Raw genomic sequence first — 55,947 nt, forward strand, 5'->3', positions numbered from 1 at the left:
ACTGTTGCGGCGGCGGGGGCGGGGGCGCGAACTGTTGCGGCGGTGCGGGTGGCGGCGGTGGCGGGGTGAACTGCTGCGGCGGTGCGGGCCGCGCGGCGGGGGTGGGTGTGTCGTCGACCGAAATACCGAAATCGGTGGCCAAACCGGCCAGACCCGAGGCGTATCCCTGGCCTACCGCCCGAAACTTCCAGGCGCCCTGGCGGCGGTACAGCTCGCCGAGCACGAACGCGGTCTCGGTCGTAGCGCCGGTGCTGTCGAAGCGCGCTACCTCGGCGCCGTTCGCCGGGTCGACCACGCGCACATACAACCCGTTGAACTGTCCGAAAGTGCCGCCGTCCGCGGAGGCCGCGATCACAATGGTGTCGACCTGCGGCTCGACCTGGGCCAGATTCACCGACAACGTGTCGAGCACGGTCGGTCCCTGCTGTTTACCCTCGTACCGGACAGCGCCGGACGCATGCGCAGGCTGGTTGTAGAAAACGAAGTCGCTGTCGGACCGCACCTTGCCCGACACGAGCAGCAGTGCGGACGCATCCGCGTCCGGAACTCCGGGACCCGACTGCCACCCCAGCTCGATGCGGACCGCGGACATCGGCACCGCTACATTGGCGCCCTTCATCATCGACACAGCTGCCAACGTATCGGAAACGCGCTGTCCGCGTCAGGACTACGCGACCGCGCCGGAATCGCGCCTGCGTCAGGACTACGCGACCGCGCCGGAATCGCGGTTATTCGGGACTGTGCGCCTGCGCCGGAACTATGTGCCCGCGTCAGAACTACGTGCCGCGGGTCGGCGGAGCGATCTGCCAGTGCCGATTCAGCCCGCCCGCGATCTCTGGTAGCACGGTCACCGGGACTCGCTTGCGGCGCAGCATTTCCCGGATTTCCTGCACCTGCTCGCGTTTGCGCATGTCGTAGGCGCCCGAGACCGGACGAATCACCGGCGGAATGGACAGCAGCACCAGTTCACCGTGTCGTTCGTCGCCACCGGACAGGTCGAGCGCGAGCGACCACCTGGCCCGCTCGTCGAGCGCGAACCGCCCGGCCACGACCCGATCCCAGTCGATGCTGGATTCTTGCCAGGGGGTGCGCCGGTAGATCCCGCCGTCGGTGAGTACGACGCCGTCCCGTGCGAACAGCGCGACCAGGATCGCGATGCCCGCTACCACACCGGCGAGTAGCCCGGTGAACACCCGGTTCAGGCCGAATCCCGAGACGATCGCGCCACAGACCAGCGTGGTCACACCGATCCCGAGCGCGCCGTAGAGCAGCGCTCGTCGAGTGGGAACCACGCCCGCGCGCACCATAGTCATCTCGCCTCCTGCCGACTGCGAAATCACCGTACCGGGTCGGCGGACCGAGCGATATCGAGTGGGTCACGCCTCCAATGCGACCGCGGCCTCGCCCGTGTACACCAGGAACGTCAGGCTCTGCTGGAAGTACAGCCGCACCGACTCCGCGTCGTGGGACAGGTAGCCGATCGACAGGTCCTGGCCGAGCTGTAGGTCGAAGTCGCCGCCTCGAGTGGTCAGCACGAACGCGCCGTCGATGGCGGGCGCCCAGATGATTTCGCCCTCTGGGATGAGGCGCTCGATGTGGGTGCGGATCGGGTGGCCGTGATCGGAGGTCTCGCTGACCGCCGTGTACAGGTCAGCGCTGAGCAGCACCGAGTACGGGCCGTCGACGCCCGCCAGCCGCAGCGCGCTGAGCGCCTGGGTGACGGCCTCGGGAACCAATCTCGGGTCGCTCGGCACGTTGATGGCCTCGTTGGACGAACTCGCCCGGATACCCGTGATATTCGCGGCCGGGTAGCCCTCGAAGATGGCGCGGTCCTCGGCGAACGCGATGCGCCGCGCAGCCTCTTTCACCGGATCCAGATCCGTGTCCTTCGCACCGCGCTCGACATCGTCGAGTTCATCGCGCGACAGCGTGAACGGGACCCGCAGTTCGACCAGCGGCGCGACCACGCGCTGACGGGCCTGCACACCCTCGTCGGGTGCGGCGATCGCGGTGGTGCGGCCGAGACCGACGGCGGAGTAGTCGGTGCCGTGCGGACCGGAAAGGTCGACGACGCGACGTCCGGCGATGTGCCGCTTGAAGGTTCGTGTCGCTTCTTCCTCGATCGCCGTCCAGGCATCGGAGGTGATCGGCGCGAGTTCGCGATGGAGGTTGTTCATTGCTGCATGCTCCTTTTCAACGTGCCGATACCGAGTGATCCATCCCCGGCGCCCCCCTTGTCAACGCCGTCGGCGCTCGATGATTCCTCGACCTCCGGCGGGTCGGGCGGTGCGTCGAGGAAGTCTTGGGACGGTGTGAAGAACAAAGTGCCGGTGACCGCGGTGGAGAAATCCAGGATGCGGTCGTATTCGGCCTCCTCCGATCCGAGGAACATCCGGGTGAGCATTGCCTCGGTGACGCTGGGTGTCGCGGCGTAAGCGATGTAGTACGTGCCGAATTCGTCGTCGCGGACGCTGCCGAACGGCATATTGGCGCGCAGGATCTGGCGTTGGGTTCCGTCGGGATCGACGATGGTGTTCACGGCGACATGGGAATTCGGAGGCTTGTCCTCGTCGGAGAACTCGATGTCGTCCAGCTTGGTTCGCCCGATGACGCGCTCCTGCTCGGGCACCGGAAGTTGCCGCCAGTCCGTCATGGCGTGCAGGTACTTCTGCACGATCACGTAGCTGCCGCCCGCGAAGTCCGGATCTTCGTCGCCGACCAGCGCCACCCGCCCGGCGTCCGATGTCGGCAACGCGCCCTCGGGGTTTTCCGTGCCGTCCACGAAGCCGAGCAGATCGCGCTGTTCGAAGTACCTGAACCCGACCGTCTCGTCGACGATGGTGACGGCGCCGCTGAGCCGATCGCCGATCAGCATCGCCAGTTCGAAACAGGCGTCCTGGACCTCGGCTTTGATATGGAACAGCAGGTCGCCCGGCGTCGCGGGGGCCTTGTGGCGCTGGCCGTCGTATCCGGGGAATTCGTGCAGCTCGGCGGGCCTCGGCCCGGCGAAGAGCCGATCCCACGCGGCGGAGCCGATGGAGGTCACACAGGTGAGTCCCGCCCCTGGTAATCGGAACCCGACCGAACGGCGCAGCCCGCCCAAATCGGCGAGCACATCGCGCACCGTCTGCTCTCCACCCTCGTCGATGGTGGCGACAAGGAAGATCGCGGCCGGTGTGAGAGGTTCGAGGATCGGCTGCGGCTCACCCATGATCGCCAGCCTAGTGGCCCGCGCCGGACCTCCGATCGAGCGGCGCGGCCTACTTGGCGACGGTCAGCAGGAACGCAACGTCGTCCACGGCCTTGACGCTGTGCCGAGCCTTGGGCACAACCAGCAGGTCACCGGCCGAACCCTTCCATTCATTGGTGCCGCTGATCAGCGTCAGCGTGCCGCTGAGCACCAGCAGCGTCGCCTCGCCCGCATTGTCGTGCTCGGCCAGACTCTGGCCCGCGCTCAGACCGACAACGGTCTGGCGCAGCGAATTGGCATGCCCGCCGTAGATCGTTTGCGAACTGCGTCCGCTCGTGGCGGTGGCGGCCAACTTGAGCTGTTGGCGCGCGACCGCTGTCAGCGATTTCTTGTCCATGGACCGCCTTTCGCAGATCACATCCACCCGTGTCAGGGCTGGTGACACGGGCTGTAAGCGTGGGGCGGACTGCTGTCCGACCACCCGCTTATTCAGGAGTATGCCCGACGTCTGCGTGTCGCGGGCTCGGTTTGATCGCCCGCCCTCTGTGCGGCGTGTTCACCGCTGTCCCTGCGGGTCGAACGGTGTTGTGCTGCTGCGGCTGATCGATGCCGGAGGTTTGCGGACTAGTCGGATCTTTCGCGGGTGTAGTGACGTATCCGGAAGCGCAGCCCGGTCGTCGACTCGCGCCAGGGCGCTGGTTCGGTGTCGTGCCATTCGGGGCCGATGGCAGGCGCGTACGCGTCACCGTCGACGGTGGTGTCCACCTCGGTGACGAGCAGGTCGGTCGCGAAATCCATAGCGGCGCGGTAGATCTCGCCACCGCCCGCGATCCATACGGTGTCGGGGGCGCTCATGGCCATGGCCTCGGGTAGCGATCCGGCGCGTTCGGCGCCCTCCGCCGACCAGTCGGGTTGTCTGGTCACCACGATGTTGCGGCGGCCTTTGAGCGGCCGGAATTTGGGGGGAAGGGAATCCCAGGTGCGCCTCCCCATCACGACCGGATGGCCCATGGTGACGGCCTTGAAATTGGCCAGATCCTCGGGCACCCGCCAGGGGATGGTGTTCTCGAAACCGATTACCCTGTCAGGGGTTTGCGCCCAGATGAGTCCGATCGTGCGGTCCAACTCGCTCACACTGCCACCGGGGCCTTGATGGCCGGGTGGTGTTGGTAGTCGGCGATTTCCACGTCCTCGTAGGTGTAGTCGAACAGGGTCGGCGCTTGGCGCAGCCGCAGTGCCGGGAAGGGGTACGGTTCGCGCGTCAGCTGCTCGGTGACCTGCTCGACATGGTTGTCGTAGATGTGACAGTCACCGCCGGTCCAGATGAAATCGCCGGGCTCGAGTCCCGTCTGCTGCGCCACCATGTGGGTGAGCAGCGCATAGCTGGCGATATTGAACGGGACGCCGAGGAACAGGTCGGCGCTGCGCTGATAGAGCTGGCAGGACAGCTTGCCGTCGGCCACATAGAACTGGAAGAACGCATGGCATGGGGCCAGGGCCATCTTGTCCAGCTCGGCCACATTCCAGGCCGAGACGATCATGCGGCGCGAATCCGGGTTGGTGCGCAGAGTCTGCAGCACCTCCGAGATCTGGTCGATGTGGGCGCCGTCCGGCGTCGGCCACGACCGCCACTGCACGCCGTAGACCGGGCCGAGTTCGCCATCGGCGTCGGCCCATTCGTCCCAGATGGAGACGCCGTGCTCCTGCAGCCAGGCCACGTTGGAATCGCCGCGCAGGAACCACAGCAGCTCATAGACGATCGACTTCAGATGGACCTTTTTCGTGGTGATCAGCGGGAAACCTGCCGAGAGGTCGTAGCGCAGCTGATGGCCGAAGATGCTGCGGGTGCCGGTCCCGGTACGGTCCGCTTTCGCCGTCCCGGAGTCCAGGACCAGGCGGAGCAGGTCCTCGTATTGGGTATCGCGAGCATTGGTGGCCACGCCTGGCGAGTTTACTGATCGCCGTGCCTGGCAAGCTCGGGCCATGCGCAAGCTCTACGTGATCGGCATCGGTGCCGGTGACCCCGACCAGGTGACGGTGCAGGCCATCAAGGCCATGCGGCAGGTCGAGGTGTTCTTCGTCATCGGCAAGGGCGCCGAGAAGCAGGAACTCGTCGATGTGCGGACCGCCATCCTGACCGAGCACGTCGAGGGCGACTACCGGATCGTGGAGATCACTGACCCGCCGCGCGACCGCACGCCCGCCGACTACCGGGGTGTCGTCGAGGACTGGCACGATCGCCGCTCCGCGCTGCTGGAGGAAGCCTTCGCACAGGTCGAGGGTGTCGGCGGCATTCTCGTGTGGGGTGACCCTTCGCTGTATGACAGCACTCTGCGGATTATCGAGCGAGTGCTCGCTCGCGGGGCACAGACCTTCGATTACGAGGTGATTCCAGGGGTCACCAGTGCGCAGGCGCTGGCTGCCCGGCATCGAATGGTGTTGCACCGCATCGGCGAACCCGTACACATCACCACCGGGAGGCGGCTGCGCGAGGATGGTCTCGGCCCTGGCTCGAACCTGGTGATGCTGGACGGGGATTGTGCTTTTACCGAGGTCCCCGGCGACGACGTGCACATCTGGTGGGGCGCTTATCTCGGTATGCCCGATGAGGTCCTCATCGAGGGCCCGCTGCGGGAGGTCGAGGACGAGATTGTCCGCCGTCGTGGCGAATTGCGTGGCGCGAAGGGCTGGATCATGGACATCTATCTACTGCGCGCCGATGGATAGCTCGCGAACCGGGTGCTATCGGTGAATCCGGTGCTATCGGCTAACTCGGTCGCGGTGGCGAGATCGGCAAGGGGCGCCTGTTCAGAAGTTCCAGGGCGCGCTCCCCAGTAGCGGCCGCACCCCGGGATGGGGCGGCGTTGTATTGCGGACGGGCCGCTTGTGTCGGGCCTCCCAGGTAGCCTGGGATTCGTGCCCGAGCTACCTGAGGTGGAGGCGTTGGCGCAGTTCCTGAGGGAGCACGCCGTCGGCGCTGTTGTGGGGCGTGTCGATGTGGCCGCGTTGAGCGCGGTCAAGACGTTCGACCCGCCGGTGACGGCGTTGTCGGGGCGGGATGTGACGGGGGCGGGGCGGTTCGGGAAGTTTCTCGGGTTGGAGTGCGGCGGGCTGTGGTTGATCACGCACCTGTCTCGTGGCGGCTGGCTGCGCTGGATCGATGAGCCGAGCGCGACGCCGCCGAAACCGGGCAAGGGGCCGTTGGCGCTGCGCGTGCACTTCTTCACCCCGGAGGGAGCGACGCCTGCGTTCGATCTGACGGAGGCGGGCACCAAGAAGCGGCTTGCGGTGTACATCGTCGAGGACCCGAAGCTGGTGCCGGGCATCTCGCGCCTCGGCCCGGACGCGCTCGAAGTGACCGAGGAACAGTTCGCCGAAATCCTGCACGGCACCTCGCAACGCATCAAGACCGCGATCGTCGACCAGACGCTGATCGCCGGGATCGGCAACGCCTACTCCGACGAGATCCTGCACACCGCGCGGATCTCCCCTTTCGCCAACACCAAAACGATGTCGGCAGAAACGATTTCGGTACTGTACGCCGCCATGCGCGCCGAACTCGCCGACGCCGTACAGCGATCGGTTGGCCAGGCCGCCGCCCGCCTCAAGGGCGAAAAGCGTTCCGGCATGCAGGTACACGCCAGGACCGGCCTACCCTGCCTGGTCTGCGGCGACATCGTCCGCGAGGTGTCCTACGCAGAGCGTTCGTTCCAGTACTGCGCGACCTGCCAAACCGGCGGCAAGGTGCTGGCCGATCGCCGCATGTCTCGGCTGTTGAAGTAGTCCAACGGATTCGGCGAGCATTCCACCGTCGGACATGGTCGCCGGACGTAGGGCCTTGCGGGCCGACAGGCGGTGCGGGGCGGCGTTGGTGAGAGGGCTTCCTGCGATGGAGGGCAGCCCGGTCCGGACATCACGTCAGGGTCGGCACTCCGATACCTTGCCACGCAATGCGTTTCGCCTTGTCCGGGTCGATTTCCAGCCGGGTCGGGTCGTCGATGATCAGGGTGGTGCGACGGTCCTCGGTGTAGGCGGGCCAAGACGGCAGGGGTACGCCATTGCGGGCGAAGGAGAGCCAGTTGTCCTGGAATTGGCGGGTGACGGCTCGGAGGCCGCGGCGACCGCCCGCGGCGGTGAGCGTACGTCCGAAGGGGGAGTCGACCGCGCCGAACACCGGGATGAGATCGGTCGCGTGGGTCGCGCCGACGCCCGCGAGATGGAATGCGCGCGGGGCGAAGTCGTAGCGGTAGGCGTAGGTGGGGGCGTAGTGGCTGTGGCCCTCCATTGCGGTGACGGAGGGTCGCCAGAAGACGTAGTCACCGCCCGCGCGGATCGCGACCTTCGGGGCGGGATAGCCGGGATAAGCGGCGACGACCCGGGATTCGGCGTCGTCGCCCGCCCGCGACAGCAGCCGGTGCAGCCGGTCGGGGTTGGTCGGCAGTTCATCGGCGAACTTCGCGAACAACGCCCCTTCCTCGCGATTGGTGCCGATGATGAGCGGCAGCCGGTGCGCGGTGCCGTCGGTGATCGCGTCGATCGGAGCCTTCGGCAGATACGTGCCGTCGACGATCGGTGCGATGGGGAACAGGCCGGGATGTTCGCGTAGTACCTTCCCGCTGCTGACATCGACCGCGCGGCGAATATCGTTGGCACCGGCCGTGATCAGCGCCTCGGCCGCGCTTTCTGGTGTGGCCCCGAGAGCCTCGACGCACCGGCGAGCGAAGGTGCGTGCGTCGTCGGAGTTCATCGCCCAGTCGGCGGGCGGGCTCTGCGCGATGCCGCGGTGGAACAGCCCCTCGGCCGCCGGCGTGGCCAACAGCGAAAGGACCGAGTGCGCGCCCGCGGATTCACCGAAGATGGTGACATTGCCGGGATCACCGCCGAATGCGGCGATATTGCGCTGCACCCACTCCAATGCGGCGACTTGATCGCGCAGCCCGAGGTTGGCGTCGAAAGGCCGCTCTGGTGTACCGAATTCACCGAAGTCGACATAGCCGAACGCGCCAAGGCGGTAGTTCAGCGACACCACGATCACATCGCCGCGCACCGCCAGCCGGGCACCGGAGTACAGGCTCAGCGCCGACGTGCCGATCATGTAGCCGCCGCCGTGGATGAACACCAGCACCGGACGCGGCGTCCACGAACGATCGACCGGTGCAACGACATTGAGTGTCAACGAGTCTTCGCTGGTCGGCTGGTACTGGCGCGGTCCGATCCGCGCACCAGACCTGTGCTGCATGGCGGCGGTGCCGAACCGCGTCGCCTCGCGGACACCGGTCCACGGCACTACCGGTTGGGGTGCACGAAAGCGCAGGTCTCCGACCGGAGCAGCCGCGTAGGGAAGGGATCGCCAGCGAACCACGCGACGGCCGCGGTGACCGCGGACAACTCCGTCGGCGGTCGTGATATCTGCCATCTACCGATGGTAACTACGTTCGGCGTGCTTCCAACAGACGTAACCAGAGCTCGCTTACCGTCGGGTAGGCAGGCACTGCGTGCCACAGTGTTGCCAGCGGTACTTTGCCCACCACCGCGATCGTTGCCGCGTGGAGGAGCTCGCCGACCTCGGGGCCGACGAAGGTCGCACCGAGCACCGTGTCGGCGTCGGCATCGATCACCAGCTTCGCCCGCCCCGAATAGTCGTCGCGCGCCAATGACGAACCGGCCACCGCGATATCGATCTCCACGGCCTGCACCGAATACCCGGCTTTGCGCGCCGCGGCCTCGGTGAGTCCGACCGAGGCGACCTCGGGTGCGGTGAACACGACCTGCGGGACCTGCTCATGATCGGCGGTCGCCGCGAATCGCGCCTGCGACAGTTCCCGTCCCTCCGCCCGTGCGGCAATGACGTCCCCGCATACCCTGGCCTGGTATTTGCCCATGTGGGTCAGCGCGACGCGCCCGTTCACATCGCCCACCGCGTACAGCCAGTCGCCGTCGACACCGCGCGCGGTCAGCCGGTCGTCCACGTCGACGGAGCCGTCCGGCAGCCCGACCGCGGCCAAACCGAGGTCCTTTGTCGCCGGTCCGCGCCCGGCGGCCACAATGATCTCGTCGGCTTCGATCCGCGCGTCGTCGGGATCTACCTTGTCGCCGCGCAGCTGAACGGTCACCGTGCCGCCGTGTATGCGCCCTTCGCCGGTGTCCTTCGCGTCCTCGCGTTCCACCTGTGCGGGCTGGGTGCCGAAGCGGACCCGTACGCCCGCGTCGGCCAATCCCGCGGCCACGCGCTCCCGGGCGAACGGTTCGGCATTGCCGAGCACCGAATCGCCGCGCACCAGCAGCGTGACTTCCTCGGCACCGAGCCCGGCCAGCCAGGTCGCGGCCTCACAGGCGACCACACCGCCGCCGACGATCACCACACGCCGGGGAACTTCGCGCAGGTTGGTGGCATCCCGCGAGGTCCACGGCAGTGCGTCGCGCAGGCCGGGGATGTCCGGGACGTTGGCCTTGGTTCCGGTGGCCAGCACTACCGCGTGCCTGGCGGTCAGTATGCGGCCGTCGACCTCGACGAGTCGCGCACCGGCAAGGCGTCCGGTACCGCGGATGACGTCGATCCGGCTGTCGGTGGCCCACTGCACCTGCGAGCTGTCGTCGTGGTCGTGGGTGAAGCTGTCGCGTCTGGCCAGCACCGCGTCGACCTCGGGCCCGCTGGCGCCGATCCCTGCCATCGCCTGCGCTCCCGACAGGACGTGCACGGGTCGCAGCAGCGCCTTGCTTGGCATGCATGCCCAATACGAACACTCGCCGCCGACCAGTTCGCGCTCCACGATCGCCGCGGTGCGCTCGCTACCTGCGATGGCGTAGGCGGCGGCGTTTTCCCCGGCCGGCCCGCCACCGATCACGATGACGTCGTACTCGGCGGTGATCGGACCCGAGGTCACTGCAGATAGCCCTCGACCTGACGGGCCGAATTGACCTCGGCGTCGTCCGGCGAGATGCCCTGATCGACCCGTGCCCGTCGCTGCCGCAGCAGGTCCCACGCCTGATCGAGCATCACTTCGAGCTCTGCGAGTTGCTGCCGCTCCGTTACCGGATCGACCTCGCCGGCCGTCGCCTTGGACCGCAGAGCGTGCTCGCGATCGACCAGATTCTTGATACGCGCCAGGATGTCCTGTTCGGTCATGCAGACCATGCTACGACCGGGCCAGGCAATCCCCGGCCACAGAAACGGCGATTTCCAGGTCAGCCCAGTTGAGGGCGGTGTACCCGAGGGCGACGCCGAAGGATCGTTGCGCGCCGATGTGGTGGCGGGCCAGCCCGTCCAAAGCGATGCCACGCGCCTTGCCTTCGGCGATGGCCTGCTGTTCCAGCTCGGCCGATGCCAGCGGCACCACGATATGCGAACCGGCGTCGTCGCCGACCACATCGAGACCGCGCCTGCGTAGCTCGTCGACCACCAGTGCCCGGCGCGGTGGCAGTGCGCGGCGCAACCGGCGCAGGTGCCGGGCCAGGTCACCGTGCCTGGCGAATTCGACGAGCACCCGCTGGCCCGCCGGACTCGGACCGGTCCCGGTCAGCTCCCGGTGCGCGAGGACCGCGTCGGCGATCTCCGGTGTCGCGACCAACCAGCCGGTTCCCAGACTTGGCGACAGAATCTTGCTCGTCGTCCCCAAATGCACGACCACGTCCGGCGCCATCGCGGCGAGTAGAGGCAAAGGTGCTGTGTCGTAACGTAATTCGCCGTCGTAGTCGTCCTCGATGATGGGCACGGCTGCCCGCCTGGCGAATTCGACCAGTTGCACCCGGCGCGCCGCGGGCATGCGTGCGCCGAGCGGAAACTGGTGTGCCGGTGTGCAATACACCGCCTTGATGTCGGGCGGCAGCAGGTCGACCCGCAGTCCCTCGGCGTCCACGGGAACGGGCAGCACCCGGACCCCTGCGGCCAGGAAGGCGCCTGCGGCGCGCTGATAGCCGGGATCCTCCATCGCGATCACATCGCCGGGTCGCAGTAGCGCGGCAGCGAGTTCGCCGACGGCCGAACTGGTTCCGGCGGTGGCGAGTACGACGGTGTCGCTGTTCGCGCCGAGACCGCGGTGCCGGAGGAGATGCTCGGCGATCGTCGATCGGAACTCCGGCTCGCCGCCGCGATCTTTGCGGACCATCGGGGAGCCGTCGGCAGCAGTCCGCCAGGCCCTGCGCCAGGCCGAGTGGTCGATGGCCTCGACGCAGGGTGCGCCAGGGCCGAGGTCGAGGAGCTGCGCGTTGTCGGTCGATCCGGACAGGGCACTCGGCCGGGTGGGAGTCGCGGTGGGCGCGGTGGTCAGGTAGGTGCCCGATCCGCGCTTGCCCGCGATCCAGCCCTCGGCGTGCAGCTGGTCATAGGCCGCGGCGACGACCGTACGGCTCACGCCGAGCCGCTGCGCAAGCGACCGTGAGGACGGGAGCCGGTCGGCGGTACGCAGCATGCCAGTGCTCGCCGCGGCCCGCAGACCATCGGCCACTTGCGCCGACAGCGGCTGCGCCGCATGGCGGTCGAGCACGAGCGGGAGTTCGTCGAGCACGGGCGCCTCCAGAATTGGCCTGTGAGATTTTCTCTGAATTGGCTATTTCAGAATGCCACTTCTGCTCTCAGGATAGTCATTATGACCAAGTCGATCACTTCTCGGCCCCCGCTCTCGCCGACCCCGCGCAGCACCCCGACCCGGGCAAAGGACCGAGCCAGGTCCGACAGGGCCGACCTGGACGCGGTCCTCGACGCGGGTCTGGTCTGCCACCTCGGTGTCGTGCTCGGCGGCTCTCCGGTGGTGGTTCCCACCGTCTACGGACGCGACGGCGACACGCTGTACCTGCACGGCTCGACCGGTGCGGGCAACCTGCGTGCGGCACTGGAAGGCGACATCTCCATCGCCGTGACCCTGGTCGACGGCCTCATCTACGCCCGCTCGGCCATGCACTTCTCGATGAACTACCGCTCCGCGGTGGTGCGGGGCCGCGCGATGGAGGTGACCGACCCCGAAGAGCGGATGCACGCGCTTCGCGTAGTGATCGAGCATTCCGCACCCGGCGCCTGGGACCGGGTGCGCCGGCCGAACAAGAAGGAACTGGCCGCGACCGAAGTGCTCGCCCTCGATCTCACCGAGGCGTCGGTGAAGGTCCGAACCGGTGGCCCGAACGACGACCCCGAGGACATCGAGGCCGGTGGTGTGTGGGCGGGCGTGCTGCCCATGCGTCAGGTGTGGGATGCGCCGGTGCCCTCGGTAGATCTCGAGCCCGGCATCGAGGTGCCGCAGGATGTGCTCGTCCGGTCGGACGCCGTCCCCCCATCCTGACAACGCCGCACCCTGATAGGAATTCGATTTCCGACTGCCAGATGCCGTGCTCCATCCGGATACGCCGAGTATTCTGCGGCGGCTCACTGTGCTCATGCTGCCGTTCGTCCTGGCCGGAGCTTTCATAGTCGCCGGTAGGCACCAGGCGATGGCGGCTGATTGCGGGGACGGCGTCGTCGTACTCGGGGCGCGCGGATCCGGTCAGCCGACCGACAAACCGCAAGGCGGACTCGGTACCGAAGTGAACAACGCGTACAACAGAATTCGGGACAGGCTGCAGCAGCGGGGAATACGCGCGAGATTCCAAGCTGTCGACTACCCGGCGGAGGGGGTGCTGACCATCCCGATAGGTCCTGCGGGTGTTGAAATATTTCTCAACAGCATCACCATCGGCGTGAACAACGCCATCACCCAGCTCTTGCAGATTCAAAATGGATTGCGCACCAATCCGGCATGCGCCGGTCCACGGATCGTATTGGCAGGCTATTCGCAGGGCGCGATGGTGATGCACCGCGCCCTCGAAGAATTGAACGCGGGGACCGGCGTGTACACCGAGTTGCTCGGGCGCATCGGCGCCGCCGACCACGACCACGACACCGCCGCCATCTGGCACTCAATCGGTGCTGACACTCCAGGGCGTGGAAGAGCCATACGGCGTGTCTTTCGACGCGTCGGGCGGGGTCGTCGTGAACCAGAAGTTCTACAAGATAGTGCGGTTGGATTCGCGCGGAGTACAGACGACTCTGGTCGACGATGAGCAGATACAGCCCTGGGACGTTGCCGTCGACGGTACGGGCGCCGTCTACTACAACGATCTGATGAGCCGCTCGGTATTCGAACTTGCCCCCGGTTCGACCGCACCACAGGCGATCTACACGTTCCCGGATCGCGGGCAACAGCCGTTCGCGATCGCCGCGGCTCCCGATGGCACGGTAGTCGTCTCCGCCGTGATTACAGGCAACACATCGGCGCAAATGGATGTGTGGAGGTTTGCGCCCGGCTCGCCGACGCCGACGATGCTGCCTTTCCCGAAGGAGTCGATCGGGGCGTTGGCCATCACCGCGGGCGGCGACATCTACGCGTCGGCGCAACAGAAGGTCTGGAAGCTGCCCGCCGGAGCAGCGGCCGCGACGCAACTACCGATTACCCCACGCACGACGCGCGGTGTAGCAGTCAGCAACAGCGGCGATGTGTACGTCTCCGACGCCTACGGTGGCGGCGATCCCGACGGCCCGCTCGGCCCCGGCAACGTACTCGTTCTCCGCGCCGGAGCAACCACGCCGACCGTAGTTCCTTTCACCGGGTCTGAAAGAACCGGGACAGATCGACGTCAACAGCGCGGGCGAACTCGTCCTGGTCGACGCGGGAAACAATCGTGTACTGAAGCTCACGGCCTGGTCGTCCTGAGTCCCGACGCCGACTCGTGATTGCGCCCGGTGAGTGGCATATGGCTGTGGCGAATCGTTCGGTGCGTTACCGGCCGAACGGACATGACGGAGGGCGGTCGTGGAGTTTGCCGCAGCCATGTCCCGCTTCTGGCGAGGTGTCGTCACCAGAGGGTGGAGGGAAGGTGGAGTTGTGCTGTTGTCTTGCGCGCGAGATTACCTAGTGTCGCGGCGGATTCGATGTGGGTGGAATCGAGGCTTACCAGGGACAGGATGTAGTCGTCGGCTATGCGACACAGGTAGCCGGATAGGCGGGTGCGCGGGAGTCGGTTGGCGGTGAGGCCGGGGTGGATGGCGCGGGCGGCGACGCCGGTGCAATGGTGTGGGCCGAGTGTGCGCAGGGAGGCGGGGAGGGTTCCGATGTTGGAGCACAGGATGTCTCGTTCGCCGGCGCCTTTGGACAGCGCGTAGGCCCAGCGGTCGGGGATCACCTGTAGTAGTTCCTCGGGGATGCCGGCGGGGCTGGACATGCGACGCTCGTAGGCGATTCTGGACTTCTCGCGAATCGTTGCCGGGGTGTCGGCGCGGTCGACGGTGATCTCCGTCATCGCGAGGTCGTTGTCGACCCGGGGCTCGTCTCGGGTATCGACGGGGAGACTGGCGTCGATCGCCGCGTGTGGGAATCCACTGGCCCACAGCATGTTTGCGACCAGCCAGATGAACAGGCTGTTGGCGGTTCCACCTTGTGCGGCGGCCGCCTGGTCCCAGTCGGATACCGGGCACTGCAGGATCACGCTGTGCGTAGGCGCATGGCTGGAACCGGTGCGGGATCGGCCCGCTGCGGCTGTCACCGGCCGTTGCGGAATGCCATTCCGAAGCGCACGGGCAGTGCCGCGCAATACGATCGACCACTGTCGTAGCGCATCTGACCAGTCTGATTCCGGAGCAACAGGATTCGTCGACAAGGCAGCGATGACCGCCGAATCGGTGGCGTCGGGTCGGAATGCGCCCGGTTCGCTCGTCGCGTGATCGGCAAGAGGTGCCGTCGAGGCTTGATGTGATTGCGGCGCTGTCGATTGCGTGGCCGAACCATCGTCGGATGCGGGCGGATTCGTTGTGGCCCGGCGGCGCAGGGCGGCATCGACAGCGAGTGCCAGGGCGCGGCCGTCGGCAATGGCGTGCGAACAGGTCAGGGAGACGAGTGATCCACCATCATCGAGTGCGGTGGCGGACAGTCGCCAGCCGGGACCTGACTCGGGATCGAGGTCGGCGCCTTGGCTGTCGGCCCAATCGAGCAATGTCGCGGTGGAGATCGGCTGTTCGGTGATGGCGAGGGGGTAGGCCCTGGTGTTGGGGCGCCAGGACAGTCGGGCTCCCGGCACGCGTGGGCGGATCACGCGTCGCCCCAACGGCCCTGCGCTCAGGGCGGTGTGGACCTGTTGGAGCAGCTGCGGGTCGATGCGGTCGGCCGTGCGCCATAGGCCCTGTAGTGCGATCGGGGTGCCGAGACCGCGATGGGTGCGCAGGAAGATCTCGTCGACGACACTCAGTCGATCGCTGCCGCCGAGTCGATCAGCAACGTCGAGTCGATCAGCAACGTCGAGTCGATTCCGAGCGCTGGGCCGACGCATCGGGTCAGGCGCGTGCGCCGTGTCGGCCTGCGCCTGCGGCGAATCGTTGCGCGCCTTCCAAAGCCCCGTCGGTGAGTGCGGTCATGCCGTGCCGGAACTCGTTGCGGATCGCCGCTTCCTCTTCGAGACCGTCCTGCTCGAGCATCGACATCCGATCCGAGCGCAGACAGGTCTGTGGCAGGGCTGCCAGCTGTGCCGCGACCTCCTCGGCGACACGACGCGAATCACCGGTCGGCACCACGCGATTGACCAGGCCCATCTGCAGGGCCTCCGGCGCGCTTACGTCGCGGCCGGTGAGCACCATGTCCATCGCGCGACCCGTCCCGATGATGCGCGGTAGTCGTACCGTGCCGCCGTCGATCAGCGGCACCCCCCAGCGGCGGCAGAACACGCCGAAGATGCTGTCCTGCTCGGCGATGCGCAGATCGCACCACAGTGCCAGCTCCAGCCCGCCCGCCACCGCGTAGCCGGAGACGGCGGCGATCACGGGCTTGGACAGCTTCATGCGGGTGGGGCCCATCGGGCCGTCTCCGGCTTCGGTCGCCCGATTGGAGTTTTCGGTGCCGAGCGCTTTGAGGTCCGCGCCAGCGCAGAAGGTGCCGCCATCACCCCATAGCACCGCGACCGACGCGCTGGGATCGGCGTCGAAGGCGCGGAACGCATCGGCAAGCGCGGCGGCTGTCGGGCCGTCGACGGCATTGCGGGCGGCGGGGCGATGCAGGATGACGGTGGTCACGGGTCCGGAGTGTTCGACACGGACGGCGCGACCGTTGGCTTGGTCAGTCACGTACACGACCCTACGACGTAAAACAGCAGGGAAACAGTCCTTGCGTGAAGAAATGAATCTGTGTTTCACTTCTTGCGTGGTGTACCGCAGAACCCCTGGAGTGCAGGCCCGCCTCGATGCGCAAGCCGCGTTGATCGTGCAGGCAGCGACGAGGGTCCTCTCCATGGAGGGCTACGCGGGGCTGTCCATGGCGGCGGTCGCGAACGAGGCCGGAGTGGCCACCGGAACGGTGTACAAGCACTTCGAGGGCAAGTCCGAACTGGTGAGCGCGGTCTTCCGGAAGGTGGTCGCCCGTGAGGTCACCGCGGTCACCGCGGCGGCCACGGAACGAGTCACGGCGGTCGATGCCGGAGTGTCCGCGGTCGAACGCGTCACCACCGCCGTGGAAACCTTCGCGGGGCGCGCGCTGAAGAATCCGAAACTCGCCTATGTGCTGCTCGTCGAACCCGTCGACACGGCGGTCGACAACGAACGACTGCACTTCCGGCGCGCCTTCGCCGAAGCCTTCGAATCGGCGATCGCCGGGGGCGTGTCGCGCGGGGAGTTGCCCGCGCAGGACGCGCGAATCAGTGCCGCCGCACTGGTCGGTGCGATCGGTGAGGTGCTGGCCGGCCCACTGGCCGATGCGCCGCACAGCGAATCCGTCGTCCCAGAACTCGTTGCCTTCGCGATGCGCGCGCTCGGCGTGCGCGACAATCAGAGCGCCTCGGGCGCTCGATAGAAACAGGAGTTGTCCGATGCCGACGCATGAAGTCTTCAACCAGGTTCCGAACATCGTGCCGTTCGACGTCTCGCGAAACCCGGCGCTGCTGGAGGGCCTGCACCGTGAGGGCGCCGGCTGGGCCGAGCAGGAGGTGCGCGAACTCGGCACGCTCGCAGGCGGTTTCGCTGCGCAGGAATGGGGACGCCTGGCCAACGAGTATCCGCCGGTGCTGCACACCCACGACCGCTACGGAAATCGCATCGACGAGGTCGAATTCCACCCGCACTGGCACGACCTGATGAATGTCGCTGTCGCCCATGGCCTGCACGGTTCGCCCTGGCTCGATGACCGGCCCGGCACGCACACCGCCCGCGCCGCCAAGTTCTACACCTGGGGTGTCGCCGACGCCGGACACATGTGTCCGATCTCGATGACCTACGCGGTGGTGCCCGCACTGCGGCACAACAAAGAGCTCGCGGCGAAGTACGAACCGCTGCTCGGCTCCCGGACCTACGACTTCGGTCTGCGTGAGCCGTCCACCAAAGCCGGACTCATCGCGGGCATGTCGATGACCGAAAAGCAGGGCGGCTCCGACGTTCGCGCCAACACCACCACCGCGACTCCGCAGCCGGACGGCAGCTACCGAATCGTCGGACACAAGTGGTTCACCTCGGCGCCCATGTCGGACATGTTCCTCACGTTGGCGCAGGCGCCGGGCGGTCTGTCCTGCTTCCTGCTGCCCCGGGTGCTGCCGGACGACACCCGCAATCCCATTCGGATCCAACGACTCAAGGACAAGCTGGGCAACAAGTCCAACGCTTCCTCGGAGATCGAATACGAGAACGCCACCGGCTGGTTGGTGGGCGACGAGGGCGCCGGGGTCAAGACCATCATCGAAATGGTCAATATGACCCGCCTGGACTGCGTGATCGGCTCGTCCACCGGCATGCGCGTCGGCGCGGTGTACGCCGTGCACCACGCGCGGCATCGAGAGGTGTTCGGCAAGAAGCTGATCGATCAGCCCGCCATGCGCAATGTGCTGGCGGACTTGGTGATCGAATCCGACGCCGCGACCACCGTGATGATGCGCCTCGCGGGCGCCACCGACCGGGCGAGCCAAGACCCCGCCGAGGCGGCGCTGCGCCGAATCGCGTTGGCGGTCACCAAATACTGGGTCTGCAAGCGCGCCCCGTCGCACGCGGCCGAGGCCCTTGAATGCTTCGGCGGCAACGGTTACGCCGAAGAATCCGGCATGCCGCGCCTCTACCGCGAGGCGCCGCTCATGTCCATCTGGGAGGGCTCCGGCAACGTCGCAGCCCTGGATGCGTTGCGCGCCATGGGCCGTCAGCCCGAGACCGTCGAGGCCTATTTCAACGAGGTCTCACTGGCCCGCGGTGCGAACCCCCGCCTCGACGACGCCATCACCCGCGTCGGCAAGGAACTGTCCGACCTCAGCGATATCGAATACCGCGCCCGTCGCATCATCGAACTCATGGCGCTGGTCCTGCAGGGCGCTCAACTCGTCCGCCACGGTCACCCCGCCGTCGCCGATGCCTTCTGCGCCACCCGCCTGGGCGACGACTGGGGTATCGCCTTCGGCACCCTGCCCACCGGCGTCGACACCGGCGCGATCATCGAGCGCGCCTTCGTCTGATAGCCACCGGACTGGCTGGTCGAGCACCAGCTCGGCCAGCCAGTGGCTCAGGCTGGCAGGCTGAATAGGTGCGTGGCACCGCGATCGGTCCGACAAGCTGGGACCGTGAAATCGGAGCATGAGCGGTTGTGTCGCCTGTTCGGCCAGTGCGGAGTTCGCGAGATTGCGATGTCCGAGGTGGGATCGGGGTCAGGAGCCGGAGCCGGACGGGGGATTGGGGTCGGGAGCCGTAGCCGGAGTGGGGTTCGGTGCGGGAGCCGGGTCGGGGTTGGGAGCCGGAGCGGGGGTGGGGTGGGGAGCCGCGGCGTCCGAAGACGGCCGCGTGATGACGATGGGCATGCGCAACGGAATGTGGATGGGTCCGGCGGGCCGGTTGCGCATCCACTGGGCGATAGCCGCAACAGTCGAAAGCACCGCCATCGCGCCGGCGAACCACGCCCAAGAGGTGAGACCGGCGGTGGTCCATGTGTATCTCTTGACGCCGGGCAGCGCGTAGTTGCCGTTGCCGGAGGCCCAGCGCACCAGCATGCCGACCTGGCTGCCCAGATCCCGTGTGGGGCCGTTTCCGACCATGTTCCGCACGTCGGGCGCTTTGCCGTTCATGTGGACCAGGGCGAAGACTACGAACAGTGACATCGCTATCGAGGAACCCATCACCAAACCGGATAGCGCCTGGGTACGTGCTCGAAGATTGACCACTGCGGCGACGACGACGACCGCGATGGCGACGCAGGCGAGGACGGCCCAGGTGCCGTTGACCTTGGCGGTAGGCGGCGGCGATCCCGACCAGAGGGCCACCAGGGAACTGGATATTTCGAATTTCCCAAAAGGGGTGGCCTTGATCTTGCCGTCGGTCGAGGACGCGTTGACCCACGGCTGGAACAGCGCGAAAAACGTGATGATGCTGCCGACCGCGGCGAACAGGTAGCCCCAACTGCCTCGGAGCGCGGCCAGGTGCGGTCGGAGCGAGGCCACGACGTTCGCCACTTCGACCTGACGCCGTGGGGCACCGCCTGTTGCTTGGCTGGGTGAGATGGCCTGTGCCTGTTGAGTTTTGCCCTCTTGCCAGGGCGTCGGCTGCACCATCGTCCGAGTTTACGAGCCGGACAATGTGGGAGTCCGGTCCGAACTCGCCGCCGGTGGGAAGCTCGGATCGGTTGCAGCGCGGCGCATGCCGCGCCCATGCGGCAAGTGCGCTGTGCGGTCGAGATTTACGGCGTTACTTGGGTGGGTCCGGAGTGGGTGTCGGGTCCGGAGTGGGTGCGGGGTCCGGAGTGGGATCTGGTGCGGGAGTGGGGTCGGGCGCGGGACCTGGGTTCGAAGCGGGGCGAGCAATGACGATGGGCATGCGCAGCGGGATGTGGATGGGTCCCGCCGGACGATTGCGCACCCACTGGGCGGTGGCGGCAACCGCCGAAACCACCGCCATCGCGGCGGCGAACCATGCCCAAGAGGTGAGACTGGCGGTGGTCATGGAAACCTGGCGGAGACCAGGCACCGGGTATCTACCGTTGCCGGAGGCCCAGCGCATCAGCAGGCCGATTTGGCCGCCCAGATCCGTAGGGCGTCCGTATCCGAGCATGGCTCTCAGTTCGGGCGCTTTACCGTTCATGTGGACCAGGGCGAAGACGATGAAAAGCGCCATGGCTACCGAGGAACCGGCCGCCAAATGACTGAGCGCCTCGGTGCGCGCTCGAAGATTGACCACCACGGCGAAGACGGTGACGGCGATGGCGACGCAGGCGAGGACGGCCCAGGTGCCGTTGACCTTTACTTGAGCTGGTGGCGCTCCCGACCAGAGGGTTACGAGGGAGCTGGATATTTGGAATTTCCCAAAGGGGGTGGCTGTGATCCTGCCGTCGAGCGCGGCAGCGTTGACCCACGGCTGGAACAGTACGAAAAATGTGATGAGGTTCCCGATTGCGGCGAATGCGTAGCCCCAGTTTCCCCGGAGCGGGGCCAGGTGCGGTCGTAGTGCGGCTACGGCGTTCGTGACTTTGATCCGACCGTGTGGTGCGCCGCGGGCCGTGGGGCTGGGTGGGCCGACCTGTTTGTGTGAACTTTTGCTCGATTGCCAGGGAGTTGGTTGCGCCATCGCCCGAGGTTACAAATAGTGATCGACCAATGCTCGGTTCGATCTCACCGCCCGTGGGAAGTCGCGCATGTTAATTACCATCGCGTTCGATGGGTTCGAGTACGCGTTCGACCAGCGCGGTGTCGCAGTGCTCGATCAGCTCGGTGAGCTGGCCGTTCGTGAGTCGGAAGATCATGCAATAGGTCTGTTCGTACGGCTCGCCGCGCGTGGTGATCCCGTGGCCGCGGACCTGTGCCACGACGCGGTCGTCTTCGGCGATGATGAAGTCGGCCGTGCTCCGGTATTCGGTGAACTGTGTCATGAGTGGGCGCAGAAGTTCTTTCAGCACAACAGTTTTCGGCTCCCAGCTGCCGGACCACGACCAGTTTCCCGGAAAAATCCAGCGGAAATCGTCGGCCATTGCCGCAGTCATCGCTTGCGTATTACCCTGTGCCATCTGGTCGAAGATGTGCTCGATCAGTTTCTTGTTTTCGGCTGCGCTCATGAATTCGACGGTATGCGGCGCATAGGCATGCGACAAGCGAGGGTCTCGCATATTTGATATGAGTAATCAGCATGGGTGATTTCACGATTGTCGGCTTGCGGGTGGTCCGCGAGGCTGCTCGGTGCGGGTCGTTTTCGACCGCTGCCGAGAACCTCGGCTACACGCAGTCGGCCGTGTCCCGGCAGATCGCCCTGATGGAGCAGGCGGCGGGCAAGACATTGTTCGAACGGCACGCGCGCGGGGTGCAACCCACCGAGGCGGGGCGAATCGTCCTGCGGCACGCGGAAACGGTGCTCGGCGGACTAGGTGCCGCTCGACACGACCTCGACCAGCTCGCGGCGCGGCCACCAGCGCTGCTTCGGGTCGGTGCGTTCTCCACTGCGATGGCGGCGCTGGTGCCGAGGGCCATTGCCGACACCGCCGCACGACTCGCGCGGGTACCGCTGCGCGAGGGGACCAGCCCGCTGCTGCTCGCCGCCGTCGCCCGGGGGCGACTGGATCTGGCGGTGGTGACCGAAACACGCACCCTGCCAGACGATCTCGAGGTCGAGCCGCTGCTGGACGATCCACTGCTCATCGCGGTCGCGCCCGACCACACCCTCGCCGACCGGGTGAGCGTCACCCCCGCACAGTTGCGCGGTGAGCGCTGGATCGTCGGCAGCACCGAGTTGAACAGCACCCTGCTCGGCGCGTTCAGCGACGCCACCTGGGAGCCGGATATCGCGTTCGTCGCGCGCGACTGGTTTGCCAAGCTCGGGCTGGTCGCGGCCGGGATGGGCATCACGGTGGTGCCCAGCATCGCCGTGCCGGTGCTACCGCCGACCATCGCGCTCATCCGCATCGACCACCCTGCGGCCGTTCGCAGCACGGCCGTCGTCTACCGCTCCGAGGCCAGGGACGCCGAGCCGACGCGGACGTTCACCGAGGCGCTGCGTGACGGTGCGGCCGAGCTGTCCGCCGAGGTCCGGCAACGACTTCGATAGCTACGACCGCAAATTCGAGGCAGCGAGTCTCAGTCTGAGTAGGGTGGCTCCGATGACGCGGACCACCGTCGAAATGCCCCTGCGCTCGCTCGTCGAGCACCTGCGGATACGGGCGGCGGGGTGTGCCCGCCGGTACGTGCTCGGTATCGCGGGGCCGCCTGGGGCAGGCAAGTCCACGCTGTCCAAGTCCATCCGGGACGAGTTGAACCTCCGAGCCGGTTCCGTGATCGCCGAGATCGCGCCTATGGACGGTTTCCATTTGCCGAACGCGGTGTTGCGTGCGACAGGCAACCTCGAGCGCAAGGGCGAACCGGATACCTTCGATGTCGACGGGTACCTCGATATGCTGCGTCGCCTGCGCGATAACCCGGTCGGCGAGCCGGTGCCATGGCCGACCTTCGACCGCGCCATCGAGGAGCCGACACCGGCCGGTGTCATCTTCGGCAGGCACCAGATCGCGATTACCGAAGGCAACTACCTCCTTTTGGACGATCGCGAATCCGGCGGGTGGTCCACCGTGCGGAAGCTGCTCGATGAAGCCTGGTACCTGGACGTCGATCGGGACGTGATCGAACAACGCTTGGTACGCCGCCATATTCGCGGTGGTCGCACCGCCGACGCCGCCCGAATCAAGGTGCACGACAGCGATCTGCTCAATGCCGACCTGATTGCGGGCACCAGGGGCCGCGCAGATCTGGTGCTCCGTCAGCGCGAGGGACGCTACTACGCCGCCGAAGCCTGAGGTCTCGCCACCCGACCGGGTCGAAACGGCTCGGCGAGTGCTGCGGCTCGACGGCCCGGTTGGGTCGATCATGGACGGATGAAGGAGTCTCGGCGAATCTCCGCCCGCGCGCACGCCCTTCGGAACACGACCACGGTCGTGTGCGCACTGCTCTTCTACTACTGTGTCCCACTCGGATTCGAGCTGGGAGACGACTGGCCGGTCAAGGTCGTCGGACTTGTCGCATTCGTGACGGGCGTGGTCGGGTTGATTTGGATGACCTGGCAGCGGGTCGGTCGATACGTCGCGGATCCGGAGGCGACGAGCGGGCGCGTCGACGGTGTGTTGTTCGCACTGTGTGTGGCGGTGATGTTCTTCGCGTTGTTCTACTACATTCTCGAACTGCGGAATCCGAGCCAGTTCGGCGGCCTGAGCACCCGTACCGACGCGCTGTATTACACGATCGTCACTCTCGGCACCGTCGGCTACGGCGACGTGCAGGCGGTCGGCCAGGCGGCCCGGGTCGCGACCATGGTGCAGGTGGCCTTCGATCTCGTGGTGATCGGCACCCTGGTCGCGGTCGTCAATACCAGCATTACCCGTCGAGTGGAAGCAGCAGACGTTCGAAACACCCAGCGTGACTGAGCTTCCGTCCGTCAGCGGTTGGCGCGATACCAGCGGATCAGCGCGTCGGTGGAGGAGTCTCCTCGAGGCTCCGGCTCTTCCGGGGAAGTGAGCAGCGGGGCCAGCGCGAGGGCCTGCTGCTTGCCCAGTTCGACGCCCCACTGGTCGAAGCTGTCGATGCCCCAGATGGTGCCCTCGACGAAGACCTGGTGTTCATAGAGGGCGATCAACTGGCCGACCACCGACGGGGTGAGCTGCGGGGCGAGGATAGTGGTGCTCGGCCGGTTGCCTGGCATCACCTTGTGCGGCACTACTTTCGGATCGGCGCCCTCGGCGCCGTAGCGATCGCTTGCGGGTCGCTCGAAAGGATCAGCGATCTCCTCGGCGGTTTTACCGAAGGCGAGCACTTTGGTCTGCGCGAACAGGTTGCTCATGAGGATGTCGTGCATGCTGCCGGTGCCGTCGCGGGTAGGGAGATCATCGGTGGGACGGGCGAATCCGATGAAGTCCGCGGGGATCAGGCGGGTGCCCTGGTGCAGCAGTTGGTAAAAGGCATGCTGGCCGTTGGTGCCAGGTTCGCCCCAGAAGATCTCGCCGGTCGAGGTGGTCACCGGGGTGCCATCGGCACGGACCGACTTGCCGTTCGACTCCATGGTCAGCTGCTGCAGGTAGGCGGGAAAACGGGCGAGATCGTTCGAATAGGGCAGCACCGCACGGGATTCCGCGCCGAAGAAGTTCGAGTACCAGACGCCGAGCAGGCCGAGCAGTACCGGACCGTTGGCCTCCAGCGCAGCGGTGGCGAAATGCTTGTCGACGGCGTGCATGCCGGCCAGGAACTCGCCGAAACGTTCCTTGCCGATCGTCGCCATCACCGAAAGGCCGATGGCGGAATCCACCGAGTAGCGTCCGCCGACCCAATCCCAGAACCCGAACATGTTCGCGGTGTCGATACCGAATTCGGCGACCCGCTGCGCGTTCGTGGACACGGCGACGAAGTGTTTGGCGACCGCGTCCTCGCCGAGTGCCGCCACCAGCCAGCGTCGCGCGGCGGTGGCATTGGTCAACGTCTCCAGTGTCGAGAACGTCTTGGACGCAACGATGAACAGCGTGGTCGCGGGATCGAGCCCGTCGAGTTTCGCGACCATATCGGCAGGGTCGACATTCGAGACGAATCGCGCGCCGATCCCGGCGTCGGCGTAGTGGCGCAGTGCGCGGTGCACCATCTCCGGCCCCAGATCCGACCCGCCGATGCCGATATTGACCACCGTGGTGATCCGTTCCCCGGTGGCGCCACGCCACGCGCCCGAACGCAGCGAATCGGTGAATTCGCCCATCCGCCGCAGCACCTCGTGCACCTCGACAACCACGTCGGCGCCGTCCACGATCAGTGATTCACCGGCGGGCAGGCGCAGTGCGATGTGTTCGACCGCCCGGTTCTCCGAGGTGTTGATGTGCTCACCGCGGAACATGGCGTCGCGCCGCTCGACGACACCGGCCTCGCGCGCCAATTCGATGAGCAGATCCAGGGTTTCCCGCGTGACACGGTGCTTGCTGTAGTCGATGTGCAGGTCTGCCACCTGGACGGTCAGCTCACGGCCGCGCGCTGGATCGTCGGCGAAGAACTCACGCAGGTGCCGCTCGGCGACCGCGCCGTGGTGATCGTGCAGTTTCCCCCATGCCGCCGATGCGGTGATGTCGCTGCTCACGTTCGCCGAGGGTACAAGCCCTCGATCCGGCGCGCAGGAAAGGACCGCAAACTTCGGCCGGTGTTGGGCTGTCGGCCACCGGAGACGAGTCGACAGTGGCCACGCGGACGAGGGATTTCTCCGGCGATCCGCCGAGCGGTCGGCATAGGCTGGCGACATGGTGTCCGAACGCGAACTTCTTCAGTCAGTACCGACGCGGTTGTGGATCGGCGGGCCGGTCGATGCCACCGGAGGCGGCACCTTCGAGGTGCACAATCCGGCCACCGGGGAGGTGCTGACGCGCGTCGCGGACGCGACGCCGGAGGATGCGGTGCGCGCGCTCGACACGGCTGTCGAGGTGCAGGCGGATTGGGCTGCGACGTCCGCGCGGGAGCGTGGCGAGATCCTGCGTGCGGTGTTCGAGGCGATCACCGTGCGGTCCGAGGAATTCGCGCTGCTGATGACCCTCGAAATGGGCAAGGCGTTGCCGGAGAGCCGCAACGAGGTGCGCTACGGCGCTGAGTTCTTTCGCTGGTTCAGTGAAGAGGCTGTGCGGGTGCACGGGCGCTACCTGCACGCGCCGTCGGGCACCGGCCGGATCATGGTGCACAAGCAGCCGGTCGGACCATGTCTGGCGATTACGCCGTGGAACTTCCCGCTGGCCATGGGGACTCGCAAGATCGGTCCCGCGCTGGCCGCCGGTTGCACGATGATCGTCAAGCCCGCTTCGGCGACCCCGCTGACGATGCTGCTGCTCGCGAAGCTGTGCGCCGAGGCCGGACTGCCGAATGGAGTGCTCTCGGTGATCACCTCCAGTCATTCCGGTGCGGTGACGCAGCCGCTGCTGGACGATCCGCGGCTGCGCAAGCTCACCTTCACCGGATCGACCGAGGTCGGTAAGAAGCTCGTCGAGAAGTCGGCCAACGGACTGTTGCGCACCTCGATGGAGCTCGGCGGCAACGCGCCTTTCGTGGTGTTCGACGATGCCGATATCGATGCGGCCGTACAGGGCGCGATGCTCGCGAAACTGCGCAACGGGGGCGAGGCATGCACCGCGGCCAACCGCTTCCACGTGCAGAACAGCGTGTTGGAGGAGTTCACCACCAAGTTCGTCGAGGCGATGGCGAGCACCGTCACGCTCGGCCCCGGCACCGACCCCGACACCACCCTCGGCCCGCTGATCAGCGAGGACCAGCTGAACATCGTGAGCGAACTCGTCGAGGACGCGGTGTCGTCGGGCGCACAGGTGCGTCTTGGCGGCAAGGCGCCGGAGGGCCCTGGCTGGTTCTACCCCGCGACCATCCTGAGCGAGGTGCCGCCGCACGCCAGGATCCTGCGCGAGGAGGTCTTCGGGCCGGTCGCCCCGATCGTCGGATTCGAGACCGAGGCCGAGGGCCTTGCCGCTGCCAATGACACCGAATTCGGTCTGGTCAGCTACGTCTACACCCGTGATCTGGACCGTGCGCTGCGCATCGCCGAGGCATTGGAGAGCGGCATGGTCGGCGTCAATCGTGGCGTGATCTCCGACCCCGCCGCGCCCTTCGGCGGCGTGAAGGCCTCCGGCTTCGGCCGCGAGGGCGGCATCGAGGGCATCGAGGAGTACTTGTCCACCAAGTACATCGCGCTCACCTGAGCACCGTCCCCGGACGCGAAACGACCGCCCCGGGGGGTGTGAACACCCGGGGCGGCCTTGGGAAATGCGGAGGTCTTGCGATCGCCGCATGAGTATTGTGGCCGCGCGCCGCGGCCGGTAGTCAGTGGCCGAGTCGGCCGCGGCCGAGGCGGAGCAGCAGCATGGCGAGGGTGTGACCCTCCTGGCCGAGTTCGCTGAAGCGCTCGAGCACCTTCATCTCACGACTGTGTACGAGGCGGGGTCCGCCGGAAGCCATGCGCGTGCGGCCGATGATCCGGGAGATCTCGGTCCGGCGCTTGATGGCGGCGAGGATTTCCGCGTCGAGCTGGTCGATCTCCTTGCGGAGCTTCTCGATCTCCGCCTCGGAGTGCGGGAGAGCCGAGTCGGACCCGGTCGTCGTGGCAGGCGTGCTCATCATTCATCTCCTCGTGTCAGAACATGGATCGGCTCGTGAGCCGAGCTCGTTACCGATCGGTTCTTTCACCGTGCAACAGACCTGTTGGGGTGTTGCATTGTCCCCCCGGACGGGCGCTCAGGCGTAAGGGCCGCCATCACGATATCCGGTCGTTAACCGTATCGGATGCATCCCCGAAGCGCAGATCATGTGGCCAGTGTGCCATGGGTCCGAAGCAATGCAAAACACTTCATTTTGTGAATCTGCTGAGAACACCGTCACAGATTTGCCCCCACCGCACGCTGTGGCGGTTCACTCGTCGTTCGCCGACACGATGCCGAAAAGACATCGACGCGAACGGGGACTTCATCTCTGTCGGTAGCCGCCGGTAGCGTTGATGGACGATGGACATCACGGTGGCTCCCCAGATGCAGGCCGGGCAGACTCGGCACCAGGAATCGGACCGGAAACCGCAGGTCGACGATGGTCGTGCCGTGGATTCGGCGCAGTCCGCCGAAGAGCGCCGTCTCGAAAGGGAGCAGCGCAAGGCCGAAGAGGCCGAGCGGCTACTCGAGGGCCTCAACCCGCAACAGCGCGCGGCGGTCGTGCACACCGGCGCGCCGCTGCTGATCGTCGCGGGCGCGGGCTCGGGCAAAACCGCTGTGCTGACACGGCGAATCGCCTACCTGCTCGCCGCGCGAGGGGCAACGCCGGGACAGATCCTCGCCATCACGTTCACCAACAAGGCTGCTGCGGAGATGCGGGAACGCGTCATCGGCCTGGTCGGCCCGCGCGCCAACAATATGTGGGTTTCCACATTCCACTCCAGTTGCGTGCGCATCCTGCGCATGCAGGCGGCCCTGCTGCCCGGCCTGAATTCGAATTTCTCCATCTACGATGCCGACGATTCGCGCCGGTTGCTCACGATGATCAGCCGCGATTTCGATATCGATGTGAAGAAATACTCGGCACGGCTGCTGGCGACCGCTATCTCGAATCTGAAGAACGAGCTCATCGGGCCCGCACAGGCAACGGCCGACGCCGAATCCGACGAGACCGAGCTGCCGGGTCTCGTCGCCCGGGTATACACCGAGTATCAGCGCCGATTGCGCGCGGCAAACGCAATGGACTTCGACGACCTGATCGGCGAAACGGTGGCGTTGCTGCAAAACCACCCGCAGGTCGCGGAGTACTACCGCCGCCGCTTCCGGCACGTGCTCGTCGACGAATACCAGGACACCAACCACGCGCAGTACATCCTGGTGCGTGAGCTGGTCGGACATCACGTCGAGGCCGCCGTGCGGGAATCCGGCGACGCCGAGCAGACTCCGGATGCGGTGGCGCCGAGTGAGCTGTGCGTGGTCGGCGACGCGGACCAGTCCATTTACGCTTTCCGCGGCGCGACCATCCGCAATATCGAGGAATTCGAACGCGACTTTCCCGATGCCGAAACCATTCTGCTGGAACAGAACTACCGGTCCACCCAGCACATTCTGTCGGCCGCGAACGCGGTGATCTCGCGCAACGAGAACCGTCGGGACAAGCGGCTGTGGACCGATTCCGGCGAGGGTGATCTGATCACCGGCTACGTCGCCGACAACGAGCACGACGAGGCCTCTTTCGTGGCCCGCGAGATCGACCGGCTGGTGGATGCCAAGGAGGCCACCTATGGCGACGTCGCGGTCTTCTATCGCACCAACAACAACTCGCGCGCACTGGAAGAAATCTTCATTCGGATGGGCCTGCCGTACAAGGTGGTCGGCGGCGTCCGCTTCTACGAGCGCAAGGAAGTGCGCGACATAGTCGCCTACCTGCGCGTGCTGGAGAACCCCGACGACGCGGTCAGCCTGCGCCGAATTCTCAATACCCCGCGTCGCGGTATCGGTGACCGTGCCGAGGCCTGTGTCGCGGTGCACGCCGAGCAGCGCGACATCGGTTTCGCCGAGGCGCTGCGCGATGCGGGTGAGGGCAAGGTCGCGCTGCTGAACACCCGCGCCCAACGGGCGATCGCCGGGTTCCTCGACCTGCTGGAGCAGATTCGAGCGGCGGGCGCGCAGGCGGAGCTGGACTTCCCCGATGTCGGGAATGTGGTCGACGCGGTGCTGGAACGCACCGGCTACCGCGCCGAGCTGGAGGCGTCCGACGACCCACAGGACGGCGCCCGGCTGGACAATCTGAACGAACTGGTCAGCGTCGCAAGGGAATTCAGCTCGGAGGCCTACAACAATGCCGCCGCGGCCCGCGAGGAGGGGCTGGTGCCGGAGGCGGCCGATGGCGAACCGGATCCCGGTTCGCTCGCGGCCTTCCTGGAGCGGGTCTCGCTGGTGGCCGACACCGATCAGATCCCCGACGAGGGTGCCGGTGTCGTCACGATGATGACGCTGCACACCGCCAAAGGCCTCGAGTTCCCTGTCGTGTTCGTGACCGGCTGGGAGGACGGACAGTTCCCGCACATGCGGGCGCTCGGCGATCCCACCGAGCTGGCCGAGGAGCGCCGTCTCGCCTACGTCGGCATCACCAGGGCAAGGCGCAGGCTGTATCTGACCCGCGCGGTGGTCCGCTCCGGCTGGGGTCAGCCCGTCTCGAACCCGGAATCTCGTTTCCTGCAAGAGATTCCGAGCCACCTGATCGACTGGAAGCGGCTGGAGCCGAGCGGCTCACCGCTGACAAGGAGCATTCGGCGTCGCGGTGACGACGACAGCGTGGAACGGGACTGGACCCGAGGCGACGGCTGGAACGAGCAGCGCCCCGGCGTGCGCGGCGACCGCGGCCCGCGCCGCCCTGCCCCCGGTGGCGCCACCCGCAACAACGCTGATCTGGTACTCGCCGTCGGCGATCGGGTCACCGACGACAAATACGGCCTCGGCCGGGTTGTCGCCGCCGAAGGCTTCGGACCGCTGGCCACCGTGACCATCGACTTCGGCACTGCCGGAAAGATCCGCCTGATCCCGCAATACAGCCGGACTCTGGTCAAGCTCTGAGATCGGTTGTCCTTCCTCGACTGTAGGAGGGTCGTATGCGGCTACCGACACAGCAGCCAGCGTGCCCGAGCGGTCGCCGCGGGCCGACAGGTAAGACCTGGGTGGCGCGGTATTGATCAGCGGGGCAGGAGATCGCTGAGTGCTTCGTCCAGGCTCGGGTAGCGGAAGCGAAATCCGGCCTCGCGCAACACCGTTGAGGTGGCGTGCCGGCCGGTCAGGCCGAGTGCCGGATCCGTGCGCAGCAGGACCGCGCCGACTGCCAGTAGTGCAGCCGGGGTCGGTGGTGCGGGCGGGCGGTGCAGGTGCCTGCGCAGCGCCGTCATCAGTTCGCGGTTGCGGACGGGGAAGTCGGTGGCCGCCACCAGGATCCCGTTCGGCAGTGTGACGTCGGGGTCGAGTCCGAGGGCGGCGCGGACGATCGCGAGCCAGTCCTCGACGTGGATCCAGCTGAACCACTGCTCGCCGCTGCCGACCCGGCCGCCGAGGCCCGCCTTGGTCAATTGGCCGAGCCTTTTCAGCGCGGGCGCCTTGGCGTCCAGCACGATCGAGGTGCGCAGGATCGTCGAGTGCACCGCATTGGCACCCTCGAACGTGCGCTCCCAAGGTTCGGCGACTCCGGTCATCTGCGGCAGCCCTACCGGCAGCGGAGTCGTTTCGGTGCACCGGATTTCGCCCGCGTCCGACCAGATCGCGGTCGTACTGGCCTGCACCCAGTAGTCGATCGGCGCGTCAAGCGTGGCGGCCGCCTCGACCAGGGCGCGCGTCGAATCCACGCGGCTGCGTCGCAGCTCATCGATATTGCGTCGGGTGGGCCGGCAGTCGACCAGCTTGCCCGCCAGATTGATCAGTGCGGTCGGCCCGGAGTTCTTCAGCGCGCCAACCCATTCGCCGACAGTCTTGCCGTCCCACTCCGCCTGCGCGAACGGCAGCGCCGGATCGCGCCGCCGAGTCAGGATGGTTACCCGCTGTCCCCGGCAGGTCAGGTCCGCGGCAATCTGCTTGCCGAGTGCCCCGGTACCGCCCGCGATCACCGCATGCAATGCCGTGGCCTCAGCCACGACTCCGGCGAGTTGAGCGAGCCGCGCGAAGCACACGCGGGCATCGGTCTCCAACAGCCCGCCGACCACGGCTCTGGTGATCGGAGCCGAGACTCCGGTGAAGGTCAGTCGCTGCGTCACCTCGGTCCCACCGTCGCGCGGCGTCAGCGTCCACGACAGCCGCATCCGCCCCACCGGTTCCGGCTGTTCCAGCGCCAGCTCGTGCCCGGGAACAAGCACCGTGATCACGAACGGCGGCGCAGTCCGTCCATGCACTGTCTCGAAGATTCGCCCCCGCGGCAGATAGTCCCCGGTAGTGCCGACGGCAACCGGCCCATGCAGCCGTACCGAAGTGACTGTCGTGTTCCACTCCGGCCACCGATCCGGATCCCCCAGCACCCGCCACACGTCTTCCGGTGGCAGCGCAATGAATTGGGTGTACGTCGTTGTACGAGCCATACCCAAAAGCTATCCCGCCCCGGTGCGCCCAGGAAGCGTGCCTTTGATCACCCGCACACTGCTCGTCGAGCACGTCCAGAAACCGGCCGCGCCCTAGACCCGCAGTCCGCAACAGAGATTTCTGGGCTCCACGACTGGCTGAAGACGCCGTGCGGTGGTCGAGCACATGGGTGACCCACCAGGTCCGCCCAAAACCTCAGCCACCCACCACCGCCTGCCCGCGATGCAGAATCAAGACTCCCTACCATCGGCAAAGTTGCGGAGAGGCGGGCAAGTCCTAGTCGCGCCGGGAGCCGAGGCTGATGCCGCGGGTGGCGAGCCAGGGCAGCGGGTCGATCTTGTCGACGCCGTTCAGCCATACCTCGAAGTGGCAGTGCGGGCCGGTGGAGAAGCCGCGGTTGCCGATGGTGGCGATCTGATCGCCCGCCAGCACGCGCTGACCCTGCGACACGGTCGCGGTGTCGATGTGCCCGTAGATGGTGACGGTGCCGTCGTCGTGCAGCAGCCGTACCCACATACCGAATCCGCTTGCCGGGCCTGCTTCGATCACGGTGGCGTCGGCGACCGCGTAGATCGGGGTTCCGATCGGGCCCGCGATGTCGATACCGAGATGCTGGACGCCCCAGCGGGCGCCGTAGCCGGAGGTGAAATTGCCCGCGGCGAACTTCGTGAACAGCGGGCGAAGCTTGGCGGCTTCTTCGGCGGCGAGATCCTCGGCGTACTTCTGGCCCTTCTGTAGGATGTCGTTGAACTGGCCCAGATTGGCCGGGGCCGAGACATTGAGTACCTGAGGCGAATCCGGTGCGGCGGTGGGGTCGGTCACGCTGACCGACTGCGCGGCGATCTCGTGGATCTGACCCGCGGCTTCGTAATCGACTGACGGTGAGGGCTGTTCGGGCGAGGCGAATGCGGCCTGACCCGCGGCGACGACCGCGCCTGCCGCGACAGCGACGACCGCGGCGCGCCCCTTGAGGGCGGTCGGCGGTGCGGGCATCCGGTGCGCGCCGCCGCGCCGCTGCGAGCGGCGCCCGGGAATCACGGTGGGGGCGGCGGGAGATTCGTCGGCGTCGGCCTCGTGTTCCCACGAGTCGTCGGCGTCGGGGCTCCAGGAGTCACCGGTGTCGGGTGTCCACGAGTTGTCGGCCTCGGGTGTCCACGAGTTGTCGGCGTCAGGCGCCCACGATTCCTCGGATGACCAAGCGCCGCCGTCGGACCACGAATCCTGCTGCGACCATTCCTGCTGCGGCCACGAATCGTGTGCGGACCAGGACTCGTCGCGATGGTTATCGGTGGTGCGGAAGTCGTATCCGGCGTGCGATCCGGCGGCGGGGGCCGCGTATCGGGCGTCTGCCACCGGAGCGGGCTGTCTGCTCTGGTCGGCGTGACCGCCGAACGACTCGTCATCGTCACGATAACGATGGCCGGAGCGAACGCGATTTGAAGATGGAAGGGTCGAGCGATGGTTCATCGGCTATGCCACATCGTGGAGCTGGAGATGTTCGCGGTGTCGAGATCCCTGCCCCGCTGGGGCGTTGACGGGTCATCTGCGGAACGGCTCTCCGTCTGCGGAGTGCTGTGCTGCGTCAAGCTTGCCGTCCTCCTAGTCGTGACCGTGTTGTGACATCGACCGCAATGACGGTAACGAAACGATTGCGGGGTCCGCAAGCGTTGCACGCGATCAATCCAAACATGTGAGATTGATCACGGTAACAGCACGGAATATCGCACCGTTCAGTGGGCACTCGAGTGAGGTCATTCGACGACGGCCTGTAGTAGACGGCCCCCCTTTTCTGGGTTCGGTGGGTCTACCTGGCGCACCGCCGGGAAGCTACTCGTGAGTAGCCTTGGCCAGCGGTTTTTCCGGCCTGAGCATCGGCCCGTGACCTGCGCCACTTACGATGAACGTGGCCGTTTGGCCGTCCATGTGACTGGTTAGAGTCCGACCCGACCCGCTTCCGACGTCGGGCCGCCAACAAAGACGTTGTCATAGCAACGCAGACGAGACGGTGAGTACATGGATCTCTTCGAATACCAGGCGAAGGAGCTCTTCGTTAAGCACGGAGTGCCTTCGTCCGAGGGCCGCGTGACGGACACGGTCGAGGAAGCCCGCGCCATCGCGGAGGAAATCGGCAAGCCGGTAATGATCAAGGCGCAGGTCAAGGTGGGCGGCCGTGGCAAGGCCGGTGGCGTCAAGTACGCCGCCACCCCGGACGACGCGCTTACCCATGCGCAGAACATCCTCGGCCTGGATATCAAGGGCCACATCGTGAAGAAGCTCCTTGTCGCCGAGGCCAAGGACATCGCGGAGGAGTACTACATCTCCTTCCTGCTGGATCGTTCCAACCGCACCTACCTGGCCATGTGCTCGGTCGAAGGCGGCATGGAGATCGAAGAGGTCGCCGCGACCAAGCCGGAGCGGCTGGCCAAGGTGCCGGTCGACGCTGTCAAGGGTGTCGACCTCGCGTTCGCCCGCTCGATCGCCGAGCAGGGCCACCTGCCCGCCGACGTACTCGACGCTGCGGCCGTGACCATCCAGAAGCTGTGGGAGGTGTTCGTCGGCGAGGACGCCACCCTGGTGGAGGTCAACCCGCTGGTCCGCACGCCCGACAACCAGATCCTTGCCCTCGACGGCAAGGTCACCCTCGACGAGAACGCCGAGTTCCGGCACGCGGACCACGAGGCGTTCGCGGACAAGGACGCGACCGACCCGCTGGAGCTCAAGGCCAAGGAAAACGACCTCAACTACGTCAAGCTCGACGGTGAGGTCGGCATCATCGGCAACGGCGCCGGTCTGGTCATGTCCACGCTCGACGTCGTCGCCTACGCGGGCGAGAACCACGGCGGCGTCAAGCCCGCCAACTTCCTCGACATCGGTGGTGGCGCCTCGGCGGAGGTCATGGCCGCGGGCCTGGACGTCATCCTGAACGACGCGCAGGTCAAGAGCGTGTTCGTGAACGTCTTCGGTGGCATCACCGCGTGTGACGCGGTCGCCAACGGCATCGTGAAGGCGCTGGAAATCCTTGGCGCCGAGGCGAACAAGCCGCTGGTCGTCCGTCTCGACGGCAACAAGGTCGACGAGGGTCGCCAGATCCTCGTGGATGCCGCGCATCCGCTGATCACACTTGCGCAGACAATGGACGAAGGCGCCGACAAGGCCGCCGAACTGGCTTCCCGGTAAACCGAGCCAAGTAAGGAATATCCCGAAATGTCTATCTTCCTGAACAAGGACTCGAAGGTCATCGTCCAGGGCATCACCGGCGGTGAGGGCACCAAGCACACCGCGCTCATGCTCAAGGCCGGCACCCAGGTCGTCGGTGGCGTCAACGCGCGCAAGGCGGGCACCACCGTCGCGCACACCGATAAGGACGGCGCCGCGGTCGAGCTGCCGGTGTTCGGCACCGTCGCCGAGGCCATCAAGGAAACCGGCGCGGATGTCTCCATCGCGTTCGTGCCGCCGAAGTTCGCCAAGGACGCCATCATCGAGGCCATCGACGCGGAGATCCCGCTGCTCGTGGTCATCACCGAGGGCATCCCGGTGCAGGACACCGCATACGCGTGGGCCTACAACGTGGAGAAGGGCAACAAGACCCGGATCATCGGCCCGAACTGCCCCGGCATCATTACCCCCGGCGAGTCGCTGGTCGGCATCACCCCGGCCAACATCACCGGCAAGGGCCCGGTCGGTCTGGTGTCGAAGTCCGGCACGCTGACCTACCAGATGATGTTCGAACTGCGTGACTTCGGCTTCTCCACCGCCATCGGCATCGGCGGCGACCCGGTCATCGGCACCACCCATATCGACGCCATCGAGGCGTTCGAGAAGGACCCGGAGACCAAGCTGATCGTGATGATCGGTGAGATCGGGGGCGACGCCGAGGAGCGGGCCGCGGCCTACATCAAGGCCAACGTCACCAAGCCGGTCGTCGGCTACGTCGCGGGCTTCACCGCCCCCGAGGGCAAGACCATGGGCCACGCGGGCGCCATCGTCTCCGGCTCGGCGGGCACTGCCCAGGCGAAGAAGGACGCGCTCGAGGCCGCAGGCGTAAAGGTCGGCAAGACGCCGTCCGAGACCGCCGCGCTTGCTCGCGAAATCCTGGAGAAGGCAAGCATCACCGCCTGATCCACGATCATCGAAAAGGCCGCCTTCCGAATCCGGAGGGCGGCCTTTTCGCCTGGCGAGCGGGCACGCCCGCTGCTGACTTCATCGTGGGTATCGCGAATCGTTATGGAGTCGGGACTGTCATGCGATACCAGGCACGGAAGCCTTGATCAGGTCGCCCGGCCGGTTTGTTAAGGATGACCTGGACCGGCCAGTGCAGTAGCGTCAGAAGAGATCCAGCCGTCTAGAACCGCATGACTCGACCTAGGAGACGACGACATGTCCTACCCGACCGGGGGCTCCGGGTACAACACACCCGCGACGCCCTCCGTTCCTTCCAGCCTCGGCCAGTCGGCGGGTAGTACCGGCACAAGTTCGAGCACTTCCGGATCCGATGCCAAGGGGCTGCCGTTCTTCCTGACAGCCGGTATCGCCGGTCTCGGCGTGCTGAACTTCCTGCTCGGCTTCCTGCCCTACGCGGCTCGTGAAGCGGTCAACCCGTTGAACGGCGTCAAGATCGCGAGTGAAAGCGCCAGTTCCTTCGAGGTCCCGCTGACGGCGCTGCTCGCGCTGCTGCTGCTCGGTGGTGTGCTCGCCGGACTGTCGCTGCTGCCGAAGCAGAACTGGACCGGAGCGGCCGCCGCGGCGTCGATCGCGGGTTTCCTCGGGCTGGCGTTTCAGTCGTTCAACCTGTCCGACGGCGTCGAATTGAAGTGGGGCGCATGGGTTGTGCTCTTCCTCGCCCTAGTACAGGCCGCCCTCGGGATCGGCGCGGTGCTGTTCGAGGCGGGCATCCTCACGCCGCCCGCGCCGAAGCCCGCCACACCGCAGGGCCCGCCGAGCGGTTTCGGACAGGGTGGCTACGGTCAGCAACCGTCCGCGTTCGGTCAGCAGCCGTCGGCGTTCGGCCAGAGTCAGCCGAGCCAGTCCGGCTACGGCCAGAGTCAGCCGGGCCAGGGCTACGGCCAGCCGGGTTACGGCCAGAGTCAGCCGAGCCAGCCCACCTACGGCCAGAGTCAGCCGAGCCAGCCCACCTACGGCCAGAGTCAGCCGGGCCAGCCCGCCTACGGCCAGGGCCAGCCGGGCCAACCCGGGTACGGCCAGCAGCCGTCCTACGGCCAGCAGCCCGGATACGGTGCGGCACAGCAGGGTTCGCCCTACGGTGCGGCAGGCGGGGCCCCGCGCCCCGACGAGAGTGCCACCCAGCATTTCGGTGCCGCACAGCCTGGTCAGCAGCAGTACGGCGCGCCGGGCTACGGCCAGAGCCAGCCGCAGCAGCCGCAGCAGCCGCAGCAGGGGCAGCCTTTCGGCACCGAGCAGGGTTCGGACCCGGCCTCGGACGCCACTCAGGCGTTCCGCCCGTCGGACGACAACAAGTAGTTCCGCCGCTCTCCCGGCGCCGCGTCCATCGCATGTGGGCGCGGCGCGCCTGCCCCGCTCGGGCCGGGGGAGCTGCCACGCTGAATTTCCATGAGCTCCCCGAGATCCTCTCTTGTTCGCCGGACCACCGGGTCCCGTGGCGCGCCGGATTCCTCGGCGCGCAGGCCACGTAGCGGCGCTCCGGCGCCCGGCGATGGCGACGAGCCCGGGTTTCTCTCGCTGACTCCGGAACGCGCCCGGGTCCTGGTGCTGGTCGCCGCGCGTCCCACGACCCTCGTGCTCACCGCCGTCATCGTCCTCGTGCTCGGCACCTTGCTGGCCTCCGGTAGCAGTCTGACCGGAACCTCGGGCGCGATCGCCGCGGGTTGGCTTGCGGCGCACCAGGTTCCGCTGGTGATCGGCAAGACCACGCTCGGTCTGCTGCCGCTGTTGCCGACCGGCGTGCTGGTCTGGCTGACCGGACGTGAATGTGCCCGCGCGGTCGAGCCGAACAGCTCGCGCGCCGATCTCGGCTGGATCCTCGGCGCGGCGCTGGCCGGGCCGCTGCTGGTCTCGTCGGTCTGCCTGGCGGTCGCCGAGGACGCCTCCGGCGTCGTCGCGCTGCAACCGCCGAATACTCTCGCCGCGTTCGGCTGGGTCGGCGGCGTGCATCTTGTCGCCGCGGCGGGTGGGATCGCCAGCCGCAATCGACGCAGGCTGTTCACGTTGCTGCGGATGCCGGACTGGGCCATTGCGGGCGCCTTCGGCGCGAGTCGGACCGTGCTGCGTCTGCTTGCCTGTGCCACCGCGGTCACCGTGGTGTCGTTCCTCGCGCACTGGTCCCGGATCGGCGACACCTACCAAACGGCGGGCAATGCCGCCGGGGTAATCGGACTGACCCTGCTCTCGCTCGCCTATCTGCCGAATGTGGTTGTCGATGCGGTGAGCGTGCTGAGCGGGGCCAGCACCCAGTTCGGCGATGCCTCGGTCGGCGTGTTCTCGGTCGTCGGCGGGCCGATTCCGGCGGTTCCGGTGCTGGCCGCGGTGCCGACCGGGCCCGCGGCGGGGTGGTGGCCGGTGCTGCTGCTGATTCCGGTCGCGGTCGGTGTCCTCGGCGGGCTGGACAGTGCGCGGACCTCCACCGACCGGATCGCCGCGCCATGGGCGACGCTGACCTCGGCAGGTCTGGCCACCGCGGTGCTGGCGCTGCTCGGCGTGGTCGCGGGCGGTGAGCTCGGCACGTTCGGCCGGGTCGGGTTCGACCTGCCGATCTTCGCGGCGGTGAGCTTCGCCTGGCTGGCCATCGCGGGCTACGTGGGGCTGGCGGTCGGGCGCTGGTTCGTCGTTCCGGTCGGCGCCCCGAGCGCCGCGTATGACGAAGACGACGACGATTACTACTACGCGGACGACGAATACGGCGACTACCGCGATGACGACTACCGCGACGACTACGACGATGACGACTACCACGACGAATACACGGCCGCCGACGACTATGCCTCCGATGACGACTATTTCGACGACGACTACCAGCACTACGACGGGCCCGACCTGGAGGTAGCGGTCGACGGTGAGCTCGTCGAAGAGCAACCCGCTCTGGCCGTGCGCGGTTCGGCGTCCGACAGCAATACCATCCCCGACATCGTCGATGCCGAAGTGGTCGAGGCGGACCTGCCGGAAAGTGACCGGGTGGACGGCCGTTAGGCTCTAGGACGGCGGTGTTGCACCGCCCGCGTTTAGACAACCCCCGCCTTTCGCCCGACACGCAGGAGTAGAGCGCTGACGTCCTCGCATGCTCAGTGGGTGCCCACCACGGCCCCGGCCACCGTCGTCGTACTGGCCTCGGGCACCGGGTCACTCCTACGCGCATTGATCGATGCGGCGTCGGTGTCCGACTACCCGGCGAACATCGTCGCCGTCGGTGTCGACCGGAACTGCGCCGCTACCGAACACGCGGCCGCCGCGGGTATCCCGGATTTCCGGGTGGCACTCAAAGACTTTCCCGACCGCGCCGCATGGGATGTCGCGCTGACCGATACGGTCGCCGCGTACGACCCCGACCTCATCGTCTCGGCCGGCTTCATGAAGATCCTCGGCCCGGCGTTCATGGCCCGATTCGGCGGCCGGATCATCAACACCCACCCCGCGCTGCTGCCCGCCTTCCCCGGTGCGCACGGGGTACGTGACGCGCTGGCCTACGGCGCCCGCGTCACCGGCGCCACTGTGCACCTGGTCGATTCCGGCGTCGACACCGGGCCGATCCTCGCGCAGGAAGCGGTGCCGGTGCTGGATGACGACGACGAGGCCACCCTGCACGAACGCATCAAGATTGTCGAGCGACGGTTGCTGGCGGAGGTTGTCGCCGCCGTCGCCACCAGAGGCATTGTCTCCGACGGACGAAAGGCAGTTATCCCAGATGAGCGAGTTCTCCGGTGAGTGAGCGCAGCGAGCGAAGCGTTGAGCCAACTGAGCGCGAGCGCAAGTCGATCAGCAGGGCTCTGGTGAGCGTGTACGACAAGACAGGGCTCATCGAGCTCGCGACCGGGCTGCATGCCGCGGGCATCGAGCTGGTGTCGACCGGGTCGACGGCGGGCAAGATCGCCGACGCGGGCATCCCGGTGACCAGGGTCGAGGATCTGACCGGGTTCCCGGAGACCCTGGACGGTCGGGTCAAGACACTGCACCCACGTGTACACGCGGGCATCCTTGCCGACACCCGCAAGGCCGAGCACGTCGATCAGCTGGTGGAGTTGGGCGTCGAGGCGTTCCAGCTGGTGGTGGTGAACCTGTACCCGTTCACCGAGACCGTGGCCAGCGGGGCTACCCCGGACGAGTGCGTCGAGCAGATCGACATCGGCGGGCCGTCCATGGTGCGCGCCGCCGCCAAGAACCACCCGTCGGTCGCGGTGGTCGTCGACAGCGGCGACTACAACGACGTGCTTGCCGCGGTGCGGTCCGGCGGTTTCACGTTGGCCGAGCGAACCGCGTTGGCGGCCAAGGCATTCCAGCACACCGCGAGCTATGACGTCGCGGTGGCGAGCTGGATGACCAGCGTGCTGGTGCCGGGCAAGACCGAGCAGGCCGAGCCCACCGGAGTGCAGTTCCCCGGCTGGCTCGGTGGTACCTGGGCGCAGGCCGCGGTGCTGCGCTACGGCGAGAACCCGCACCAGGCCGCCGCGCTGTACGTCAATAACGACGGTCGCGTCGGACTCGCGCAGGCACAGCAGTTGCACGGCAAGGAAATGTCGTACAACAACTACACCGATGCCGACGCCGCATGGCGTGCCGCCTACGACCACACCGCCCCCTCGGTGGCAATCATCAAGCACGCCAACCCCTGTGGCATTGCGATCGGCGCCGATATCGCCGAGGCGCACCGCAAGGCGCACGCGTGTGATCCGGTCAGCGCCTACGGCGGGGTGATCGCGGCCAACCGCGAGGTCACTGTCGAGATGGCCGAGCAGGTCGCCGAGATCTTCACCGAGGTGATCGTCGCTCCGTCCTACGCCGACGGCGCTGTCGAGGTGTTGCAGCGCAAAAAGAATGTGCGCATCCTGGTCGCCGCGCCGCCGCAGCGGGCGGGTGGGGAGCTGCGTCCGATCAGCGGTGGCGCATTGCTGCAGCAGCGCGACATCCTGGACGCGGCAGGCGATGATTCGGAGAACTGGACGCTGGTGGCTGGTGAAGCCGCCGACGCCGAGACTCTCGCGGATCTCGAATTCGCTTGGCGCGCTTGCCGTGCCGTGAAGTCGAACGCCATCCTGCTCGCGCACGACGGCGCCTCGGTCGGTGTCGGCATGGGACAGGTGAACCGGGTCGACGCTGTCGGTCTTGCCGTGCAGCGCGCCGGTGACCGCGCCAAGGGCTCGGTCGCCGCATCCGACGCGTTCTTCCCCTTCTCGGATGGTCCGCAGCAGCTGATCCAAGCGGGTATCCGCGCGATTGTGCAGCCCGGCGGCTCGGTCCGCGATCAGGACACGGTCGACCTTGCTCGCGAAGCCGGAGTCACGCTGTACCTCACGGGTTCTCGCCACTTCGCACACTGAGTTCCACCACTTCGTGCACTGAGTCGAGCATTACGCGGTGCAGAGGGCGGACCCGACGGGTCCGCCCTCTGCACGTATGTGGGACGACACGGGTCTGCGAACTTCGGTGCGATTCCGAACCCGGCTTCGTACAGTTACCCGCATGTCGACTCGTGCAACGGTGGCGTCCGGTGTGGTCATGGTGCTCGCGACGGTCGCCGTGGCATTCGGCGCGCAGGGGCGGGCGTGGTCCGAGCAGGCCGTGCCGCAGACTGTTCCGTCGTTGAAGAACTGGATGCCCGGCGGGTCCGGGTTCTCGCTCGGCGCGCACGCGCGAGTGCTGTACGCGCAGGATGCGCTGCGCGACAGTGCCGCCGATCTTGCGGCAGGATTGCGTGCGGTCACCGGCAATGACATTGTGGCGCAGGCCGGTTCGGTGGGCGAGCCGGGCGACATCGTGGTGCGTACCGGTCCGGTGTCCGGGGCGCCGGACACTCCGGAGGGCTACCGGATATCGGTGGCGCACACCCTCGACCTGCAGGGCGCCGATACCGCGGGAGCCTTCTATTCGACCAGGTCGGCGCTGCAGCTGCTGCGCCGCGCCACCACCCTGCCCGGCGGCGTCGTGACCGATTGGCCGGAGTATCGCGAGCGCGGGCTGATGCTCGATGTGGGACGCGAGTTCATGCCGGTCGACATGCTGCGCGCCCAGATCCGGCGCATGGGGCAGCTCAAATTGAACCTGCTGCACCTGCATCTCTCGGACCGATTCGGGTTCCGGCTCGACAGTGACCGGCATCCGGAAATTACGGCGCGGGAACACTATTCGAAGCAAGAAGTACGCGACCTCGTCGAGTACGCGGCGCGCTATCAGGTCGAGATCGTGCCCGAGGTGGACTTTCCCGGCCACATGAACGGCATCCTCGCCGCCCATCCCGAGTTGAAACTGCGCAGCGCGAGCGGCGCCGTATCCGATGCCGCCATCGACATCGCCGATCCGCGCAGCTACGACCTGATGCGCGACATCCTCGAAGAATTCCTGCCGCTGTTCCCCGGTCGCTACTGGCATCTCGGCGCCGACGAGTTCCTGCTCGACGGCGCGCGAGTCGCGAGCTTCGACGACTATCCCCAGCTCGGCGCGTACGCGCGTGCCACCTACGGGCCACAGGCCCAGCCGGTGGATGCTTTTCTCGGCCTGATCAATTGGGGCGCGGCCATTGTGCGCGAGCACGGCAAGCGGCCGCGCATCTGGAACGACGGCCTGCACACCGGCGAGGGAACCATCGGCATCGGTTCCGACATCGTCGTCGATTTCTGGAGTCGGGCGGGCATACCGCAGCTGCCGCTGCCGTTCTTCGGAATAGCCCGCACCGCACCGGATCTCATCGCCGCCGGGCACGAGGTCAGAAACGCGGCCTTCACGCCGACCTACTTCGTGACCGGCGGCCCGACCTCGGTCGGCAATGTCCCGGCACCGATCGCCTATGAACTGTGGGACCCCGCCGTGTTCATCGACGGCATGCGGCTGACACCGGAGCAGAACACCCACAACCTCGGGTCCGGTCTGTTCGTGTGGTGCGACGACCCGGCCGTGCAGACCCCCGCGCAGATCGCCGCGTCGATCACGATGCCGTTGCGGGTGATGGCACAGCAGACCTGGGGGCCGGCCCGCGCCGGCAGCTATCCGGAGTTCGCGGCGCTGTCGGATGTGGTCGCCGAACCCGTGCCGTGAGCGATGTGCGCCCGCACGACATGGGCGTCAGGTTTCGAGGACCCGAGTTATGTTGGTGCGCAGCGGTTTATCGGCACAGTCATGCATGCCGCGAGTGCCGTGGTCAGACGATTTCGGCAGCCGTGAAACGGAGGCGTCGCCGCCGTTGTGTCGAGGCGTCTCCGCTGTCGCGGTATTACGCTGCGCTGAGGACCTGACGGTTCCCGAGCGGAGCCTTCAGCGGTACCTCGAGCGTGCCGAACACCGCGATCATGGTGCACATCCGCCCGACCGCATCGGCGCGCGTACCGGACCGCAGCTCGATGGTGACTGTCGAATCGGTTTCTTTCGCGCTGGCGTCCGCGCCGTAGCACTCAGGTGCGCCGGTCTGGAAGTTCACCGCGATCCGATCGTCTGCGACCCGGGTCCACGAGGTGAACGGAATCGGATGCGCCCCGACGATCGTCGGATCGGCGACGAAGAGGTTGCCGGTATTGCCGCCCGCGTCCTCGGTGGGCGCCGATGTGGTTGTGATCGTCTTCTGTTGTGCGCCTTCGTCATCGGAGCCGCCGCCGCAGCCGGCGACAGCGAGGACGACGAGCAGGGCTGCGGCAGCAGCGGCGGGGCGCGCGCCCGACATCCGAGACATGCGCATCACCCTAGTTGACCTTGCCCGATGGTCGGCGGAGATCGCCGCGACAGTTTGCCAGCTATTTGAGGTGAGCAGCCTTCTACACTGTGCGGCAATCCAACACAGCGACCAACGCCACACAGTGAACTTTGGGCGAACCATGCGCGTAATCCCTCCGCGCGGCCCGTTAGGGCAGTAGATTCGGCTCCGATGCGCGCCATGGTGTTGTTTCGAACGAGCTGTCAGCGATCGCTGGTGACGCCTACGGCGGGCGTCGATGTCGGATGCTTGGCACAGTAACTCTTCGAAAGGAAGAACGTGGGCGACACGCTGCGCGTAGGTGAAGAACTCGGGCTCGGCCAGTCTCTGGTGGGCGGTGCGTACACCCTGACCCTGCAGGCGGATGGCAACCTGGTGCTGTCGGAACCGGATGGAAATGTAGTGTGGGCCAGTCAGACTCACGATCAGGGAGTCGAGCGCGCCACCCTCCAGCCGGATGGCAACTTCGTGCTCTACAAGGGTGAAGGTGCTGCCTGGTCCACCGAGACCAACGGCAAGAGCGGCGACCGGCTGACTGTGCAGGCCGACCGCAATGTGGTGCTGTACGGCACCGACGGCAGCGCCCTGTGGTCGACGGGCACCCAGACCGACAATCCGCTGCCCGCTCCGGAGCCGGTCGCCGAGGCACCGGCCGCGCCGGTCGCCGAAGAGGTTCCGCCTCCGCCGCCGGCGGCGCAGACCTATACCGTCGAGCCGGGCGACACCCTGTGGGCAATCGCCGAGCGCTTCTACGGCGACGGCAACCGCTACCAGGAGATCGCGAACGCCAGCGGCATCAGCAACCCGGACGTGATCGACGTCGGTCAGGTCCTGACCATCCCGTAATTTTGGGCTGTAATTCGGCCGCGCGGGCGCGGCGTGTTCGCGGCCCCCTTGGTCTCGCGTCCGAGCCGTCGAGACTCGCGCCTTCGGCGCATGCGCTTCGACGACTCGGACGCGAGACGGGCCGCGAACGGGTCGCTCGTAAGACTCGCTCCATGGTTGGTTGGTGGCGAACTCTCGTTACTGAATGACCGCGGTGCCGAACGACCAGGGCCCCCGAAGCAATGATTCGGGGGCCCTGGTCGTTGGTCAGGTCGGGATCTACCGGCTGCTGGTGAACGGCAACAGTGCCATCTCGCGGGCGTTCTTCACCGCGACGGCGACCTGGCGCTGCTGCTGCGGGGTGAGCCCGGTGACCCGGCGGCTACGGATCTTGCCGCGATCGGAGATGAATTGGCGCAGCAGGTTCACGTCTTTGTAGTCGACGATCTCGATGCCCGCAGAGATGAGCGGGTTCTTCTTGGGTTTCCGGTTCTGCTCGGCGCGAACCTTCTTCGAGGGTGCTCGCTTGACTGCCATATGAGGGGTTCCTTCTCACGAGAACAGTGGTTGTCTACCAGCTCGATTTGTGCACACCGGGCAGTTCGCCCCGATGGGCCATCTCGCGCACTCGCACACGGGAGAGTCCGAACTTCCGGAGATGACCGCGCGGTCGTCCGTCTGCGGCGTCCCGATTGCGCAATCGTACCGGACTCGCATCGCGGGGCAGCCGTTGTAGCGCGGACTGTGCGACGGCCCGGTCGGCGTCGGACGTGGCCGGGTTCCGGATCAGCTCCTTGAGTTCGGCGCGCCGGGTGGCGTAGCGCGCGACGATCTCCTTGCGCTGCTCGTTGCGTGCGATCTTCGACTTCTTGGCCATCAGCGTTCCTCGCGGAAATCGACGTGCCTGCGGACCACCGGGTCGTACTTGCGCAGCACCATCCGGTCGGGATCGTTACGCCGATTCTTTCGGGTGACGTACGTATATCCACTTCCCGCAGTGGATTTCAGCTTGATAATCGGCCGGAGCTCGGTCGACTTGGATGCCATCGGTGTTCCTCTCAGATCTTGTCGCCGCGGGCCCGGATCCGAGCCACCACGGCTTCGATCCCGTCCCGGTCGATGGTCTTGATGCCCTTGGCGGAGACGGTCAGCGTGATGCGCCGATCCTCGCTGGGCAGGTAGTAGGTCTTGCGCTGGATGTTGGGGTTCCAGCGACGGCTCGTCCGCTTGTGCGAGTGCGACACGGACTTGCCGAATCCCGGCTTGCGCCCGGTGACCTGGCAGTGGGCCGACATACGGGCTCCCTCCAGTAGATGACAATCATTTTCGACAACGGCTGTTCGACAATGTACCGTCGGTCATCGGTAAATGAAAATCGTTATCGAAAGGGGTTCCGGTGATCGAGTCCGACCGGAGAACGCCCGTCGTGGTGATCGCCGGATCTTCCGGACATGCGACAGCGGGGGTGGACCGCGCGGCCGAGGCGCTGCGTGCGACGCCAGGCACAGTGACCATTCGGCACGACCTGAGCGGATTGAGTGAGGGCATCGTGCATCGGACGGTGCGCATCGGCGAGCACGAGACCTCGGCCGTGCTCGAACTCGCGCACGGCTGCGTCTCGTGCACCTTGCGCATGGATCTGTTGCCCCTGCTGTGCACGTTGGCCGCGCGCGATTCGGTGTATCGCATTGTGCTGGCACTGGATCCGGCGTTCGAGGCCGAAGCGGTCTGCCAGGCGATCGGCAATGTCGTGGTCTCCGGCGTGGTCGGCAGGGTAGACGGGCCTGCCGCTCGTGATGTCCGTATCGAGGCCGTGCTGACCTGTCTGGAGTCCGAGGACTGGCTCGCCGATGCGACGGGCGACGAGACGCTCGCCGAGCGTGGACTGGCTGCCGCCGACGACGACCGGACGGTCGCGCAGCTCGCGGTCGGCCAGGTCGATTTCGCCGATGCCGTTGTGGCACTTGGTCATCAGGGCGATCCGCTGGAGCGGATGCGGCTCGGCGCGGTGCTGGCCCGGTTGGTGCCCGACGCGCCCGTCACGTGGGTGGCCGACCACGACAGTCTCGGCTCCGACGAGATCGAGGCCCTGATCGCGCAGATTCCCGCGGACTCCCGGCGCGGCCGGGTCTTCGACGCGCACGCGCCGCTGTTGCGCGGACAACCGCCGCTCGGCTCCGATCACGGCGTCACGCTGATGGAATTCGCCGCGAGCCGCCCCTTCCATCCCGTACGCCTGCACGAGGCGCTCGACGTGCTGTTCGACGGTGTGGTTACCGCGCGCGGACGCATGTGGCTGGCCACCCAGCCCGACGAGGTGGTGTGGCTGGAGTCCGCGGGCGGTGGCCTGCGCGTCGGCGGTGCGGGACCATGGCTGGCCGCGATGAGTCAGGCGGAGCTGGAAAGCGCCGATCCGACGCGGCGGGCGATGGCCGCGCTGCGCTGGGACGACAGGTTCGGCGACCGGGATATCTCGCTGGTGATCCTGGTACACGACGCCGACCCCGCCGAGATTCGCCAGGCCCTGCACTGGGCCCTGGTCGAGGACGGCGAACTACGTCTGATGGAACGCGCGCCCGAACTGGTCGCGCAGTGGGAAGACCCGTTCGGCGAATGGCACACCGACCCGTGTGAGGCCGGTGAGCCGACCGGCCTGCCGGTGGAAGGCAGTGCGGGACAGTCGAAAAGCCCGAGAGGAGAAGGCAAATGAAGACCGGAATACATCCGGACTACCACCCGGTGGTGTTCGAGGACTCGAGTACCGGCAAGCAGTTCCTGACCAGGTCCACCTCCACCAGCGCGCGGATGGTGGAGTGGTCGGATGGCAACACCTATCCGCTGCTGGTGGTGGACGTGACGTCCGATTCGCACCCGTTCTGGACTGGAGCGCACCGCGTGATGGACACCCAGGGCCGGGTGGAGAAGTTCGAGCGCAAATACGGCAAGCGGGCCCGAGGGGCGTCCCAGCCCGGACGAGGGGAGGGCTGACATGGCGGTCCCGAAGCGTCGGATGTCGCGATCGAATACCCGCAGCCGCCGCGCCCAGTGGAAGGCGACGCCACCCGATCTGGTGCCGGTCACGGTCGGTGGCGTGGTGCACAAGGTGCCGCGCCGGCTGCTGCAGGCCGTGCGACGCGGGCTGATCGACCTCGATCGGATCTGACCAGGTCCGCCTCGAACGGGTTGCGCCCGAACAACAGTGGGCCGACGGGAAATCCTGCCGGCCCACTGTGCTATTTCGACCGACCTGCAAGCAGTCGCCAGCGGTGTCTGATCAGTCTTCTTTGGCTGCGAGATCAGCCAGGACCGCCGCGAGCCGGAAGAACTTGTTGTTGCCGAGGTCGGCGATCGTCTTGATCTTCAGGGCATCCAGCAGCTGCTTGTCGTGCGCTTCCGTCAGGCCGGCCAGTGCCGAGGGCGGCGCGGCCAGGATATCCGCGAGCGACTTGTTCTCGTACGCCTTATCGAGCGCTTTGTCGAGCACCACGTTGACAGCCATGCGAACTCCTTCGGATGGAACTGAATGGGTCCCGGCCGAGCACCGCTCGACCGAGCGCTCTGTGCCAGGCGACGATAACTCGATCGGTGCCGTCGTGGGTGCTGAACGCGCGGGGCAGGATGGTTTCAGGTCGTCCGACCGAATTCGATGGTCGGTCCATGCTGGCAGGGGCAGGTCAGCGTCCTATGCGGTGGATCGCTGGCGACTGTTTGCAGGTCGCTCGAAACGGCACCGCTAGCGATGAGCTACCGATGTGTCCTACGCCACATGGTATTTTTTGCGGAGATTCGATTGCGATGCGGTAGCCACAGGACGAAATACCTACTGAGGGTTGGTTTTTGGTGTCCGTAAAAGTCCTCATGAAGTGATGATTTCGTGTTCCGGCGCCGGTACCCTCGTGCGAGAGGGCGGGTTCTCCTGGACCCCCGAGAGAACCCGCTCATCGCCAAATTTCCGGCCGAATCGGCCGATCTCGATCTTTCGAATCCCTTGTCTCCCTGCGACTCGCGGCCGATGAGCCGGTCGGTCACTGTCGGACTGTAGGCGAGGTCGAGTTCACTGTACGGGGACCGATCTGCGCCAACCTTTCGTTCTCCGGCGGCTCTTTCCGCTCCGTGTCGTCATGGCCCGGCAAACCGGGCAAGTCCGGCAACAAGGACTCCAGTCGAGCCAGTTGCTCCGCGACGAGCGTCGCGGGACCTTCGATCAGGGACAGTGGCCATGGCCAATGGCGCCCGTTCAACCGCTCGATCTCCTCGACCAGGTCGGCCGTCGTGGCCTCGAGTTCGCTGATCTCGGTACGCAATTCGCCGATTTGCGTTCGCAATCCGGTCGATTCACGCTCCAGGTCATCGATACGGTGCAGCGCCGCGGCAAGCCCGTCCACCAGGGTCAGGCTGTGACCGTCGGCGTCGGTGCCCAACTGCGGCCAGCCCGCAAGGCCAGGCCCGCGCAACTGGATCTGGATATCGCGCAGCACTGCCTCTTGTTCCGGCGTCACGTCCGGTTCCTCCTGTACGAAATCCCATTGGCCGAAGTCTTCGGTCTCGGCCTCGTTCACATCGCAGACCACCCCGCCGACGATCACCTGGCGCAGCGTCTGATGGATATTGCGGCGAGTCTCGACATTGGTCCCCGACCAGGCATCGGTTTGCCACGCCCACACGGCACTGCCCGCGTCCAGCGCCCGGCTGACCGACCAATATCCGCCGTAGATACCGACATTCGCGACGCCGAGTACGGTAGCCGCGCCGTCGAGGTAGGCGTTGATCGGCAGCTGATCCTGCGGCGTCGAGTCGAAGTCGGCGGAGAAATAGATCGGCCGGTCCCTGCGGCCACCGCAGCGCAGCACCTGTGCCAGCCCCGCGCGGGCGTCCACGATTCCGGCGCCGTGGCCGGCGAGCATGCGCGCGGCGGTGGTCTCCCAGTTCGACACGATCGACACCCCGTGCGCGCGCAGATCGTCTGCTTCGGCAGGCGTGAGCAGCTTGCCTGGCAGCGTCGGGCCGCCATCGGACAGGTACCGCACCACGAAATCGAACCCTGCCGCGCGGATTGCCGCACCCCCCGGACGTCCCGCGGCGTAGTCCAGACCGAAACGCATATCTCTCACTGTAAATCGGTCGGGCACGGAAATCGGCGGCATTGCCGAACCCGCGAAAACTGTCGGCCCTGCCTGGTTGACTAGGGGTGGTTCGCGTGGTCGCCGGGATGGTTTGAGCACTGCGGAGTTGTGAAGGCGATCGCTCGGCCGTCATCGATACCGAAACTCATCGAAACGGAGATGTCCGATGCCCATACGCAACGAGGCTTGGCAACCGGGAACGCCTGCTTGGATCGACTGTCAGGTCGAAGACCCGGCCAAGGCCGGTGAGTTCTACGCGGAGCTGTTCGGTTGGGAGATCCAGGACGGCGGTCCGGACTCGGGCGGCTATCTGATGGCGGCGAAGTCCGGTGCGGCGGCCGCCGGAATCGGGCCCAAACCCGACACCATGCCCGGGATGCCCTCGGTCTGGACGACCTACTTCGCGGTCGCGGACGCCGATGCCAGCGCCGACGCGGTCGTGGCCGCGGGCGGCCGGTTGATGGTGCCGACGTTCGACGTGATGGATGTCGGCCGGATGTTCGTCGCCGCCGATCCGAGCGGCGCGGTCTTCGCGGTATGGCAGGCGAAGGCACACAACGGCGCGGCGGTGTACAACGAACACGGCGCCTATGTCTGGAACGAGCTGTACACCAGCGACCTGTCGACCGCGAAGAAGTTCTACGCCGATGTCTTCGGCTTCAGCTACACCGATTTCGATTTCGGCGACACCGAGTATCTGACCTTCACCCCGCCGGACCGGACCGAGGCGGTCGGCGGACTGACCGATGCCTCGGCCACGGTGACCGACTCGATGCCGGACTACTGGCTGGTGTGGTTCCAGTTCGACGATGTCGACGCGGGCATTGCCAAGGCACTCGAACTGGGTGGCTCGGTGCAGCAGCCCGCTGCGGACTCGCCGGTCGGGCGGTCGGCGATCCTCGCGGCACCGGAGGGCGAGCGGTTCGGCATCATCGATCCGAGCCGAGCGGCAGGCGAGATGCCCGCACCGAAGGGCTGACCGGGTTCGATTCCGCGCGAACCCGGTCGGGGCTCGAAGCGACTCAGTGCGCCGCTTCGAGCCTGGCTCGCCGCGTGGTTTCGGCGATCGCCGCGGTGTCGCGCCGATCGGGTGCGACGAGCACCGCGGTGATCGGCACGGTCAGGGCCAGTGACCCGATGACGAACATGGGGAAGACGAAGTCGAACAGTGGCAGTCCGGTCGGTGCCTTCGCCGACGGGTCGATCGTGAGCTCGATCGCGGCGATTCCGGCGTAGTACATACCGGCTACGCCGATGCCGAACAGCACCGTCGTCGCCGCCCGAGCCATCGAAAACTGGAAGGACTGAATGGACCACAGCGTGGCCGTCGCGGTGACGATCGCGACCGCCAGCGACACTCCGGCCAGCGCAGGCGAAATCTCCACCGAACCCTGAACGCGGATCGACCCGATGCCCAGATAGAGCGACAGCCCGGTGCCGAGTCCCATGACGACACCACCGGCGATCAGACGTGGCAGCTGCAGGGTGCGCCCGATGATCAGCAGCGCGGCGAACACCGCGACGAATGCCGCGACCATCGACGAGATCAGGCTGCTCGCCTCGAACCGCACGTCGCTGCCTGGCACGTGCACGCCGAGCAGCACCACCGAAGTGGCGAGCCAGATTCCGACGCCGCCGACCGCTACCGCCGCCGAGGCAACCCACACCAGTCGGAATCGAACTGAACGCGAACCGTGCAGGATGCAAGCCACCCCGACGACTGCGCCGAGGACCGAGATCCCCAAGGAGAGCGCGGCGATCCAGTACCCCATGGAGAACTGGTCCACAGCACCGTTGTTCCCGAGCGAGAACAACCGGACCTCATGCATGCGAGGCGGTTCCTTCCAGTTCCAAGGCTTTCAGCTGGGCGATTGCGTATTCGGTCACCGCGGCGAGTGCTTGGCGCACTTCCATGGCGTTGCGCGCGTCGATGTCAACGATCGGCACTCCCTCGCGCACCGAAAGCGCTTCGCGCAGTTCGGCGATCGGGAAGCGAGGCGCGTCGGGGAACCGGTTGACCGCGATCAGGAACGGCAGTTTGCGTGCCTCGAAGAAGTCGACCGCCGCGAAGCTGTCCTCGAGCCGCCTGGTGTCGATCAACACGACCGCACCGATGGCGCCGCGGATCAGGTCGTCCCACATGAACCAGAATCGACGCTGACCCGGGGTGCCGAACAGGTAGAGCACCAGGTCGCCAGGCAGCACGATCCGCCCGAAATCCATGGCGACCGTGGTTGTTTCCTTCTCCGGGGTGTCGGCGAGATCGTCGATCCCGTCGGAGAAGCGGGTCACCATCGCCTCGGTCCGCAGCGGGACGATCTCCGAGACCGCGCCGACAAAGGTTGTCTTGCCCGCTCCGAAGCCGCCCGCCACAACGATTTTCGTCGATGCAACGCGGGCCTCGGAATCGTTGGGTGCGAGGTTGTTATAACGCGCGGAGTCCACGCAAAGTCCTCTCCATCAGTGAACGGCGCTCGTCGAAACTCGCCTCTTCGGTCAGGGTCGAATGCACCCTCAGGTGTCCGTCGACGACCAGGTCGCCGACCATGACCCGAACCATTCCGAGTGGACGATCCAGGTGTGCGGCGATCTCGGCGACCGAAAGACGGTGGGTGCCCAGCCGCAGGATGTCTGTCCGGACATCCCCGGTTGGCCAGTCGAGATGGGCAGTGTAAGACAGGGTTTCGATGACAGCCTCAAGCGGCAGGTCGACCGCGGGCTCGGTACGCCCCGAGGTCAGCGCGTACGGTCTTACGCGCGTTGCCGGTCGATGTTGTCCGGGGCCGTTGGGGCTGGACATCTCACCCTCAGACTGCGGAACGGGCGGTGGCTGTGACCACCGTGCCCACTCGGTCGACCAGCAGGGCCATCTCGTAGCCGATGCGGCCGATGTCGTGTGACTTGTTGGCGAGTACGGCCAGGTGCGAGCCGTTGCCGACACTCATCACCAGCAGGTAGCCGCGCTGCATCTCCACGATCGACTGCATCACCTTGCCGCCGTCGAACAGCTGCGCGGCGCCGGCCGACAGACTGGCAAGGCCCGCGGTGACCGCGGCGAGCTGCTCGGCCCGGTCACTGGGTAGGTGCGGGCTGGTTGCCTGCAGCAGGCCGTCCGCCGACACCAGCACGGCATGCGATACCCCGGGCACATCTCTCGTGAAGCGGGTGACCAGCCAGTTCAGGTTTTCATCGGTGGTGCTGTTCGCGTTGGTCATCCAAGCCCTCCGTCGTTGTACTGGGCATCGGCCCGCCCACTGCGGACCCCACTGAGATGCCTGGTGAGGTTGCTCCGGATTTCCTCCGGATCACGAGCTGCTGCGTCCTCGGCGGGTGCCAGACCACCCGGCACCAACTGCGCTCCCGGGCGCCGGATCGGCAGTCCGCCAGCGGTTCGGGAGGTGGTGGTCGGCCGGGCGGCGTCCTCGGCGGCCATCCAGCCCGCGTCCGCCGCGGGCGAGGACCATGCCGTCTCCGACGGCTGCGCGGTCGCGGGCTCGACCAGCCATTCCGAGACCATCCGCTGGTAGATCGGCGTCGGCGATTCGCCTGCCACCGGCTGCAACCGCGTCGAGGTGACCGTTGCGGGTTCCGGTGCGTCGGTGGGCCTCTTGGCGGGTGATGCTGGCCGTGCGCCTGCCGATACTGTCGCGGGCTCCCTGTCGGTGCCGCTGGTGACTGCTTGCAGGTCGCTCGAAACAACACCGCTGGCGACTGCTTGCAGGTCGCTCGAAACAACACCGCTGGTGACTGCTTGCAGGTCGCTCGAAGCAGCACCGGTCGTCACGAGCGGGTCGGCCTCGGTCCACGTATCCCCGGCAGGACCGAGCGGCACCTGCGGTTCGATATCGGCGACGGACGTCGAATCATCGATGGCGGCGAAGGATCCGGTGTCGAAGACGGGCCAGGCCTGGGTGTCCACATCAGCGGAGGAGCCGTTGGACGGCGTCGTCGGCTTGTTCGACGCCGACGTGGGCGCGCCGAACGGCGCGACCCTCGGCAGATCGAGTCCCGGGGTCTCGACCGGATGCTCGGCGAACATGTCCGGCAGCGGATCGGTCTCGTTGCTTACCGGCACCGAAATGGCGGGCTGCTCGGCGGTGTCGGCCACCCGGATGGCCGGACGGCGTTGCGGTAGGCCGGAACTGGTGAAACGCGGTGGCTCACGCTGCGGCAGGCTCGGCACCGGCACGAGCGTGCGCGGCTGCTGGGCTGCGGGCAGCGCGGGCATGACGGGGGTCTCGAGTGCCTTCTGCGTCGGCTCCGGATCCATCGGCGGCGCGACGAGCGCACCGGGTAGATGCACGCTGGCGGTAATGCCGGGCTGCTGCGCCATCGTCGAGGTCCGGCGCAGGCTGACTGTGATGGTGTGCCGCTTCGCGAGTCGGCCGACGACGAAAAGACCCATGCGGCGTGCGGTTTCGACGGTGACTTCACCACCGGAGGCGAGCCGGTCATTGGTCGTCTGCAGATCGTCGAGGCCCATGCCGAGGCCGCGGTCGGTGATTTCGATCAGGTAGCCGCCGTCCACGGCGCGTGCGACCATCACCGCGACCGGGGTGGTCGGCGGCGAGTAGCGCAGCGCGTTGTCGATCAGCTCGGCGAGCAGGTGCTCGATGTCGACCGCGGGCTCACCGGCGACGATGCCGTCGGGGACCGCGCCGATCTCGACTCGCTGGTAGTCCTCGACCTGGGAAACCGCGCTCCACAGCATGTCCGATAGTGGCACCGGGTGCAGCTGACCACGGCGCAGCGCCGTGCCGGCCAGCACCAGCAGGTTGTCGCCGTTGCGGCGCATACGGGTCGCGAGGTGATCGAGGCGGAATAGGCTCTGCAGCCGTTCGCCGTCGTCCTCGTCGTGTTCCAGATCCTCGATCAGTGCCAGCTGCTGTTCGACGAGCGACTGGCTGCGACGCGAAAGGGTTTCGAACATGTTCCCGATCTGCAGTCGCAGACGGGCCTGCTCGGCCGCCAGATTCAGCGCCTGCTCGTGGATTTCGTCGACGGCTCTCGCTAGCTGACCGACCTCGTCGGTGGTGTGTACGGCGACCGGCGTGATCTCCGGTGTCGCGCCACCGCTGCGCACCACGGCGAGTTCCTCGGGCAGCTTCACGTGCGCGACCTCGAGTGCGTCGCGACGTAGCCTGCGGACCGGGACGACCAGGGTGCGCGCGACGGCAAGCGCCAGCGCGAGACCGGCCAGCAGCATGCCGATCACGATGGTGGTTTCGCGCAGCGCACCGGTCTGCGCCTCGGTGGTCCGGTTGGCCAGTGCCCCGTCGATGGTGTCGGTCAGCTGGGCGGTGGTCTTTTCGTACAGGTCGGCGCTGGCCAGAAGCGAGTCGAGCACAGCGGGATTCGTCGTCGGGTCGCCCACGTTCTGGCTGAAGGCCGCAAGTCGAGTCGAGACGGCGTCCAGCATCGGGCGCATGTTGGTGGCGTTGTCCGGGAGGATGACCCCGTAGGTGTTGATCATGGTCATCTCGGCGCCTGCCGAGGTGAGCACACGGGGGCGCACGCTCGGATTGCGACCCGCCTCAGGAGAACCGATCAGCATGCGCTGCTGGGTGAGCACGCGTCGCGAAGTCTGGACCGCGCCGATCTGCAGGAAGTACCGCTGGATGATCAGGTCCTCGACCGAGGGCGACATCGCGAAGGCGTTGCCGATGCGTACCGCGATCTCGTCGGCCTGTTCGCCGACCATCGCGGGCGACCCGTTGCGCAGGCTGTTGCGCATGGTGGTGCCGGTGGCGACGGCCGAGGCGAGCTCGGCGCTGACGCGGTTGCTGACCTTGGAGGTGTGCATCGCGGCCTCGAGGTCTGCGAGCGCCTGGTCGAATTTCGTCAGCGCCGCGTCGGTCGCCGGGTCGGCGATATTGCCCCATGAAGAGGTCGCCGCGATCGCGAGTTGTTCGGTGGCCGTACCGAACTTGCCGATCGGGCGGATGATGATGACTTGTTCGGTCGCCGCGTCCAACTGCGACATGGTGCGCAGCTCGTTGTTGATACGGAGTACGGCGAACACGGTTGCCAGCAGCACTGGGAGCACCAGCACGATGCCGACCTTGCGAGTGACTGACCAGTTGGACAGGCTGAATTGCCAGGACCGCGGTGCAGCTTCCATCCGCTTCCGTTGCCTCCGCTTCACGAGTGGCCCCCGGATGGCGCGTGGCTGTTCGGTTTTGATTCAACCCGCTGAGAACCAACTAGAGGTCTTCTTTTTACCGCAGGGAACATACCGCGCAGAGTGAGCCACGGCAATCTGGGGCTCTCAGTCTGATATTCGGCGGAATATGGCTATACAGAACATGATTCAACACTCAATTGGTTCCCAGACACGGGAAGTTCTGTGGAAGGTCACGAAAGCGGCTGGTCACTCGACCAGTATCACTCATCGGCAGGCTGCGGGCCTGACGCGGC

General features: G+C 66.7%; 56 protein-coding genes. 24 read left to right on the plus strand and 32 right to left on the minus strand.

The features are described from left to right. From ACFQZZ_RS32040 to ACFQZZ_RS32070, 7 genes are all read right to left on the minus strand, one after another. The coding region (locus ACFQZZ_RS32040) for a TerD family protein (protein WP_378688589.1) at positions 1-622 on the minus strand (622 nt) is incomplete at its 3' end. A gap of 154 nt (positions 623-776) precedes the next feature. Continuing rightward, positions 777-1,313, minus strand: coding sequence for a hypothetical protein (locus ACFQZZ_RS32045; protein ID WP_378688239.1), 537 nt, complete (start codon positions 1,311-1,313; stop codon positions 777-779). A 63-nt stretch (positions 1,314-1,376) separates the two neighbouring features. After that, a complete protein-coding gene (locus ACFQZZ_RS32050) occupies positions 1,377-2,177 on the minus strand; it encodes a family 1 encapsulin nanocompartment shell protein (RefSeq protein ID WP_378688242.1) in 801 nt (266 codons plus the stop codon). Further along, the gene (locus ACFQZZ_RS32055) at positions 2,174-3,211 is read right to left on the minus strand and encodes a Dyp-type peroxidase (protein ID WP_378688243.1); all 1,038 of its coding nucleotides are present in this window, start codon (positions 3,209-3,211) and stop codon (positions 2,174-2,176) included. Before ACFQZZ_RS32055 ends, ACFQZZ_RS32050 begins: the two co-directional genes overlap by 4 nt. A 49-nt stretch (positions 3,212-3,260) precedes the next feature. Beyond that, the gene (locus tag ACFQZZ_RS32060; RefSeq protein WP_378688246.1) at positions 3,261-3,587 is read right to left on the minus strand and encodes a cupin domain-containing protein; all 327 of its coding nucleotides are present in this window, start codon (positions 3,585-3,587) and stop codon (positions 3,261-3,263) included. Positions 3,588-3,814: 227 nt separating this feature from the next. Beyond that, positions 3,815-4,315 (minus strand): dihydrofolate reductase, encoded by a 501-nt coding sequence (locus ACFQZZ_RS32065; RefSeq protein WP_378688592.1) that lies wholly within the window; start codon positions 4,313-4,315, stop codon positions 3,815-3,817. Positions 4,316-4,320: 5 nt separating this feature from the next. Then, positions 4,321-5,130 carry a thymidylate synthase gene (locus ACFQZZ_RS32070; protein ID WP_378688249.1) on the minus strand — a complete coding sequence of 270 codons (810 nt, stop codon included), beginning with the start codon at positions 5,128-5,130 and terminating at the stop codon, positions 4,321-4,323. Positions 5,131-5,173: 43 nt separating this feature from the next. Between ACFQZZ_RS32070 and cobF the strand changes: the two genes are divergently transcribed. Both cobF and ACFQZZ_RS32080 read left to right on the plus strand, forming a co-directional pair. After that, complete coding sequence (gene cobF, locus ACFQZZ_RS32075; protein WP_378688251.1) at positions 5,174-5,917, plus strand: precorrin-6A synthase (deacetylating); 744 nt, start codon at positions 5,174-5,176, stop codon at positions 5,915-5,917. A gap of 189 nt (positions 5,918-6,106) precedes the next feature. Beyond that, positions 6,107-6,973 carry an Fpg/Nei family DNA glycosylase gene (locus ACFQZZ_RS32080; RefSeq protein WP_378688254.1) on the plus strand — a complete coding sequence of 289 codons (867 nt, stop codon included), beginning with the start codon at positions 6,107-6,109 and terminating at the stop codon, positions 6,971-6,973. Between the two features lie 130 nt (positions 6,974-7,103). Here ACFQZZ_RS32080 and ACFQZZ_RS32085 read toward each other — a convergent pair whose 3' ends face one another. The 4 genes from ACFQZZ_RS32085 to ACFQZZ_RS32100 are packed head-to-tail and all read right to left on the minus strand — an operon-like array spanning position 7,104 to position 11,694. Next, positions 7,104-8,606 (minus strand): carboxylesterase/lipase family protein, encoded by a 1,503-nt coding sequence (locus tag ACFQZZ_RS32085; protein WP_378688257.1) that lies wholly within the window; start codon positions 8,604-8,606, stop codon positions 7,104-7,106. 13 nt (positions 8,607-8,619) lie between these two features. Then, positions 8,620-10,074 (minus strand): dihydrolipoyl dehydrogenase family protein, encoded by a 1,455-nt coding sequence (locus ACFQZZ_RS32090; protein WP_378688260.1) that lies wholly within the window; start codon positions 10,072-10,074, stop codon positions 8,620-8,622. Beyond that, entirely contained in the window at positions 10,071-10,316 is a 246-nt protein-coding gene (locus ACFQZZ_RS32095) for a DUF2630 family protein (RefSeq protein ID WP_378688262.1), read from the minus strand. Before ACFQZZ_RS32095 ends, ACFQZZ_RS32090 begins: the two co-directional genes overlap by 4 nt. Positions 10,317-10,326: 10 nt before the next feature. After that, on the minus strand, positions 10,327-11,694 hold the full coding sequence (locus ACFQZZ_RS32100; RefSeq protein WP_378688263.1) for a PLP-dependent aminotransferase family protein: 1,368 nt from the start codon (positions 11,692-11,694) through the stop codon (positions 10,327-10,329). An 81-nt stretch (positions 11,695-11,775) separates the two neighbouring features. On the opposite strand from ACFQZZ_RS32100, the gene ACFQZZ_RS32105 reads away from it, so the two are divergent. From ACFQZZ_RS32105 to ACFQZZ_RS32115, 3 genes are all read left to right on the plus strand, one after another. Beyond that, positions 11,776-12,462 carry a pyridoxamine 5'-phosphate oxidase family protein gene (locus tag ACFQZZ_RS32105; RefSeq protein ID WP_378688266.1) on the plus strand — a complete coding sequence of 229 codons (687 nt, stop codon included), beginning with the start codon at positions 11,776-11,778 and terminating at the stop codon, positions 12,460-12,462. Between the two features lie 94 nt (positions 12,463-12,556). Next, on the plus strand, positions 12,557-13,219 hold the full coding sequence (locus ACFQZZ_RS32110) for a cutinase family protein (RefSeq protein ID WP_378688269.1): 663 nt from the start codon (positions 12,557-12,559) through the stop codon (positions 13,217-13,219). After that, positions 13,179-13,889, plus strand: a complete 711-nt coding sequence (locus tag ACFQZZ_RS32115; RefSeq protein WP_378688272.1) for a hypothetical protein — start codon at positions 13,179-13,181, stop codon at positions 13,887-13,889. Before ACFQZZ_RS32110 ends, ACFQZZ_RS32115 begins: the two co-directional genes overlap by 41 nt. 122 nt (positions 13,890-14,011) lie before the next feature. Here ACFQZZ_RS32115 and ACFQZZ_RS32120 read toward each other — a convergent pair whose 3' ends face one another. After that, positions 14,012-15,478 (minus strand): hypothetical protein, encoded by a 1,467-nt coding sequence (locus ACFQZZ_RS32120; protein ID WP_378688275.1) that lies wholly within the window; start codon positions 15,476-15,478, stop codon positions 14,012-14,014. 4 nt (positions 15,479-15,482) lie between these two features. After that, the gene (locus ACFQZZ_RS32125; protein WP_378688278.1) at positions 15,483-16,265 is read right to left on the minus strand and encodes a crotonase/enoyl-CoA hydratase family protein; all 783 of its coding nucleotides are present in this window, start codon (positions 16,263-16,265) and stop codon (positions 15,483-15,485) included. A gap of 76 nt (positions 16,266-16,341) precedes the next feature. Here ACFQZZ_RS32125 and ACFQZZ_RS32130 point away from each other — a divergent pair, with 76 nt between their 5' ends. Then, positions 16,342-16,986 (plus strand): TetR/AcrR family transcriptional regulator, encoded by a 645-nt coding sequence (locus ACFQZZ_RS32130; protein WP_378688281.1) that lies wholly within the window; start codon positions 16,342-16,344, stop codon positions 16,984-16,986. Positions 16,987-17,002: 16 nt separating this feature from the next. Continuing rightward, the gene (locus ACFQZZ_RS32135) at positions 17,003-18,622 is read left to right on the plus strand and encodes an acyl-CoA dehydrogenase family protein (protein ID WP_378688284.1); all 1,620 of its coding nucleotides are present in this window, start codon (positions 17,003-17,005) and stop codon (positions 18,620-18,622) included. 189 nt (positions 18,623-18,811) lie between these two features. Here ACFQZZ_RS32135 and ACFQZZ_RS32140 read toward each other — a convergent pair whose 3' ends face one another. From ACFQZZ_RS32140 to ACFQZZ_RS32150, 3 genes are all read right to left on the minus strand, one after another. Continuing rightward, entirely contained in the window at positions 18,812-19,708 is an 897-nt protein-coding gene (locus ACFQZZ_RS32140; RefSeq protein WP_378688287.1) for a hypothetical protein, read from the minus strand. A gap of 133 nt (positions 19,709-19,841) precedes the next feature. Further along, positions 19,842-20,717 (minus strand): hypothetical protein, encoded by an 876-nt coding sequence (locus tag ACFQZZ_RS32145; protein ID WP_378688289.1) that lies wholly within the window; start codon positions 20,715-20,717, stop codon positions 19,842-19,844. Between the two features lie 70 nt (positions 20,718-20,787). Next, on the minus strand, positions 20,788-21,201 hold the full coding sequence (locus ACFQZZ_RS32150) for a nuclear transport factor 2 family protein (protein WP_378688292.1): 414 nt from the start codon (positions 21,199-21,201) through the stop codon (positions 20,788-20,790). A gap of 71 nt (positions 21,202-21,272) precedes the next feature. Here ACFQZZ_RS32150 and ACFQZZ_RS32155 point away from each other — a divergent pair, with 71 nt between their 5' ends. The 3 genes from ACFQZZ_RS32155 (at position 21,273) to ACFQZZ_RS32165 (ending at position 23,550) form a co-directional block, all read left to right on the plus strand. Next, positions 21,273-22,184 carry a LysR family transcriptional regulator gene (locus tag ACFQZZ_RS32155; RefSeq protein ID WP_378688294.1) on the plus strand — a complete coding sequence of 304 codons (912 nt, stop codon included), beginning with the start codon at positions 21,273-21,275 and terminating at the stop codon, positions 22,182-22,184. A 52-nt stretch (positions 22,185-22,236) separates the two neighbouring features. Further along, complete coding sequence (locus tag ACFQZZ_RS32160) at positions 22,237-22,926, plus strand: nucleoside/nucleotide kinase family protein (protein ID WP_378688296.1); 690 nt, start codon at positions 22,237-22,239, stop codon at positions 22,924-22,926. A 78-nt stretch (positions 22,927-23,004) separates the two neighbouring features. Further along, positions 23,005-23,550, plus strand: a complete 546-nt coding sequence (locus tag ACFQZZ_RS32165) for a potassium channel family protein (protein ID WP_378688298.1) — start codon at positions 23,005-23,007, stop codon at positions 23,548-23,550. Between the two features lie 11 nt (positions 23,551-23,561). Here the strand turns inward: ACFQZZ_RS32165 and pgi are convergent, their stop codons facing one another. Beyond that, the gene (gene pgi, locus ACFQZZ_RS32170) at positions 23,562-25,235 is read right to left on the minus strand and encodes a glucose-6-phosphate isomerase (RefSeq protein WP_378688300.1); all 1,674 of its coding nucleotides are present in this window, start codon (positions 25,233-25,235) and stop codon (positions 23,562-23,564) included. Between the two features lie 157 nt (positions 25,236-25,392). Between pgi and ACFQZZ_RS32175 the strand changes: the two genes are divergently transcribed. Then, complete coding sequence (locus tag ACFQZZ_RS32175) at positions 25,393-26,847, plus strand: NAD-dependent succinate-semialdehyde dehydrogenase (RefSeq protein ID WP_378688303.1); 1,455 nt, start codon at positions 25,393-25,395, stop codon at positions 26,845-26,847. Positions 26,848-26,968: 121 nt separating this feature from the next. Here ACFQZZ_RS32175 and ACFQZZ_RS32180 read toward each other — a convergent pair whose 3' ends face one another. Further along, positions 26,969-27,262, minus strand: a complete 294-nt coding sequence (locus ACFQZZ_RS32180; protein ID WP_378688595.1) for a chorismate mutase — start codon at positions 27,260-27,262, stop codon at positions 26,969-26,971. Between the two features lie 383 nt (positions 27,263-27,645). Between ACFQZZ_RS32180 and pcrA the strand changes: the two genes are divergently transcribed. Continuing rightward, a complete protein-coding gene (gene pcrA, locus ACFQZZ_RS32185; protein ID WP_378688306.1) occupies positions 27,646-30,222 on the plus strand; it encodes a DNA helicase PcrA in 2,577 nt (858 codons plus the stop codon). Positions 30,223-30,338: 116 nt separating this feature from the next. On the opposite strand, the gene ACFQZZ_RS32190 is transcribed toward pcrA, so the two are convergent. After that, positions 30,339-31,718 (minus strand): DUF1731 domain-containing protein, encoded by a 1,380-nt coding sequence (locus ACFQZZ_RS32190; protein WP_378688309.1) that lies wholly within the window; start codon positions 31,716-31,718, stop codon positions 30,339-30,341. A gap of 277 nt (positions 31,719-31,995) precedes the next feature. Continuing rightward, positions 31,996-33,186: a M23 family metallopeptidase gene (locus ACFQZZ_RS32195; protein WP_378688312.1), complete on the minus strand. Its 1,191-nt coding sequence runs from the start codon at positions 33,184-33,186 to the stop codon at positions 31,996-31,998. Positions 33,187-33,732: 546 nt separating this feature from the next. Here ACFQZZ_RS32195 and sucC point away from each other — a divergent pair. The 7 genes from sucC (at position 33,733) to ACFQZZ_RS32230 (ending at position 42,933) form a co-directional block, all read left to right on the plus strand. Beyond that, positions 33,733-34,896 (plus strand): ADP-forming succinate--CoA ligase subunit beta, encoded by a 1,164-nt coding sequence (gene sucC / locus ACFQZZ_RS32200; protein ID WP_378688314.1) that lies wholly within the window; start codon positions 33,733-33,735, stop codon positions 34,894-34,896. 27 nt (positions 34,897-34,923) lie between these two features. Then, entirely contained in the window at positions 34,924-35,838 is a 915-nt protein-coding gene (gene sucD / locus ACFQZZ_RS32205) for a succinate--CoA ligase subunit alpha (RefSeq protein WP_328406358.1), read from the plus strand. 258 nt (positions 35,839-36,096) lie between these two features. Next, positions 36,097-37,197, plus strand: a complete 1,101-nt coding sequence (locus tag ACFQZZ_RS32210; protein ID WP_378688318.1) for a DUF5336 domain-containing protein — start codon at positions 36,097-36,099, stop codon at positions 37,195-37,197. Positions 37,198-37,287: 90 nt separating this feature from the next. Beyond that, on the plus strand, positions 37,288-38,880 hold the full coding sequence (locus ACFQZZ_RS32215) for a DUF6350 family protein (protein WP_378688321.1): 1,593 nt from the start codon (positions 37,288-37,290) through the stop codon (positions 38,878-38,880). 99 nt (positions 38,881-38,979) lie between these two features. Beyond that, a complete protein-coding gene (purN, locus tag ACFQZZ_RS32220; RefSeq protein WP_378688323.1) occupies positions 38,980-39,612 on the plus strand; it encodes a phosphoribosylglycinamide formyltransferase in 633 nt (210 codons plus the stop codon). Further along, positions 39,609-41,222 carry a bifunctional phosphoribosylaminoimidazolecarboxamide formyltransferase/IMP cyclohydrolase gene (gene purH, locus ACFQZZ_RS32225; protein WP_378688326.1) on the plus strand — a complete coding sequence of 538 codons (1,614 nt, stop codon included), beginning with the start codon at positions 39,609-39,611 and terminating at the stop codon, positions 41,220-41,222. The genes purN and purH overlap by 4 nt, the downstream gene beginning before the upstream one ends. A gap of 142 nt (positions 41,223-41,364) precedes the next feature. Beyond that, a complete protein-coding gene (locus ACFQZZ_RS32230; protein WP_378688329.1) occupies positions 41,365-42,933 on the plus strand; it encodes a beta-N-acetylhexosaminidase in 1,569 nt (522 codons plus the stop codon). A 175-nt stretch (positions 42,934-43,108) separates the two neighbouring features. Here ACFQZZ_RS32230 and ACFQZZ_RS32235 read toward each other — a convergent pair whose 3' ends face one another. Continuing rightward, positions 43,109-43,552 (minus strand): hypothetical protein, encoded by a 444-nt coding sequence (locus tag ACFQZZ_RS32235; RefSeq protein ID WP_378688598.1) that lies wholly within the window; start codon positions 43,550-43,552, stop codon positions 43,109-43,111. Positions 43,553-43,861: 309 nt separating this feature from the next. On the opposite strand from ACFQZZ_RS32235, the gene ACFQZZ_RS32240 reads away from it, so the two are divergent. Then, positions 43,862-44,428 carry a LysM peptidoglycan-binding domain-containing protein gene (locus ACFQZZ_RS32240; RefSeq protein WP_378688332.1) on the plus strand — a complete coding sequence of 189 codons (567 nt, stop codon included), beginning with the start codon at positions 43,862-43,864 and terminating at the stop codon, positions 44,426-44,428. Between the two features lie 258 nt (positions 44,429-44,686). Here the strand turns inward: ACFQZZ_RS32240 and rpsR are convergent, their stop codons facing one another. The 4 genes from rpsR to rpmB are packed head-to-tail and all read right to left on the minus strand — an operon-like array spanning position 44,687 to position 45,702. After that, the gene (gene rpsR, locus ACFQZZ_RS32245) at positions 44,687-44,944 is read right to left on the minus strand and encodes a 30S ribosomal protein S18 (RefSeq protein ID WP_378688335.1); all 258 of its coding nucleotides are present in this window, start codon (positions 44,942-44,944) and stop codon (positions 44,687-44,689) included. 34 nt (positions 44,945-44,978) lie between these two features. Continuing rightward, positions 44,979-45,284 carry a 30S ribosomal protein S14 gene (gene rpsN / locus ACFQZZ_RS32250; protein WP_378688337.1) on the minus strand — a complete coding sequence of 102 codons (306 nt, stop codon included), beginning with the start codon at positions 45,282-45,284 and terminating at the stop codon, positions 44,979-44,981. Next, positions 45,284-45,454, minus strand: coding sequence for a 50S ribosomal protein L33 (gene rpmG, locus ACFQZZ_RS32255; RefSeq protein WP_378688340.1), 171 nt, complete (start codon positions 45,452-45,454; stop codon positions 45,284-45,286). The genes rpsN and rpmG overlap by 1 nt, the downstream gene beginning before the upstream one ends. A gap of 11 nt (positions 45,455-45,465) precedes the next feature. Beyond that, positions 45,466-45,702, minus strand: coding sequence for a 50S ribosomal protein L28 (gene rpmB, locus ACFQZZ_RS32260; protein WP_328406336.1), 237 nt, complete (start codon positions 45,700-45,702; stop codon positions 45,466-45,468). Between the two features lie 101 nt (positions 45,703-45,803). On the opposite strand from rpmB, the gene mrf reads away from it, so the two are divergent. Genes mrf through rpmF form a run of 3 tightly spaced genes read left to right on the plus strand, consistent with a single transcriptional unit; the run spans position 45,804 to position 47,570 of the window. Next, positions 45,804-47,117 (plus strand): ribosome hibernation factor-recruiting GTPase MRF, encoded by a 1,314-nt coding sequence (mrf, locus tag ACFQZZ_RS32265; RefSeq protein ID WP_378688343.1) that lies wholly within the window; start codon positions 45,804-45,806, stop codon positions 47,115-47,117. Beyond that, positions 47,114-47,395: a type B 50S ribosomal protein L31 gene (locus tag ACFQZZ_RS32270; RefSeq protein WP_378688346.1), complete on the plus strand. Its 282-nt coding sequence runs from the start codon at positions 47,114-47,116 to the stop codon at positions 47,393-47,395. The genes mrf and ACFQZZ_RS32270 overlap by 4 nt, the downstream gene beginning before the upstream one ends. 1 nt (position 47,396) lies before the next feature. Further along, positions 47,397-47,570, plus strand: coding sequence for a 50S ribosomal protein L32 (rpmF, locus tag ACFQZZ_RS32275; RefSeq protein ID WP_328406332.1), 174 nt, complete (start codon positions 47,397-47,399; stop codon positions 47,568-47,570). A 111-nt stretch (positions 47,571-47,681) separates the two neighbouring features. Here rpmF and ACFQZZ_RS32280 read toward each other — a convergent pair whose 3' ends face one another. Both ACFQZZ_RS32280 and ACFQZZ_RS32285 read right to left on the minus strand, forming a co-directional pair. Further along, on the minus strand, positions 47,682-47,906 hold the full coding sequence (locus tag ACFQZZ_RS32280) for a hypothetical protein (RefSeq protein ID WP_378688349.1): 225 nt from the start codon (positions 47,904-47,906) through the stop codon (positions 47,682-47,684). A 526-nt stretch (positions 47,907-48,432) separates the two neighbouring features. Next, complete coding sequence (locus ACFQZZ_RS32285; protein ID WP_378688352.1) at positions 48,433-49,509, minus strand: glycoside hydrolase domain-containing protein; 1,077 nt, start codon at positions 49,507-49,509, stop codon at positions 48,433-48,435. Positions 49,510-49,696: 187 nt separating this feature from the next. On the opposite strand from ACFQZZ_RS32285, the gene ACFQZZ_RS32290 reads away from it, so the two are divergent. Next, complete coding sequence (locus tag ACFQZZ_RS32290) at positions 49,697-50,509, plus strand: VOC family protein (protein WP_378688355.1); 813 nt, start codon at positions 49,697-49,699, stop codon at positions 50,507-50,509. Between the two features lie 43 nt (positions 50,510-50,552). Here ACFQZZ_RS32290 and ACFQZZ_RS32295 read toward each other — a convergent pair whose 3' ends face one another. From ACFQZZ_RS32295 to ACFQZZ_RS32315, 5 genes are read right to left on the minus strand one after another with little or no spacing between them, the layout of a single operon-like run. After that, positions 50,553-51,359, minus strand: coding sequence for an MHYT domain-containing protein (locus tag ACFQZZ_RS32295; RefSeq protein WP_378688358.1), 807 nt, complete (start codon positions 51,357-51,359; stop codon positions 50,553-50,555). Next, positions 51,352-51,975, minus strand: a complete 624-nt coding sequence (locus tag ACFQZZ_RS32300) for an ATP/GTP-binding protein (protein ID WP_378688360.1) — start codon at positions 51,973-51,975, stop codon at positions 51,352-51,354. Before ACFQZZ_RS32300 ends, ACFQZZ_RS32295 begins: the two co-directional genes overlap by 8 nt. Then, on the minus strand, positions 51,956-52,330 hold the full coding sequence (locus tag ACFQZZ_RS32305; protein WP_378688362.1) for a DUF742 domain-containing protein: 375 nt from the start codon (positions 52,328-52,330) through the stop codon (positions 51,956-51,958). The genes ACFQZZ_RS32300 and ACFQZZ_RS32305 overlap by 20 nt, the downstream gene beginning before the upstream one ends. Positions 52,331-52,337: 7 nt before the next feature. Continuing rightward, complete coding sequence (locus ACFQZZ_RS32310; RefSeq protein WP_378688365.1) at positions 52,338-52,745, minus strand: roadblock/LC7 domain-containing protein; 408 nt, start codon at positions 52,743-52,745, stop codon at positions 52,338-52,340. Then, entirely contained in the window at positions 52,742-55,651 is a 2,910-nt protein-coding gene (locus ACFQZZ_RS32315; protein WP_378688367.1) for an ATP-binding protein, read from the minus strand. The genes ACFQZZ_RS32310 and ACFQZZ_RS32315 overlap by 4 nt, the downstream gene beginning before the upstream one ends. Positions 55,652-55,947: the final 296 nt, after the last annotated feature.

Source organism: Nocardia sp. GCM10030253 (genome assembly GCF_042675075.1).
Classification (GTDB): domain Bacteria; phylum Actinomycetota; class Actinomycetes; order Mycobacteriales; family Mycobacteriaceae; genus Nocardia.

Bases quoted from the DNA above. Each gene is read 5' to 3' on its own strand.
- ACFQZZ_RS32095 (WP_378688262.1), bottom strand. From the start codon at position 10,316: ATGACCGAACAGGACATCCTGGCGCGTATCAAGAATCTGGTCGATCGC.
- ACFQZZ_RS32105 (WP_378688266.1), top strand. From the start codon at position 11,776: ATGACCAAGTCGATCACTTCTCGGCCCCCGCTCTCGCCGACCCCGCGC.
- ACFQZZ_RS32150 (WP_378688292.1), bottom strand. From the start codon at position 21,201: ATGAGCGCAGCCGAAAACAAGAAACTGATCGAGCACATCTTCGACCAG.
- ACFQZZ_RS32295 (WP_378688358.1), bottom strand. From the start codon at position 51,359: ATGCATGAGGTCCGGTTGTTCTCGCTCGGGAACAACGGTGCTGTGGAC.
- ACFQZZ_RS32085 (WP_378688257.1), bottom strand. From the start codon at position 8,606: ATGGCAGATATCACGACCGCCGACGGAGTTGTCCGCGGTCACCGCGGC.
- rpsN (WP_378688337.1), bottom strand. From the start codon at position 45,284: ATGGCCAAGAAGTCGAAGATCGCACGCAACGAGCAGCGCAAGGAGATC.
- ACFQZZ_RS32305 (WP_378688362.1), bottom strand. From the start codon at position 52,330: ATGTCCAGCCCCAACGGCCCCGGACAACATCGACCGGCAACGCGCGTA.
- ACFQZZ_RS32315 (WP_378688367.1), bottom strand. From the start codon at position 55,651: ATGGAAGCTGCACCGCGGTCCTGGCAATTCAGCCTGTCCAACTGGTCA.
- ACFQZZ_RS32050 (WP_378688242.1), bottom strand. From the start codon at position 2,177: ATGAACAACCTCCATCGCGAACTCGCGCCGATCACCTCCGATGCCTGG.
- ACFQZZ_RS32190 (WP_378688309.1), bottom strand. From the start codon at position 31,718: ATGGCTCGTACAACGACGTACACCCAATTCATTGCGCTGCCACCGGAA.
- ACFQZZ_RS32145 (WP_378688289.1), bottom strand. From the start codon at position 20,717: ATGGCGCAACCAACTCCCTGGCAATCGAGCAAAAGTTCACACAAACAG.
- ACFQZZ_RS32055 (WP_378688243.1), bottom strand. From the start codon at position 3,211: ATGGGTGAGCCGCAGCCGATCCTCGAACCTCTCACACCGGCCGCGATC.
- rpsR (WP_378688335.1), bottom strand. From the start codon at position 44,944: ATGGCAGTCAAGCGAGCACCCTCGAAGAAGGTTCGCGCCGAGCAGAAC.
- ACFQZZ_RS32120 (WP_378688275.1), bottom strand. From the start codon at position 15,478: ATGCGTCGGCCCAGCGCTCGGAATCGACTCGACGTTGCTGATCGACTC.
- ACFQZZ_RS32110 (WP_378688269.1), top strand. From the start codon at position 12,557: ATGCTGCCGTTCGTCCTGGCCGGAGCTTTCATAGTCGCCGGTAGGCAC.
- ACFQZZ_RS32230 (WP_378688329.1), top strand. From the start codon at position 41,365: ATGTCGACTCGTGCAACGGTGGCGTCCGGTGTGGTCATGGTGCTCGCG.
- ACFQZZ_RS32280 (WP_378688349.1), bottom strand. From the start codon at position 47,906: ATGGCTGTCAACGTGGTGCTCGACAAAGCGCTCGATAAGGCGTACGAG.
- ACFQZZ_RS32215 (WP_378688321.1), top strand. From the start codon at position 37,288: ATGAGCTCCCCGAGATCCTCTCTTGTTCGCCGGACCACCGGGTCCCGT.
- ACFQZZ_RS32060 (WP_378688246.1), bottom strand. From the start codon at position 3,587: ATGGACAAGAAATCGCTGACAGCGGTCGCGCGCCAACAGCTCAAGTTG.
- ACFQZZ_RS32195 (WP_378688312.1), bottom strand. From the start codon at position 33,186: ATGAACCATCGCTCGACCCTTCCATCTTCAAATCGCGTTCGCTCCGGC.
- ACFQZZ_RS32140 (WP_378688287.1), bottom strand. From the start codon at position 19,708: ATGGTGCAGCCGACGCCCTGGCAAGAGGGCAAAACTCAACAGGCACAG.
- ACFQZZ_RS32290 (WP_378688355.1), top strand. From the start codon at position 49,697: ATGCCCATACGCAACGAGGCTTGGCAACCGGGAACGCCTGCTTGGATC.
- rpmF (WP_328406332.1), top strand. From the start codon at position 47,397: ATGGCGGTCCCGAAGCGTCGGATGTCGCGATCGAATACCCGCAGCCGC.
- ACFQZZ_RS32310 (WP_378688365.1), bottom strand. From the start codon at position 52,745: ATGACCAACGCGAACAGCACCACCGATGAAAACCTGAACTGGCTGGTC.
- ACFQZZ_RS32155 (WP_378688294.1), top strand. From the start codon at position 21,273: ATGGGTGATTTCACGATTGTCGGCTTGCGGGTGGTCCGCGAGGCTGCT.
- ACFQZZ_RS32165 (WP_378688298.1), top strand. From the start codon at position 23,005: ATGAAGGAGTCTCGGCGAATCTCCGCCCGCGCGCACGCCCTTCGGAAC.
- ACFQZZ_RS32045 (WP_378688239.1), bottom strand. From the start codon at position 1,313: ATGACTATGGTGCGCGCGGGCGTGGTTCCCACTCGACGAGCGCTGCTC.
- ACFQZZ_RS32175 (WP_378688303.1), top strand. From the start codon at position 25,393: ATGGTGTCCGAACGCGAACTTCTTCAGTCAGTACCGACGCGGTTGTGG.
- sucC (WP_378688314.1), top strand. From the start codon at position 33,733: ATGGATCTCTTCGAATACCAGGCGAAGGAGCTCTTCGTTAAGCACGGA.
- ACFQZZ_RS32180 (WP_378688595.1), bottom strand. From the start codon at position 27,262: ATGAGCACGCCTGCCACGACGACCGGGTCCGACTCGGCTCTCCCGCAC.
- ACFQZZ_RS32210 (WP_378688318.1), top strand. From the start codon at position 36,097: ATGTCCTACCCGACCGGGGGCTCCGGGTACAACACACCCGCGACGCCC.
- ACFQZZ_RS32285 (WP_378688352.1), bottom strand. From the start codon at position 49,509: ATGCGTTTCGGTCTGGACTACGCCGCGGGACGTCCGGGGGGTGCGGCA.
- ACFQZZ_RS32135 (WP_378688284.1), top strand. From the start codon at position 17,003: ATGCCGACGCATGAAGTCTTCAACCAGGTTCCGAACATCGTGCCGTTC.
- ACFQZZ_RS32160 (WP_378688296.1), top strand. From the start codon at position 22,237: ATGACGCGGACCACCGTCGAAATGCCCCTGCGCTCGCTCGTCGAGCAC.
- rpmG (WP_378688340.1), bottom strand. From the start codon at position 45,454: ATGGCATCCAAGTCGACCGAGCTCCGGCCGATTATCAAGCTGAAATCC.
- sucD (WP_328406358.1), top strand. From the start codon at position 34,924: ATGTCTATCTTCCTGAACAAGGACTCGAAGGTCATCGTCCAGGGCATC.
- rpmB (WP_328406336.1), bottom strand. From the start codon at position 45,702: ATGTCGGCCCACTGCCAGGTCACCGGGCGCAAGCCGGGATTCGGCAAG.
- ACFQZZ_RS32270 (WP_378688346.1), top strand. From the start codon at position 47,114: ATGAAGACCGGAATACATCCGGACTACCACCCGGTGGTGTTCGAGGAC.
- ACFQZZ_RS32235 (WP_378688598.1), bottom strand. From the start codon at position 43,552: ATGTCGGGCGCGCGCCCCGCCGCTGCTGCCGCAGCCCTGCTCGTCGTC.
- pcrA (WP_378688306.1), top strand. From the start codon at position 27,646: ATGGACATCACGGTGGCTCCCCAGATGCAGGCCGGGCAGACTCGGCAC.
- cobF (WP_378688251.1), top strand. From the start codon at position 5,174: ATGCGCAAGCTCTACGTGATCGGCATCGGTGCCGGTGACCCCGACCAG.